A 53,779-nucleotide genomic window follows, 5' to 3' on the forward strand; every position below is an offset into this window, starting at 1 on the left:
TCGTGGCCGAAGCCTACATCCTGACCAAGGACGAAGGTGGCCGTCACACGCCGTTCTTCACCAACTACCGTCCGCAGTTCTACTTCCGCACGACCGACGTGACTGGCATCGTGTCGCTGCCGGAAGGCACCGAGATGGTGATGCCGGGCGACAACATCACCGTCGATGTCGAGCTGATCGTGCCGATCGCCATGGAAGAGAAGCTGCGCTTCGCCATCCGTGAAGGCGGCCGCACCGTCGGTGCCGGCATCGTCGTCACCATCAAAGAGTAATTTGGACTTAAACCGATCTGTCGCGGGCGCTGCCCGCGCCGCGCCAGAACAAGGAAGTGACGCATGAACGGACAGAATATCCGCATCCGCCTGAAGGCGTTTGACCACCGCGTGCTCGACGCGTCGACGAAGGAAATCGTGTCGACGGCCAAGCGTACCGGTGCCAACGTCCGCGGGCCCATTCCGCTGCCGACGCGGATCGAAAAGTTTACGGTCAACCGGTCGCCTCACGTTGACAAGAAGAGCCGCGAGCAGTTCGAGATGCGCACGCACAAGCGTCTGCTCGACATCGTCGATCCGACCCCGCAGACGGTCGATGCTTTGATGAAGCTCGATCTGGCCGCCGGTGTCGACGTCGAGATCAAGCTCTAAGGGAATGAGAGCGCGGTAAGGGGCGGTGCCCCTGGCCCGGAACTCTAAAGGAATTGAACCGATGCGTTCAGGTGTGATTGCAAAGAAGGTGGGAATGACCCGCATCTACAACGATGCCGGGGAACATGTTCCCGTCACCGTTCTCCAGATGGAGAACTGCCAGGTCGTGGCCCAGCGCACGCAAGAGAAGAATGGCTACACCGCCGTTCAGCTCGGCGTTGGCCTTGCCAAGGTGAAGAACACGTCGAAGGCGATGCGCGGCCATTTCGCGACCGCTTCCGTCGAGCCGAAGGCGAAGGTCGCCGAGTTCCGCGTCTCCGCCGACAACATGATCGACGTCGGCGCCGAGATCACCGTCGAGCATTTCGTCGCCGGCCAGAAGGTCGATGTGACGGGCACGACGATCGGCAAGGGTTTCCAGGGCGTCATCAAGCGCCACCACATGGGCGGTGGCCGCGCGACGCACGGTAACTCGGTCTCGCACCGTACGCACGGTTCGACCGGCCAGCGCCAGGACCCGGGCAAGGTGTTCAAGGGCAAGCATATGGCTGGCCACATGGGCGACACCCGCGTCACCACGCAGAATGTCGAGATCGTCTCGACCGACGCCGACCGCGGCCTGATCCTGATCCGCGGTGCGGTTCCCGGATCGAAGGGCGCCTGGATCCTGGTCCGCGATGCGGCCAAGGTGGCACTGCCGGCCAATGCGCCGAAGCCTGCCGCGATCCGCGCCGTTGCGGCAGCTGCTAAGAACGAGGCTCCGGCCACAGAGGGAGCGGAATAATGGATCTCAAGATCACAACGCTTGGCGGCAAGGACGCCGGCAAGGTGAAACTCTCCGAGGAGATTTTCGGCCTTGATCCGCGCGAGGACATCCTGCAGCGCGTCGTGCGCTGGCAGCTCGCCAAGAAGCAGCAGGGCACGCACAAGGCCAAGGGCCGCGCCGAGATCGCGCGTACCGGCGCCAAGATGTACAAGCAGAAGGGTACGGGCCGCGCCCGCCACCATTCGGCACGCGCTCCGCAATTCCGCGGCGGCGGCAAGGCCCACGGCCCGGTCGTTCGCAGCCACGAGCACGAACTGCCGAAGAAGGTTCGCGCTCTCGGGCTGAAGCATGCCCTCTCGGCCAAGGCCAAGAGCGCGTCGATCATCATCATCGACGAGCTGAAGCTGACCGAGGCCAAGACGAAGGCGCTGATCGCGAATTTCGCGACGCTGGGCCTGACCAACGCCCTGCTGATCGGCGGTGCCGAGCTTGACAAGAATTTCAAGCTCGCAGCGACGAACATCCCCAACATCGACGTGCTGCCCATCCAGGGCATCAACGTCTACGACATTCTGCGCCGCGGCACGCTGGTCCTTTCGAAGGCCGCCGTCGAGGCTCTCGAGGAGCGCTTTAAATGACCGACCTTCGTCATTATGACGTGATCGTCTCGCCGGCGATCACCGAAAAGTCGACCATGGCCTCCGAGCAGAACCAGGTCGTCTTCAACGTCGCCAAGAAGGCGTCGAAGCCGGAAATCAAGGCCGCCGTCGAAGCGCTGTTCGGCGTCAAGGTGATGGCCGTGAACACGCTTGTCCGCAAGGGCAAGATCAAGCGCTTCCGTGGCACGGTTGGCCGCCAGAGCGACGTCAAGAAGGCGATCGTGACGCTGGCAGATGGCCAGTCGATCGACGTCGCGACGGGTCTCTGAGCAAGGCCGCGAGGACAACAAACATGGCACTGAAAAAATTCAACCCGGTAACGCCCAGCACCCGTCAGCTGGTCATCGTCGACCGCTCCGGCCTCTACAAGGGCAAGCCCGTCAAGGGTCTGACCGAAGGCCTGACCAAGTCGGGCGGCCGCAACAACCACGGCCGCATCACCGCCCGCTTCATCGGCGGTGGCCACAAGCGTTCGTACCGCATCATCGACTTCAAGCGCCGCAAGTTCGACGTTGTCGGCACGGTCGAGCGCATTGAATACGATCCGAACCGCACCGCCTTCATCGCGCTGATCAAGTATGACGATGGCGAGCTGTCCTACATCATCGCTCCGCAGCGTCTGGCTCCCGGCGACAAGATCGTCTCCGGCGAAGCGGTCGACGTGAAGCCGGGCAATGCGATGCCGCTGGCCTCGATGCCGGTCGGCACCATTGTCCACAACATCGAGTTGAAGCCGGGCAAGGGCGCTCAGGTCGCCCGTTCGGCCGGTGGTTATGGTCAGCTGGTCGGTCGTGACCAGGGCATGGCGATCCTGCGCCTCAACTCGGGCGAGCAGCGTGTCGTTCACGGCTCTTGCATGGCTACTGTCGGCGCCGTGTCCAATCCGGACCACGGCAACATCAATGACGGCAAGGCCGGTCGCACGGTCTGGCGTGGCAAGCGTCCGCACAATCGCGGCGTGACCATGAACCCGGTTGACCATCCGCACGGCGGCGGTGAAGGCCGCACCTCGGGTGGCCGCCATCCGGTTTCGCCTTGGGGCAAGCCGACCAAGGGCAAGAAGACGCGGTCCAACAAGGCGACCGACAAGTTCATCCTGCGCTCGCGCCATCAGCGCAAGAGCTAAGAAGAGGTAACGCCAAGTGACTCGTTCGATTTGGAAAGGCCCCTTCATTGACGGCTACCTTCTCAAGAAGGTGGACAAGGTTCGTGAAGGTGGTCGCAATGAGGTGATCAAGATGTGGAGCCGTCGCTCCACCATCCTGCCGCAGTTCGTCGGCTTCACCTTCGGTGTCTACAACGGCCAGAAGCATGTTCCCGTCTCGGTGAACGAGGACATGGTCGGTCACAAGTTCGGTGAATTCGCTCCGACCCGGACCTATTACGGTCACGGCGCGGATAAGAAGGCGAAGAGGAAATAATCATGGGCAAGGCCAAAGCTCCGCGCAGGCTTGCTGATAACGAAGCGCGCGCCGTGTTGCGCACGATCCGTATCAGCCCGCAGAAGCTGAACCTGGTTGCCGCGCTGATCCGCGGCAAGAAGGTCGCGACAGCGCTTTCCGATCTCGAATTCTCGGCCAAGCGGATTTCCGGCACGGTCAAGAAGACGCTGGAATCGGCAATCGCCAACGCGGAAAACAACCACGACCTGGATGTCGATGCACTGATCGTGGCGGAAGCCTATGTCGGCAAGTCGATCGTCATGAAGCGGTTCCATGCCCGTGGCCGTGGTCGCGCCAGCCGTATCGAGAAGCCGTTCTCGCACCTCACGATCGTCGTTCGTGAAGTCGAAGAAAAAGGGGAGGCCGCATAATGGGCCAGAAAGTCAATCCGATCGGTCTTCGCCTCGGCATCAACCGCACCTGGGATTCGCGCTGGTTCGCGAACACCGGCGAGTACGGCAAGCTGCTGCATGAGGACATCAAGATCCGCAAGTATCTCGAGAAGGAGCTCAAGCAGGCTGCCATCTCGAAGGTCGTGATCGAGCGTCCGCACAAGAAGTGCCGCGTCACCATCCACGCCGCGCGCCCGGGTCTGATCATCGGCAAGAAGGGCGCCGACATCGAGAAGCTTCGCAAGAAGCTGATGGAGATGACGAAGTCCGAGACGCACCTCAACATCGTTGAAGTGCGCAAGCCGGAAATCGACGCGACCCTGGTCGCCCAGTCGATCGCCCAGCAGCTCGAGCGTCGTATCGCGTTCCGCCGCGCCATGAAGCGTGCCGTTCAGTCGGCCATGCGCCTCGGTGCCGAAGGCATTCGCATCAACTGTGCCGGCCGTCTCGGCGGCGCCGAGATTGCGCGCATGGAATGGTATCGCGAAGGCCGCGTGCCGCTGCATACGCTGCGTGCTGACGTCGACTACGGCACTGCCGAAGCGCACACCGCTTATGGCATCTGCGGCGTCAAGGTCTGGGTGTTCAAGGGCGAGATCCTCGAGCACGACCCGATGGCTTCGGAGCGTCGTGCGACCGAAGGCGATGCTGCGCATGGCGGTGGTGGTGATCGCGAACGCGGTCGTCGTCGCGAAAACGCCTGAGACATTTAGGAATTTGGAGTTAGAACGATGCTGCAGCCAAAGCGCACAAAGTTCCGCAAGCAGTTCAAGGGCCGTATCCATGGTACCGCAAAGGGCGGCACCAATCTGGATTTCGGCGGTTTCGGGCTGAAGGCGCTTGAGCCGAACCGCGTTACCGCGCGCGAGATCGAGGCGGCACGCCGCGCGATCACGCGTGAAATGAAGCGCGCTGGTCGCGTCTGGATCCGTATTTTCCCGGACGTGCCGGTCACTTCGAAGCCGACCGAAGTCCGCATGGGTAAGGGCAAGGGCGCGGTCGACTACTGGGCGGCGCGCGTCAAGCCGGGCCGCATCATGTTCGAGATCGACGGCGTCAATGAAGAAACCGCCCGTGAGGCACTGCGTCTCGGCGCGGCCAAGCTCTCGGTCAAGACGCGCTTCGTGCAGCGCATCGCAGAATAAGGACGGGCTGATCATGAAAGCCGAAGACATCCGGACCAAGACCCAGGACCAGCTGACCGACGACCTGGCCAGCCTGAAGAAGGAGCAGTTCAACCTGCGCTTCCAGAAGGCCACCGGCCAGCTTGAGAAGACCGCGCGCGTGAGACAGGTCCGTAAGGACATTGCGCGTATCAAGACCATCGCTGCGGAAAAGTCCGCGGCTAAGAAGGCTTAAGGACGAAAACCATGCCAAAGCGCATTCTGCAGGGCACCGTCGTCAGCGACAAGAACGAGAAGACGGTTGTCGTCAAGGTCGAACGGCGCTTCACGCATCCCGTGATGAAGAAGACCGTGCGCATGACCAAGAAGTACAAGGCGCACGACGAGAACAACGCCCACAAGGTTGGCGATCAGGTGTTCATCCAGGAATCGAAGCCGATTTCCAAGGACAAGCGCTGGATCGTCGTGTCTTCGGACCAAGCCTGACCTCGGGCGTAAACAACGAATTTTGGACAGACCGGGGAGGGGCTTTGAGCCCATCCCGTTAGAAAAGAAGAAGGCGGCCAGTCATGATTCAGATGCAAACAAACCTCGACGTCGCGGATAATTCCGGCGCCCGTCGTGTCATGTGCATCAAGGTGCTGGGCGGCTCGAAGCGGAAATACGCTTCCGTGGGCGACATCATCGTGGTGTCGATCAAGGAAGCCATCCCGCGCGGCCGCGTGAAGAAGGGCGATGTGATGAAGGCGGTCGTGGTTCGCACGGCCAAGGACATCCGCCGCCCGGACGGCAGCGTGATCCGTTTCGACAAGAACGCGGCCGTTCTCGTCGACAACAAGAAAGAGCCGATCGGCACGCGTATCTTCGGACCGGTTCCGCGCGAACTCCGCGCCAAGAACCACATGAAGATCATCTCGCTCGCGCCTGAAGTGCTGTAAGGAGCCGGACCAATGCAAAAGATTAGAAAAGGCGACAAGATCGTCGTGCTGGCCGGCAAGGACAAGGGCCGTTCGGGCGAAGTCCTCTCGGTACAGCCGAAGGAAGACACCGCGCTGGTGCGCGGCGTCAACATGATCCGTCGTCACCAGAAGCAGTCCCAGTCCCAAGAGGGCGGGATCATCACCAAGGAAGCGCCGATCCAGCTGTCGAACATCGCGCTGGCCGACCCCAAGGATGGCAAGCCGACCCGCGTCGGTTTCATCTTCCAGAAGGACGGCAAGAAGGTGCGCGTCGCCAAGCGCTCGGGAGAAGTCATCAATGGCTAAGGCTCAAACCACGAAGCCCAAGGCTGAAAGCAAACAGTCCAAGGCCCAGAACACGCCACGCCTGAAGCAGGTCTACAACGAGACCATCCGCAAGGCGCTGCAGGAACAGTTCGGCTACGACAACGAGATGCAGGTTCCCCGCATCGACAAGATCGTGCTGAACATGGGCGTTGGCGAAGCGACCGCGGATTCGAAGAAGCCTTCGATCGCGGCCGAGGACCTGGCGATGATCGCCGGGCAGAAGGCCGTCGTCACCCGCGCCCGCAACTCGATCGCCGGCTTCAAGGTCCGCGAGAAGATGCCGATCGGCGCCAAGGTCACGCTGCGCAAGGAACGCATGTACGAGTTCCTCGACCGCCTCGTGAACATCGCACTGCCGCGCGTCCGCGACTTCCGCGGACTGAATCCGAAGAGCTTCGATGGCCGTGGCAACTACGCCATGGGCATCAAGGAACACATCGTGTTCCCGGAGATCAACTACGACAAGGTTGATCAGATCTGGGGCATGGACGTCATCGTTTGTACGACTGCGAAGACGGACGACGAAGCCAGGGCATTGCTCAAGGCCTTCAACTTCCCCTTCCGCCAGTAACGGCAGCGAGAAAAGGAAAAATCTGAAATGGCAAAGACCAGCTCAGTCGAGAAGAACAACAGGCGCCGCAAGCTTGCCGACCAGTACGGTCCCAAGCGGGCTGCCCTCAAGGCGATCATCATGGATCAGTCCAAGCCGATGGAAGAGCGCTTCCGCGCTCAGCTGAAGCTTGCTGCCCTGCCGCGCAACTCGGCCAAGATCCGCATCCGCAACCGCTGCGAAGTCACCGGTCGTCCGCGTGCCTACTATCGCAAGCTCAAAGTATCGCGCATCGCGCTTCGTGATCTCGGCAACAACGGCCAGATCCCGGGCCTGGTCAAGTCGAGCTGGTAAGGAGGACATAACATGTCATTGAGCGATCCTCTCGGCGATATGCTGACCCGCATCCGCAACGCGTATGGCCGCAAGAAGTCGAGCGTTTCGACGCCGGCTTCGCGCCTGCGCACCCGCGTCCTCGACGTGCTGAAGGCTGAAGGCTATATCCGCGATTACAGCCAGACCGACTTCGACAACGGCAAGTCCGAAATCGAGATCGAGCTGAAGTATTTCGACGGCGCGCCGGTCGTGCGCGAAATCGCCCGCGTCTCGAAGCCAGGCCGCCGCGTCTATGTTTCGGCCAAGTCGATTCCGCAGGTCGCCAACGGCCTCGGCATCGCCATCCTTTCGACACCGAAGGGCGTGATGGCCGACCACGAAGCGCGTGAACAGAACGTCGGCGGTGAAATCCTCTGCCAGATCTTCTGATCTGGCGTGTGATCGGAAAAAGTGGAATCCGGTCTTCGGGATCATCCCCGAAGACAGAGACCTGAAACAAGAGAAGTGACGAGGACAACAAAATGTCTCGTATTGGAAAGAAACCCGTTTCGCTGCCGCAGGGCGTGACCGCGACCGTCAACGGCCAGACCGTGACGGCGAAGGGCCCCAAGGGTGAGCTGAAGTTCGTGGTGAACGACGAAGTTCTGGTCAAGATGGAAGGCAGCGAGATCGCTGTCCAGCCGCGCGACCAGACCAAGACCGCCCGCTCCAAGTGGGGCATGTCGCGCACGCAGATCGTCAACATCCTGCAGGGCGTCAAGGACGGTTTCGAGAAGAAGCTCGAGATCACCGGCGTCGGCTATCGCGCGGCACTTCAGGGCAAGAACCTGCAGCTGGCACTTGGCTTCAGCCATGACGTCGTCTACGAGACGCCGCAGGGCATCACGATCACCGTGCCGAAGCCGACCGAAATCACCGTGGCAGGCATCGACAAGCAGCAGGTCGGCCAGGTTGCGGCCGAAATTCGCGAATACCGCGGCCCCGAGCCTTACAAGGGCAAGGGCGTCCGTTACGCTGGCGAGAAGATCGTCCGCAAGGAAGGCAAGAAGAAATAGTCGTGAATGGTGAATGGTGAATGGTGAAATGGCAGTAGGGTAGAGCAGGGGCCGGGTGGCACTCCGCTTCTACCGTTCACCATTTTTCCATTCACCATTCACTGCAAATCAACGCCGCGGGGAGCGGTCGCGGGAGGCGCTTTCGCCTACCGCACATGACGGCCCCCGTTTTTTGAAGGCAAGGAAGACTATCATGGGTACTAAGGAATCCACGCAGCGCCGTGCGCAGCGCGTCCGCCGCCAGATCAAGAAGGTCGCCGGCCAGCGTCCGCGTCTGTCTGTTCACCGCACGTCGAAGAACATCTATGTGCAGGTCATCGACGACGCCAAGGGCCACACCATCGTCGCTGCTTCGACGCTCGAGAAGGACCTCAAGGGTTCGCTCAAGACCGGCGCCGACACCGCCGCCGCCGCCGCGATCGGCAAGCTGATCGCCGAGCGCGCCACCAAGGCTGGCGTCAAGGAAGTCGTCTTCGACCGCGGTGCTTACATCTATCACGGCCGCGTCAAGGCGCTCGCCGAGGCTGCCCGCGAAGGTGGTCTGAGCTTCTAAAATTTCGCCCCCGGTGACCCACAGAGGCACCGGATCTTATCAGCAACCGTGCTTCCGGAAAAAAACAAGGAACAGGATATGGCACAGGAACGTAGGGATGGCGGCCGTGGCCGCGATCGTGAAGAACGCGATGACGGCATGGTGGACAAGCTCGTCCACATCAACCGCGTCGCCAAGGTCGTCAAGGGCGGCCGTCGCTTCGGTTTTGCAGCGCTCGTCGTCGTCGGCGACCAGAAGGGCCGCGTCGGCTTTGGTCACGGCAAGGCGCGCGAAGTGCCGGAAGCTATCCGCAAGGCAACCGAATCGGCCAAGCGCGACATGATCTTCGTGCCGCTGCGCTCGGGCCGCACGCTGCACCACGACGTCGAAGGACGCTGGGGCGCCGGACGCGTGCTGCTGCGCGCTGCAAAGCAGGGTACCGGCATCATCGCCGGTGGTCCGATGCGCGCTGTCTTCGAGACGCTCGGCATGCATGACGTGGTCGCCAAGTCGATGGGTTCGTCGAACCCTTACAACATGGTTCGCGCCACTTTCGACGCGCTGAAGAGCCAGATGCATCCCAAGGATGTGGCTGCTGCTCGCGGCATCAAGTATTCGACCCTTCAGGCCCGCCGCGGCACCGCCGTTGCGGCTGAAGAATAGTCGATCTGACCAGGGATTTTGACCATGGCCAAGAAAGCAACCAAGACCATCACCGTTGAGCAGATCGGTTCGCCGATCCGCCGTCCGAAGGAACAGCGCGCGACGCTGGTCGGCCTCGGCCTCAACAAGATGCACAAGCAGCGCACGCTGGAAGATACGCCCTCCGTGCGCGGCATGATCGCTGCCGTCCAGCATCTCGTCCGCGTTGTGGACGAGGGCTGAGCCAGAGCGCAGGAGAACTCAGATGAAACTCACCGATCTGCGTGACAATGACGGCGCGACGCACTCCAAGAAGCGTCTCGGCCGTGGTATCGGCTCAGGCTCCGGCAAGACCGGCGGTCGCGGCGTCAAGGGCCAGAAGGCGCGCTCCGGCGTCGCCATCAACGGCTTCGAGGGTGGCCAGATGCCACTCTACCGGCGCCTGCCGAAGCGTGGCTTCAACAACATCTTCGCCAAGAGCTTCACCGTCGTCTCGCTAGCCCGCATCCAGGTGGCCATCGACGCCAAGAAGCTCGACGCCAAGGCAACCGTGACGGCCGAATCGCTGGTTGCCGCCGGCGTCATCCGCCGCGTCAAGGACGGCGTGCGCATCCTCTCGGACGGCGAGATCAAGGCGAAGCTCGCCTTTGACGTTGCCGGCGCCTCCAAGGCCGCGATCGAGAAGATCGAAAAGGCCGGCGGCTCGGTCAAACTGCCGGAAAAGGCAGCTGCCGAATAACGGCAATTTGATGCGCGATCGGCAGGAGTGGGATCGGTTTTTGCTCACGATTGCGCTTTGATCTGCCTAATCAAGCGGCCGCATCCACGCGGCCGCTTGCATGTTTAGAGCCCGGAGCTTATCTCGTGAGCTTCGGTGAAACGCACCGCCTGACCTCAAGGGCCATCAAGCGTTACCAAGCGGAGAATCAGGCATGGCTTCGGCTGCTGAACAATTAGCCTCGAATCTGAATTTCTCGGCCTTCGCCAAAGCGGAGGATCTGAAGAAACGCATCTGGTTCACGATCGGCGCGCTGCTGGTCTATCGCCTCGGCACCTATATTCCGCTTCCCGGCATCAACCCCGACGCCTTCGCCCAGGCCTTCTCCTCGCAGAGCAAGGGCGTGCTGGGCATGTTCAACATGTTCGCCGGCGGCGCCGTACAGCGCATGGCGATCTTTGCACTCGGCATCATGCCTTACATCTCCGCCTCCATCATCATGCAGCTGATGACCTCGGTCATCCCTTCGCTGGAATCGCTGAAGAAGGAAGGCGAACAGGGCCGCAAGGTCATCAACCAATACACGCGCTACGGCACCGTGCTGCTTGCGCTGGTTCAGGCCTATGGCATTTCGGTGGGCCTGGAGAACGGCAACGGCATCGTCAGCGATCCCGGCATGTTCTTCCGCATCTCGACCGTCGTCACGCTGGTCGGCGGCACCATGTTCCTGATGTGGCTCGGCGAGCAGATCACCGCTCGCGGCATCGGTAACGGCATTTCGCTCATCATTTTCTCCGGCATCGTCGCCGGCCTGCCGCATGCCATCTCCGGCACGCTTGAGCTTGGCCGCACCGGCGCGCTGTCGACCGGCCTGATCCTGGCGATCATCGTGCTCGCCATCGTCGTCATCGCCTTGATCGTGTTCTTCGAGCGCGCCCAGCGCCGCTTGCTGATCCAGTATCCGAAGCGCCAGGTCGGCAACCGGATGTTCCAGGGCGATACCTCGCACTTGCCGCTGAAGCTCAACACGTCGGGCGTCATTCCGCCGATTTTCGCCTCGTCGCTGCTGCTGCTGCCGGCCACGGTCGCCGGCTTCTCGCAGACGACGAACATGCCGGCCTGGGCAAGCACGATTCTGGCCTCGCTCGGCCACGGCCAGCCGCTCTACATGGCGTTCTACGCGGCGATGATCGTGTTCTTCGCCTTCTTCTACACTGCGATTGTCTTCAACCCGAAGGACACCGCCGACCAGCTCAAGAAGCATTCCGGCTTCATCCCGGGCTATCGTCCGGGCGAGCGCACCGCCGATTATATCGACTACGTTCTCACCCGCATCACCGTCGTCGGCGCCATCTATCTGGTGCTGGTGTGCCTGCTGCCGGAGTTCCTTATCTCGGCGACTGGCGTACCATTCTACCTTGGTGGCACATCGCTTCTGATCGTGGTCAGTGTCACGCTCGATACGGTTGCGCAGATTCAGGGTCACCTGATTGCGCACCAGTATGAAGGCCTGATCAAGAAGTCGAAGCTGCGCGGGGGGAAGAAAGCCAGATGAGGTTGATATTGCTTGGGCCGCCAGGGGCGGGCAAGGGGACACAAGCACAAAGACTGGTAGAAAAACACGGCATACCCCAGCTTTCGACGGGCGACATGCTGCGTGCTGCTGTCCAGGCTGGCACCGAAGTCGGCAAGCGCGCCAAGGCGGTAATGGATGCCGGTGAGCTGGTGTCCGACGCCATCGTCAACGCGATCGTCGCCGAGCGTATCGATCAGGCCGACTGCGCCAATGGGTTCATCCTCGACGGATATCCGCGGACGCTGGTGCAAGCGGACGCGGTCGAGCAGATGCTTTCGAAACGCTCCCAGGGGCTCGATGCCGTCATTGAGCTTGTCGTTGACGATAAGGCGCTGATCGGCCGGATCGTTAAGCGCGCCGACGAGGCACAGGCAGCTGGTCTGCCTGTTCGCAAGGACGACAATCCGGCCGTGTTCGAGGAGCGTCTGCGAGAGTACTACAAGAAGACGTCGCCTCTGATTGGCTACTACTATGCCAAGGGCAAGCTCCGGAGCGTCGACGGCATGGCCGATATCGATGCGGTGACGGAGCAGATCCAAGCGGTGCTCAGGAACGCAACGCGGGGAAATTAACGATTGCACTTGACGGAGGCGGTTCGCTGCGGTATGGCGGCCCGTCTTCCTATCAGGCATGGACTTTGCTTGTCCGCAAGGGCAAGGCAGTCGCTTTGAACTGGAAACTCCCGCATGGGCCGGCCTCCACCGGACGCGGGGCAACTTAAGATAGCGCCGGACCCGCCTTTCTGAAGGTTGGCCGGCCCACATGGAGAAGAGAAGAACATGGCTCGTATAGCCGGCGTCAACATTCCGACCAACAAGCGCGTCGTCATCGCGCTTCAGTACATTCACGGCATTGGCAAAAAGTTCGCCCAGGAGATCGTCGACAAGGTCGGCATCCCGGCCGAACGTCGCGTCAACCAGCTCACCGACGCGGAAGTGCTGCAGATCCGCGAAGCCATCGACCGTGATTATCAGGTCGAGGGCGACCTGCGTCGCGAAGTCTCGATGAACATCAAGCGGCTCATGGACCTCGGCTGCTACCGTGGCCTGCGTCACCGCCGCTCGCTGCCGGTCCGCGGCCAGCGCACGCATACCAATGCGCGCACCCGCAAGGGTCCGGCCAAGTCGATCGCCGGCAAGAAGAAGTAAGCGAGCGAATAGCGAGTAGCCAATAGCGAGTAGGAATCCCTATTCGCTATTCCCTACTCACTACTCGCTCTCCAGGTGGAGCCGCTGGCATTACGGCGGTGTAGAGATCAACTGAAAGGACCATCATGGCCAAGGAAGCCGCCCGTGTTCGCCGTCGCGAACGCAAGAACATCTCGTCGGGCGTTGCCCACGTCAATTCGACCTTCAACAACACGATGATCACCATCACCGACGCACAGGGCAATTCGATTGCCTGGTCGTCGGCCGGTGCCCAGGGCTTCAAGGGTTCGCGCAAGTCGACCCCGTTCGCTGCCCAGATGGCTGCCGAAGATGTTGCCAAGAAGGCCCAGGAACACGGCATGCGCATGCTCGAAGTCGAGGTCTGCGGACCTGGCTCGGGTCGTGAATCGGCGCTGCGCGCCCTGCAGGCGGCCGGCTTCACCATCACATCGATCCGTGATGTGACGCCGATCCCGCACAACGGGTGCCGCCCGCGCAAGAAGCGCCGCGTCTAAGCAATTTACCGAACGTCGCGCGAGCGCCCTTGGGGCGCTCCTCCACGGCATTCCAGGTCGCCCGCCACGATTGGATGGTGGCGGGTCAACGGAAGGAAAGCATCATGATCCAGAAAAATTGGCAGGAACTGATCAAGCCGAACAAGATCGAGTTCTCGTCGAAGAAGAAGACTCTGACCACGCTGGTCGCCGAGCCGCTCGAGCGTGGCTTTGGCCTGACGCTGGGCAACGCGCTGCGTCGCGTGCTTTTGTCTTCGCTGCGCGGTGCGGCCGTTACCGCCGTGCAGATCGACGGCGTTCTGCATGAATTCTCGTCCATCGCCGGCGTGCGCGAGGACGTGACCGACATCGTCTTGAATATCAAGGAAATCGCTATCCGCATGGAAGGCGATGGCCCCAAGCGCATGGTCGTTCGCAAGCAGGGACCGGGTGCGGTTCTCGCCGGCGACATCCAGACGGTTGGCGACGTCGAGATCCTCAACCCCGACCACGTCATCTGCACGCTCGACGAGGGTGCGGAAATCCGCATGGAATTCACCGTCGACACCGGCAAGGGTTACGTGCCGGCCGACCGCAACCGCGCCGAAGACGCTCCGATCGGTCTTATCCCGGTCGACAGCCTCTATTCGCCGGTCAAGAAGGTCTCCTACAAGGTCGAGAACACCCGCGAGGGCCAGGTTCTCGACTATGACAAGCTGACCATGACGATCGAGACCGACGGTTCGATCACCGGCGAGGACGCGGTGGCTTTCGCCGCCCGCATCCTGCAGGACCAGCTTGGCCTGTTCGTCAACTTCGACGAGCCGCAGAAGGAAGTCGCCACCGAGGCCGTCACCGAGCTCGCCTTCAACCCGGCGCTGCTCAAGAAGGTCGACGAGCTCGAGCTTTCGGTGCGTTCGGCCAACTGCCTGAAGAACGACAACATCGTCTATATCGGCGACCTGATCCAGAAGACCGAAGCCGAGATGCTGCGCACCCCGAACTTCGGCCGCAAGTCGCTGAACGAGATCAAGGAAGTCCTGGCGGCGATGGGCCTGCACCTCGGCATGGAAGTGCCGGACTGGCCGCCGGAAAACATCGAAGACCTCGCCAAGCGTTACGAAGATCAATATTGAGCATGAATTCCAAGGATCGGCGGCGTGGGCCGCTCGATCCGACGGTCATGCGGAAAACCATCAGGGGCCTCGGCCTCTTGAACAACTGAAGAAGGAAAAGAGCCATGCGCCACGGTTTCAAAGGCCGTCGCTTCGCCCGAAGCATTAGCCATCGCAAGTCGATGTTCGCCAACCTCGCCGTGTCGCTGCTCGAGCATGAGCAGATCGTCACCACCCTGCCGAAGGCGAAGGATTTGCGTCCGATCGTCGAGAAGCTGGTGACGCTCGGCAAGCGCGGCGACCTGCACGCCCGCCGCCAGGTGATCGCGCAGATCGGCAATGAAGGCGTCGTCAAGCGCCTGTTCGACACCATCGCCCCGCGCTACGCCACCCGCAATGGAGGCTATCTGCGCATCATGAAGGCGGGCTTCCGCCACGGCGACAACGCCGCCATGGCCGTCATCGAGTTCGTCGATCGCGACACGTCGGCCAAGGGCGCTGGCGACCGCGCCCGCATCGAAGCCGAAGGCACCGAAGCGGACGCCGCAGCCGCATAAGGCTCGGTCTATCCTGGAATTCAAAGGGGCCTGCGGGCCCCTTTTTGTTTCTGAAAGTAGAAACTTGCGGCCAGAGCCGATTTCTGGCCGGAACCAAGGGTCTTTGGCCGAAATAATCGGATTTCGGCGGCTTAGCCTTTCATTTTGCACAATCGTCGGGACAATGGCCCCGAACTCGCCTTGGAGGATTCGTGAATGCGCGCCAACCGACTGTCCCTTGTTCTGCTCTTCGCCATGACGGCGTTTGCGGCCGCACCGGTGGTCAGGCAGGCATTGGCCGAGGAGACCAAGACCGATCCCGGCCTGTCGGACGTGCTGACCGATCTGCTGCATGGCGTCGAAGGCGAGAATGCGACGTCCGGCCCCGACAAGCGCGTGCCGTTCGGCCGCGAAGAAGTGCAACTGTCGTTCGCTCCGCTGGTCAAGCAGACGGCACCGGCCGTAGTCAATGTCTATGCCTCGCAGACCGCCAAGGTGACGTCGCCCTTCGACGGCGATCCGTTCTTCGAGGAATTCTTCGGCCGCTCGCAGCCGCGCGCCCAGTCGTCGCTCGGCTCCGGCGTGCTGGTCGACCCAACCGGCGTCGTAGTCACCAATTACCACGTCATCAAGGATGCCGATCAGGTCAAGGTGGCGACCGCGGACGGGCGTGAATTCGACAGCAAGGTGCTGCTCAAGGACGAGACGTTCGATCTTGCCGTGCTCAAGATCGCCTCCGACAAGCCGTTTCCGGTGATTGCCATCGGCGATTCCGACGCGCTTGAGGTCGGCGATCTGCTGCTGGCCATAGGCAACCCCTTCGGTGTCGGCCAGACCACCACCAGCGGCATCGTCTCGGCACTTGCCCGCAGCCATATCGGCGTGTCGGATTCCAGCTTCTTCATCCAGACCGACGCCGCCATCAACCCCGGCAATTCCGGCGGCGCCCTGATCAACATGGGCGGCCAGCTCGTCGGCATCAACACGGCCATCTACAGCCGCGGCGGTGGTTCGATCGGCATTGGCTTCGCCATTCCCTCGAACATGGTTCGCGCCTTCGCCGACGCCGCCAAGGCTGGGCTCGACTTCTTCGAGCGGCCCTATATCGGCGCCGAATTTGAAGCGGTGACGCCGCAGATCGCCGAATCGCTCGCCATGGAAAAGCCGACCGGTGCATTGGTCTCGTCGGTCGAGGCGACCGGACCGGCCGCCAAGGCGGGGCTCAAGCCCGGCGACGTCGTGCTGCAGCTCAATGGCAAACCGGTCGAGAGCATCGAAGCGCTGGACTACCGGATGGCGACGTTGTCGATCGGCACCACCGCCAATTTCGCCGTTCTGACCAAGGGCCAGCAGGCGGCGATGGACATCGCGCTGGAGCGCGCTCCGGAAGGCATGAAGGCTGCCGAAGTGACTTTGCATGGCCGCAGCCCTTTTTCGGGCGCCAAGGTCGCGGAACTGTCGCCCCGGCTCGCCCAGCGGCTCGGCCTGCGCACTGATATCAAAGGTGTCACTGTGGTGGATATCAACCGCGATTCGCCGGCCGCCGATTTCGGCTTCCAGCCGGGCGATATCGTGCGCGAGGTGAATGGCACCACCATCGACACCGCGGCGACCCTGGAACTGGCGGCCAAGACTGATACGCGCTGGTGGCGCTTTACGGTCGAGCGCGGCGGGCAGATACTGCGTCAGGTGTTGCGTTATTAGGGCACAGCCCCGAGCGTCAGGGCTCATGCTCCAACGAAAAGAAGTGCATGGCCGATCTGTTCAGCGTCGATGAACCGGAAAAAGCGTCGCCCGGGCGGCCGCTGGCCGACAGGCTGCGGCCAAGAAACCTTGGCGAGGTCGTCGGCCAGGAGCATCTGACCGGCCCTGACGGCGCGCTGACCCGTTTGATCGGTTCCGGCTCGCTTGGCTCGATGATCTTCTGGGGACCGCCCGGCACCGGCAAGACGACGGTGGCGCGGTTGCTGGCCGGCGAAACCAGTCTCGCCTTCGAGCAGATATCGGCGGTGTTTTCCGGCGTCGCCGATCTGAAAAAGGTGTTCGAGACAGCCAAGCTGCGCCGCGCCAAGGGCCGCCAGACCTTGCTGTTCGTCGACGAGATCCACCGCTTCAACCGCGCCCAGCAGGACAGTTTTCTCCCTGTCATGGAGGACGGAACCGTCGTGCTGGTTGGCGCCACGACCGAGAATCCATCCTTCGAGCTGAATGCCGCTTTGCTGTCACGCGCGCGCGTCCTGGTCTTCCATTCGCTTGGCGAGGAGAGCATCGCCAAGCTGATGGCGCGGGCCGAGGAAACCGAGGGCAGGGCGCTGCCGCTCGACGAGGAGGCGCGGGCCATGCTGATTCGCATGAGCGATGGCGACGGCCGGGCGTCGCTCACCCTCGCAGAGGAAGTCTGGCGAGCGGCAAAGCCCGGCGAGGTCTTCGGTCCCGAGGGGCTGCAGCGCATCGTCCAGCGCCGTGCACCGATCTACGACAAAGGCCAGGACGGCCACTACAATCTGATCTCGGCGCTGCACAAATCGGTGCGTGGTTCGGACCCTGACGCGGCCCTCTATTATCTTGCGCGCATGTTCGATGCCGGCGAGGATCCGCTTTATCTCGGCCGCCGGCTGGTGCGCATGGCCATGGAAGATATCGGCCTTGCCGACCCGCAGGCGCTGGTCGTCGCCAACGCCGCCAAGGACGCCTACGATTATCTCGGCTCGCCCGAGGGCGAACTGGCTTTTGCCGAGGCCGCCGTCTATCTCGCAACCGCGCCCAAATCCAACGCCGTCTACAACGCGTTCAAGGCAGCCACGCGGGCCGCGAAGGAACACGGCTCGCTGCTGCCGCCCAAGCACATCCTCAACGCACCGACGAAGCTGATGAAGGAGGAGGACTACGGTGCCGGCTACCGGTATGATCATGACGAGCCGGACGCCTTTTCGGGCCAGGACTATTTTCCGGAGAAGATGGGCCGCCAGACCTTTTATGATCCGCCCGAGCGCGGCTTCGAGCGCGACATCAGGAAGCGGCTCGATTATTGGGCGAAGCTGCGCAAGGAGCGGGGATAGCAGGCTTGCGTGCCCGGTCTCGTCACGCGTCGAAACGAGGTCTCGCCATGGGGCGTTTCCGCGGCGGTCGTTCTCGCCGCGACGCTGGCTTGATGCCGTTGCCGAAGCGGCCATGGACCAGATACGCCGCTGGCGGGCGGATAATCAGCCGGAGCGGATCGTGCCCGACGCAATCTGGTCCCCGGGGAAATGGCACGAGCTTGGCCTGCCGGTGGTGCATTGACCGAAACTGGTGGGCTTCACCAGGCAGCCAGCCGGCCGCGATAGCAGGGGCCGTTGTGTGGTAACCCAAAAAACCTTATCAAGGCGCACGACCGGGCGGTGGTCGTTGCCGTGATTTGGGCACCTCATTCGCAACAGGATCGCGCGTCGCGCGTGGAAAAATGACAAAAACCCTTCGCAAAACCCTTCGCAAATTCGCCATTGCCATCCCGCTTCTCGCCCTTGGCTTCTATTTCATTCCCATCCTGACGACCATCTTCATCGTTTGCGGCCTGATCGACGTGCTGCGCAACGATCGCAAGGATCTATCGCTGTTCAGCGGTTACTTCCTCGGCAACGGCCTGTTCACCTGGCTGCTTTCGCCGTTCAATCTGCTGGTCGACCTTGTGTGCTACAGAAATCCGGGCGTCTGGAAGCTCGAGCAGTTTCCCGCCGACTATCAGCGCGAGGTCAATGAAGTCCTGGACATCTTCAAGGCGCGCAAGGACGAGATCATCGCCGACATCGACGCCAATTTCGGCGCCGGCCGGCGCGGCATGTATGTCTACCAGTGGTACGGCAAGCACAAAATCGACAACGTCGCCGAGTTCAATAAGGATTTCAAATACATCAAGACCATCGCCGTTTCCGTCTTCAGCAAGCGCGAATCGACCTCCTGGCACTTCGGCCCGCTGCGGCTCAGCTTGCGCATCCTATACAATCTGGTCCCGGTGAAATCGGAGATCTTCGTCGAGTGCGGCAACGTCAAGAACTACTGGTACGACAACCCGCTGTTCATTTTCGACGACACCCTGCTGCACCGCTCGGTCAACGAATATGACGGCCGCCGCTACTGCGTGTTCATGGACATCATCCGTCCGTCCCCTGTTCCCGGCCTGATCGCGGCCATGCTCGCCATCGTCTCGGTGAGCGTCGAGCGCATCAATTCCATGTTCTACAAGAACTGGAAGATGATCGGTTCGACCAAGGCGAAGAAGACCGAGACGACCTGAGCTTAAATTTGTGAATACTCCACCGCCTAAAGGCGGTGGCTTCAAGTTACGGCTTAAAGCCGGATCGGTCCGCCGTCCGGCGGACAGGGCGCGAACTCACGTCACGTTGAAGTTGTCGTCGGGCTCGGGCGGCTCCTGGTTCATGATGTATTCGGCCCACATCTCGTCGGTCACATTCCCGCTGCTCACCACCCAATAGCCTCTCGCCCACAGGTGCTGGCCCCAGTAGCGCTTGCGCAGTATTGCGAACTCGCTCAGCAGCTTGTGCGAGCTGCGCCCCTTCAGGTGCTGCACCGCGCGCGACACCGACAGCCGCGGCGGGATCGACACCAGCATATGCACATGGTCGCGGTTGATCGAGCCGGCATGCACAACCATCTCGTGCGCGCGCGCCGTCTCGCGCAGCAACTCCCGGCACCGGTTTCCAACGTCGCCGCCAAGCACCGCGTAACGGTACTTCGTCACCCAAACCAGGTGATACTTGCAGTCCCAAACCGTGTGGCTGCCACGCTTGTACGCTTCCATCCAGCCAGTCTACACGGCAAGCGCCGCGATCCCAGCCGCCTAAAGGCGTGGGGTTTCCTGATCCCCTATCGGGGACTCTAAATGCTGCTGGCTTCGCTGGCGGCATTTAGGCACATTTATAATATATTCGATTGCTACTTTAGTGTGATCGTAAGTATTGATATTTTTTTGCGCTTGCGGCGGCCGCCGGTTCAAGTGTACATCCCACCTCAACTTGATGATTATTGTTCCGAATCGCGTGGGCTCCGTTCCTGTCTGTATCGGTGGGAGTCCCGGTTTGACCTCGACAATCCTGCACTTGTTTTCTTTGGCGGCCCCAAGTGACGAAGAACGAGACTTTCGGATTCTGGATAAGGACCTACCTATGTACAATCTTGCTTGGTGTTGCTTTTGTAGCCATATATGTAGCGCTTGAAGAGCCAATATATTATTGGGATTTCGCTGCCTATTTCGAGATATTCAACCAGCAGGGTGTGTTGTTGGTCGAAGATCCTGTTCGGTGGCTGCGCCTGCTGAGGGGCTCTATCGCCACGGACGATTACAGCACGGCAATTTTGGCGCCCCTGATGCCGTTTTACTTACTATTTGGCGGATCGAGGCTTTCATATGTCGCCGGAGTGGTCGCGGTCTACCTGGTCCCGACCGCTCTTTTCATGGGCAGAATGAGCTACATGGAGGCGGTCTCCGAGACGTCTCCGTCCTGGGGCTGGCCTGCGGTATGGATTGCGGCCTTTCTTTACACGCCGTTCTGGGCGGCAACGCTTCGCGGATGGCCGGATCTCGGCGGTTGCCTGGCGCTTTCTGCAGCGACCTATTTTCTCTGGAAATCGAAGTTTCTGACCCGTGAACCGGTGATCAGCGGAATACGTGTCGGTGGGTACCTGTGGTTGGCGTTCATGCTGCGCCGCTGGTATGCCTATGCCGGTATAGGCGCTGGAATTTCGGCGGCCTTTTTCTGTTTGTTTCAGGCGACAAAAGACCGGGACTTTCCGGTGCTCCTGAAAGCCGCGTTAGGCGGCGTGTGCGCGCTTCTCGTCGTCGCCGGAGCCGCACTGGCCTTCCAGCAACCTCTGATCCTCAGGATTCTGTGGACCAACTATGGTGATATCTACAGCGGATACAAGACGACCTTGGCATCCCAGCTCGATCAGGTGGTATCCCGGCTCAGCTATGTGAACTGGCTGTTGATAATATTTGGCCTTTACATCTCTTTTTTACGTCGCAATCGCTTTTCTTTATTCTGTGCCGTCGCTTCGATAACCACCTTTTTTCTATTCACTCGGACACAAGATCCGGACCTTCATCATTCGATGCCAATGTTTCTTTGGCTCTTTCCCGCATACGCCCAGGCAATCGTTGCGATCGTTTCGATGCCGGCGCTGAGATCGCGATTGTCGGCCGCCATCATAGTCGTTGTCGCCGGACTTGCTTTTTTGGGCACCTTTTTCCCGATCGGCCGCCAGTTGCTGTCGCCGATCAATTATGTTTATGCCAGCCAAGGTATTCTCCCTCTTCATCTTGACAGTATGTCTGAATACAAACGCCTTACTGATGACCTTACCAGGGAAATGCGTCCTGAGGACCGTTTTGCGGTATTTGCTTCAGGCTCTGTCATGAACAGCTGGCTGTTGTTCGCCCTGAAAAGAAGCCTATACCCTCACATTGAATGGCCTTGCCAAGTGGACAGTCGCGATGGATTCGTACCTGACACATTGAAGTCAAGATATGCTGTCGTAACCGACCCGCCCGTTACCCATTTGCAATCAGGTGCGCAGCTCTGCGTTACGCTTTCCAACCAGTATATTCTCGACGGGAAAGGCATCGGTACCGCCTACAGACGCCTCGCGGAATACAAGTTGTCCGGTGGCGTTACCGGTTATCTCTACGAACAGACGCGCCCGGTCAGCAAAGCTGAAGTGGACGCCCTCTACACCGACTTCAGGAAGAAATATCCAAGCTGGATAACACCTGAGTGGTGACCAGTTCGACTGGTCTGCGCAGTTCTGCCCAACGCAGGGATTGACCAGGCTGCCCCTGTAGGGGCAGTAAAACGGTCATGTTGAATCTGCTTCTCGTTGTGGTCGGTGGCGGCATCGGTGCCGGCATTCGTCATCTCACCAGCATGGGTGCGCTGCGCCTTGTCGGCCCCAACTATCCCTGGGGCACGATGGCCATCAACATCGTCGGCTCCTTCGCCATGGGCCTGTTCATCGCCATCTTGGCGCGTCGCGGCGGATCGAACGAACTTAGGCTGTTCGTTGCCACCGGCATGCTCGGCGGCTTCACCACCTTCTCAGCCTTTTCGCTCGATTTCGCGACGCTGTGGGAGCGGGGAGCGACACTGCCGGCGTTCGGATATGCGCTTGCCAGCGTCATTGGCGCCATTATCGCCCTGTTTCTGGGACTTTGGCTCGCAAGAACCGTTTCATAGTGCTATTGCCGCGCCGAGAGCAGGGCCGAGCCCTGCCGGGAAACGGATAAGCGAAGAAGAATATGGCAGGCGTTGAACAGATCACGGTGGAGGCCGGCGAGGCGGGCATGCGGCTCGATCGCTGGTTCAAGACCCATTTCCCGGGCCTTGGTTTCGGCCATCTGCAAAAGCTGCTTCGCTCCGGCCAAATTCGTGTCGATGGCGGTCGGGTCAAGGCCGACACGCGTGTCGAGCCTGGCCAGATGGTGCGTGTCCCGCCACTCGAAGTCGACAAGAAGGGCGAGAGCGCGCTGACCGGCCATTCGATCCGCAACCAGGGCGATGCCGATGTTCTCGCCAAGATGCTGATCCATGAGGATCCCAAGGTTTTCGTTTTCAACAAACCGGCAGGCCTTGCCGTGCAGGGTGGCTCCGGCGTCACCCGCAATGTCGACGACATGCTGGAGGCTTGGCGCAACCAGAAGGGCGAGAAGCCGCGCCTAGTGCATCGGCTCGATCGCGACACATCGGGTGTGCTGGTCGTCGCCCGAACGCGCCTTGCCGCCATGAAGCTCGCCGAAGCGTTTCGCGCCCGCGAGACCAAGAAGACGTATTGGGCGCTGGTCAAGGGCGTGCCGCCGAAGCGCGAGGACAAGATCTCGACCTGGCTGATCAAGGAGCCGACGCCGGATGGTGACCGCGTCCGCGTCGCCGCGCACGGCGAAAAGGGCGCCGACCACGCCGTGTCCTACTATCGCATCATCGAGCAGGCGGCGCAGACGATGACCTGGCTGGAGATGGAGCCCTATACGGGCCGCACCCACCAGCTTCGTGTCCATGCCGCTTACATCGGCTGCCCGATCCTGGGCGATCCGAAATATTTCGAGGCCGACACCAATTGGGATTTTCCGGGCGGCATTCAAAACCGCCTGCACCTGCATGCGCGGCGCATCATCATTCCGCATCCGGACAAGGGCGTCATCGATGTCACCGCGCCGATGCCGCCGCACATGCGCCAGAGCTGGAACCTGATCGGCTTCGACGACGCCAGCGCTGAGGACTGATCGTGAGCGGGGCCACCGACGCGCTCGCCACCGATACGCTTGATCGCCGCGATACGGTCGACATGGCCGCCGCCGCCATCATGGTCGGGCTGACTTTTTCCTGGGGGCTGAACTACGTCGCCGCCAAGATTTCCTATGCCGGTTACGACCCGGTCTTCCTGTCGATGGCGCGCTCGATCATCGGCGGCTTCTGCGTCTTCCTCTGGTGCCGTTGGCGCGGCATCGCGCTTTTCACGCGCGACGGGACATTGCGCGCCGGCATCGCGGTCGGCGTGCTTTTCGGCATCGAGTTCCTCTGCCTCTATGTCGGCCTGGAGCACACGACCGTCGCCCGCAACACGCTGCTGGTCAACACAATGCCGTTCTGGATGCTGCTCGGCGGCCATTTCCTGCTTGGCGAACAGATCACCTTGAGGAAATTCCTCGGTCTGCTGCTGGCCTTTGCCGGCCTTGCCGCAGTGTTTTCCGACAAGCTTGGCGGTGGCGGAGACATGCTGTTCGGCGATCTCCTGAGCCTCGGCTCCGGATTTTTCTGGGCCCTGACCAACATCCTCATCAAGCGGTCGAAATTGGTCGAGGCGACTGCCGAAAAGCTTCTGCTCTACCAGCTCGCCGGTGCTGCAATCGTTGGCATATTGGTGCTGCCTCTCGCCGGTCCGCCCGTTCGCGATCCGACCATTCTGCCGACTTTGGCGCTGCCTTTCCAGGCGGTCTACATCGTCGCCTTCACCTATGTGCTGTGGTTCTGGCTGCTGCGGCGCTATCCGGTATCTGGCGTGTCCAGTTTCACCGTCCTGTCGCCGGTTTTCGGCGTTTTGTGCGGCGCCGTGTTCTTGAATGAGCCGCTGACCATGCGCATTTTCCTGGCACTTGGCCTGATTGCCGCCGGCCTGATCATCGTCAACCGGCCTGCGCGCAAGATCGTGCCTGTGTGAGAGAGACCTCTATGCGTGATATCCTCAACGATCTCGAAGCGGGCAAGCATCTTTCCGACCCCGATCCGGTACGCCGCGCCCAGATCCAGATGAAGGCGCATCTGCCGAAGCGCTTCTACAAGACCGTCTCGGTCGCGCCGGTGGAAGACGGCTTTGCCGTGCATCTCGACGGCAAGCCGGTGCGCACGCCGGGCAAGGCGCTCCTGGCGCTGCCGACCGAGGCGGCGGCTGCGCTCGTCGCCAACGAGTTCGCCGCCCAGGGCGAGACCATCGATCCGGTGACCATGCCGGTGATGCGCCTCGTCAACACCGCCATCGACGGCGTTGCCAGCGATCCACAGGCGGTGCTGGAGGACATCCTGCGCTTTGCCTCGTCCGATCTGCTTTGCTATCGCGCCGACGCGCCGCAGGGGCTGGTGGAGCGGCAGAACCAACATTGGGATCCGGTTCTGGATTGGGCGAGGGAGACGCTCGGGGCAAGGTTCAACCTCGCCGAAGGAATCATCCATGTCGAGCAGCCGCGCGAAGCCATCGCCGTGCTGGGCAGCCATCTTGCCCGGCGCACCGATCCGCTGCGGCTCGCCGCCATCCATGTGATGACGTCGCTGACCGGCTCGGCGCTGCTGGCGCTGGCCGTCGATTTCGGCGAACTCGACGCCGAGGGCGCCTGGGCTGCCGGGCATGTCGACGAGGACTGGCAGATCGAGCATTGGGGGCAGGATGCGGAGGCCGTCGCGCGCCGCTCGGCCCGCAAGCGCGACATGTTGGCAGCCACCGGTCTGCTCGAGGCGCTCAGGGGCTGACGGGTTCCACCGCTCGCTCGGATTCATCCCGCAGCGCACCTAATACCAAAGTCATAATCCCAAAGACGCGCTGCCTTTGGCCAGCGCTTTCTGTCATTTTTCCCGTTGATGGCTGCCCTGAGTCCGCGTTCGGAGGAGAACACGGATGTTGCCGCGCAGCTTCGAGGTCAACGGGTCTCACGGGAGGAAAACACAATGGCAATGGCATCGACCGCCGGCGGAACGAGCCGCGGCATGACGCGGGAAGAGAAGAAGGTCATCTTCGCTTCCTCGCTCGGCACCGTTTTCGAATGGTACGATTTCTATCTCTACGGCTCGCTCGCAGTGTTCATCGGCTCGACGTTTTTCAGTCCGACCATTCCGGAAGCGACGCGTAATATCTTCGCGCTGCTGGCTTTCGCGGCCGGCTTCCTGGTGCGCCCGTTCGGCGCACTGCTGTTCGGCCGCATCGGCGACCTTGTAGGCCGTAAATATACGTTCCTTGTCACCATGACGATTATGGGCCTGTCGACCTTCCTGGTCGGTCTGCTGCCTGGTTATGCGACCTTGGGTATAGCCGCCCCGGTGATCCTGATCATCCTGCGCATGCTGCAGGGCCTGGCGCTGGGCGGCGAATATGGCGGCGCGGCCACTTACGTCGCCGAGCACGCCCCAGACAACCGGCGTGGCTACTACACTTCCTGGATCCAGACGACGGCGACGCTCGGCCTGTTTCTATCGCTGGTTGTGATCCTGATCGTACAGGCTTCATTGAGCAAGGAAAGCTATGCCGCCTGGGGCTGGCGTATTCCGTTCATCGTCTCCTTCCTGCTGCTCGGCATCTCGATCTGGATCCGGCTTTCGCTCTCCGAATCGCCGACCTTCCAGCGCATGAAGGATGAGGGCAAGGGCTCCAAGGCGCCGCTCACGGAAGCCTTCGGCCAATGGAAGAATGCCAGGATTGCCCTGCTGGCGCTGCTCGGCCTCACCGCCGGTCAGGCCGTGGTCTGGTACAACGGCCAGTTCTATGCGCTGTTCTTTCTGACCAACGTGCTTAAGGTCGACGCGCAGTCGGTAAACATCATGATCGCCATCGCATTGGCGGTCGGTTCGATCTTCTTCGTCGTCTTCGGCTGGCTCTCCGACAAGATCGGCCGCAAGCCGATCATCATGGCGGGTCTTGCTCTGGCGATTGTCTGCACCTTCCCGCTGTTCAAGGCGCTGACCTGGGCTGCAAATCCTGCGCTTGCCACGGCGCAGCAGAACACGCGCGCGACGGTGACGGCTGCACCCAGCGACTGCAGGTTCCAGTTCAATCCGGTCGGCACGGCGAAGTTCACGACGTCCTGTGACATCGCAACGTCGTTCCTGACCAAGAACTCGGTTCCTTATGACGTGGTGTCGACGGCTGCGGCCGGAACAGCCGCGTCGGTCAGGATCGGCAACGAAACGGTGGCTTCCTATGACGCTGTCGCCGCTGGCGATCAGGCCAAGGCCAAGGACGCAGCCTTCGTGAAAGCCGTCAACATGGCTCTGAAAGACGGAGGCTATCCGCTGAAGCGTGCGGCGATCAAGGTTGCGGACCAGAAGCTCGACGCGTTTGTCGCCGCCAACCCGGAACTGAAGCTGGACGCTGCCGCGATCCGCGCCGGTGAAAAGGCTATTGTGCCGGTTGACCAGGCGGTGAAGGACAAGTTGCTGACCACCGATGAAGCAGCGGGTGCGCCTGAAGTCACCGTCTACAACATCCCGGCTGGCGGCGCCTTCGCCATGTTTGCCGACCCGGCGGCCGTCAACTGGCCAATGACCATCGGTATCCTGTTCATCCTGGTCCTGTTCGTGACCATGGTCTACGGGCCGATCGCGGCGATCCTGGTCGAGATGTTCCCGACTCGCATTCGCTACACCGGTATGTCGCTGCCCTACCACATCGGCAATGGCTGGTTCGGAGGCCTGCTGCCGGCAACGGTGTTCGCGCTGAGCGCTTACAAGGGCGACATATATTATGGCCTCTGGTATCCGGTGGTGATCGCGGCGATGTCGCTGGTCATCGGCATGATCTTCGTGAAGGATACGCTCGGCACCGATCTGCACGCCAAGGAGTAGGCGGGCTGAAGCGGCTAAAGAAAAACCCGGCGCGAGCAATCGCGCCGGGTTTTTCTGTTGTATGGTTCGGAGACGTCTAGCTAGCTCTTGCGAGGTAGTTCGGCTTCCGCGATGGCAGCCTCATGGTACCAGGCCTCGCCATGGTCGAGCGGGTGATCGCGCAAAGAGGCAAGCTCTGCCGCGAACTTAGCCTTTACGCCTAAATTTGAGGCAGTCATGCGCGATGCCACCGGGAACATCAGGATTTTTGCCGACGGACGGGCTGACGTGATCTCCATTGGCTGTCTCCTTCCTTCTGCGGACCCTTGTCGATTCATCTTTGCATGAAGGTAAGTCCTGCGAACCATTTAGGCAAGATGCCTAAGGAAAGATCAATAGTTGCCTGTTATTTATGCAGATTTTGTCTTTGGTCGATCTTGGCGCATTGCTTAGGCGGCTTGGTTGCATCTCAGATGTGAACTGGCATTTTTGACGCACCCAGCGCAGCGGAAATGGCACACGAATTGCATTTTATCGACTTGGCAGCTGGGCTGCTGGATGGCTCGGCGCGCCTGCGTCATCCAGGTTCGGTGATCAAGCAACGAGAGGCTAGAATGACGAAATACAAGCTCGAGTACATTTGGCTCGATGGATACACGCCGGTTCCCAACCTTCGCGGCAAAACGCAGATCAAGGAATTTGCCGAATTCCCGACGCTCGAGCAGTTGCCGCTATGGGGCTTTGATGGTTCCTCGACCCAGCAGGCCGAGGGGCACAGCTCCGACTGCGTGCTGAAGCCGGTCGCCGTCTATCCGGACCCCGCCCGCACCAACGGCGTGCTGGTCATGTGCGAAGTCATGATGCCCGATGGTGTGACGCCGCATGCTTCCAACAAGCGCGCCACCATCCTCGACGACGAGGGCGCTTGGTTCGGCTTCGAGCAGGAATATTTCTTCTACAAGGACGGCCGCCCGCTCGGCTTCCCGGAGAGCGGCTATCCCGCACCGCAGGGCCCGTACTACACCGGCGTCGGTTATTCCAATGTCGGCTCCGTCGCGCGCCAGATCGTCGAGGAACATCTCGACCTCTGCCTCGCCGCCGGCATCAACCATGAAGGCATCAACGCCGAAGTGGCCAAGGGCCAGTGGGAATTCCAGATTTTCGGCAAGGGCTCCAAGAAGGCCGCCGACCAGATGTGGATGGCCCGCTACCTGATGCAGCGCCTGACCGAGAAATACGGCATCGACATCGAATACCACTGCAAGCCACTTGGCGACACCGACTGGAACGGCTCGGGCATGCACGCCAACTTCTCGACCGCCTATATGCGCGAAGTCGGCGGCAAGGCCTATTTCGAAGCGCTGATGGCGGCTTTCGACAAGAACCTGATGGATCACATCGCCGTCTACGGCCCGGACAACGACAAGCGTTTGACCGGCAAGCACGAGACCGCGCCGTGGAACAGGTTCAGCTACGGCATCGCCGACCGCGGCGCCTCGATCCGCGTGCCGCATTCCTTCATCAACAACGACTACAAGGGTTATCTGGAAGACCGCCGCCCGAACTCGCAGGGTGACCCCTACCAGATCGCCTCGCAGATCCTGAAGACGATCGCCTCGGTGCCGGCAAGCGCCCAGGTCTCGGCCGCGGCTTGAGCCTTCGTCACGGCGGAAACCTGCCGTGACCGTCTCAGGCCCATCCTACGGTCTTCCCAAGCAAGAACCCCGGCGAAAGCTGGGGTTCTTTTTGTAATGGAACTTTGGCGCGCCGCTCGCTCTACCGAAAGGCCTGAAGCGCGGCCTTCACATTGTCACAGAAATCGAAGCACCATTTTCTGGCGTAGTCCGGATCTATTCCCACCAGGCTGGCCTGCTCGAATGCATTCCTCTGGGGCGGATCGTTGTGCCCGCCGGCTGAGCCGCGCAGTATTGCTTGCCATGAGGTTTGCTGTCCGGGCGGCGGCTTGCCGCTGCGATCCAGAATGCAGCGTGCGTCCGGCCCGCACGCAAGAACCCCAGCCAAGGACCCGGGTTCTTTTCCCATTAACCGGCAGATCGCATCCCGGCCGGAACATACCCAGAAAAAGTCAGGCAATTCGGGCGATCGCAATCCCTGCGACGTTCCGGTCGCCGACTTGGCAGTTCCGGCGATTACCTGTCAAAAAAGCCCGGAAAACAGCGCTTTCCAGCACTTATTTGTGGCAAAGACCCTCCCATAAGCACCTGTTCACGTTGCGAAATCGGCTATCCGCAGCCCTCATGGCGGCGTTGACAGGTTGCAGCGCAGCATGCGAATTCGCAGTTCTTGGGGTTACGTCACGCAATGCTGTTCGGACGGGCGGGGTTTTCTTGAACGGCGGCATTGGCGGGGGGCGCCGGACGAGCGGTCACTGTAGCCTGAGACAGTGCGCCGCTCGCTCCTGGCTCCATGTTCGGGCTCGAACAGTGATCCGCTTGTCACTCACCAGATCTTGCTGACCTGAGACGGCGTCACCGGATTGACGTGCCGTGCTTGCCGATGGATCCAGCGCCCGTGGACCACGGCACACACACGATCGTCAAAAAACAAAACGCAAAAAGCGTTGCCCATCTGCAGCGGGCGACAGCGAGAGCGGGCCGACGGCAGGCACGACTATCGGAGTGCAGCAAAGAGCCCTTGAAAGAGAAAATCTTTCAAGGGCTTGAACATTACGCTGAACCTTTAGTCTGAGAGTCAATCTCAGACGGAGTAGTACATGTCGTATTCGACCGGATGCGGGGTCATTTCGAAGCGCATCACCTCGGCCATCTTCAGCTCGATGTAGCTGTCGATCTGGTCGTCGTCGAAGACGCCGCCGGCCTTCAGGAAGCCGCGGTCCTTGTCGAGGCTCTGCAGCGCTTCACGCAGCGAACCGCAGACGGTCGGGATCTTCTTCAACTCCTTCGGCGGCAGGTCGTAAAGGTCCTTGTCCATCGGTTGGCCGGGATGGATCTTGTTCTTGATGCCATCGAGCCCGGCCATCAGCATGGCGGCGAAAGCGAGGTAGGGGTTCGCGCCTGGATCGGGGAAACGGACCTCGACGCGCTTGGACTTGGGCGACGAGCCGAACGGGATGCGGCAGGAGGCCGAGCGATTGCGCGCCGAATAGGCGAGCAGCACCGGCGCTTCATAACCCGGAACCAGGCGCTTATAGGAGTTGGTCAGCGGATTGGTGAAGGCGTTGATCGCCTTGGCGTGCTTGATGATGCCGCCGATGTAGAACAGGCAGCTCTCCGAAAGGCCGGCATATTCGTTGCCGGCGAAGGTCGGCTTGCCGCCCTTCCAGATCGACTGGTGGACGTGCATGCCCGAGCCGTTGTCGCCGAAGATCGGCTTCGGCATGAAGGTGGCCGTCTTGCCATAGGCGTTGGCGACCTGGTGCACGACATATTTGTAGATCAGCATCTTGTCGGCGTTGCGGACCAGCGTGTCGAACTTGATGCCGAGTTCGTGTTGCGCAGCCGCCACCTCATGGTGATGCTTTTCGACGCGCACGCCCATCTCGGCCAGCACGGTCAGCATTTCCGAGCGCATGTCCTGCGCACTGTCGATCGGCGGCACCGGGAAATAACCGCCCTTGATGCGCGGACGGTGGCCGAGATTGCCGGTCTCGTAGTCCGTGTCGTCATTCGACGGCAGTTCGGTCGAGTCGAGCTTGAAACCGGTGTTGTACGGGTCGGCCTTGTACTTCACGTCGTCGAACACGAAGAACTCGGCTTCCGGGCCGACATAGATGGTGTCGCCGATGCCTTCCGATTTCATGTAGGCCTCGGCCTTCTTGGCCGTACCGCGCGGATCGCGGTTGTAGGATTCACCCGAAACCGGATCGAGGATGTCACACAGGATGACCATGGTCGACTGGGCGAAGAACGGGTCCATGTGGACGGTGTCCGGATCAGGCATCAGCACCATGTCGGACTCGTTGATGGCCTTCCAGCCGGCAATCGACGATCCGTCGAACATGACGCCGTCGGCGAACATGTCTTCCTCGACCTCGATGACATCCATCGTCACGTGCTGCAGCTTGCCCTTCGGGTCTGTGAAGCGCAGGTCGACGAATTTCACGTCGTTGTCCTTAATCTGCTTCATGATGTCTTTGGCTGTCGTCATGTCATGTATCCCTGTGTGATGACGTTTTTTTATGATGACGTTAGGAGAATGCCGGGTCGGGTCAGACCGCGTCCATGCCTGTTTCGCCGGTACGGATTCGCACGACTTCCTCGATATTGGAAACGAAGATTTTGCCGTCGCCAATACGGCCGGTCTGGGCGGCCTTGCGGATGGCCTCGATCGCGCCTTCGACCGCATCGTCGCCAAGCACCACCTCGATTTTCACCTTGGGCAGGAAATCGACGACATATTCGGCGCCGCGGTAGAGCTCGGTATGACCCTTCTGACGACCGAAGCCCTTTGCCTCGGTAACAGTAATGCCCTGCAGTCCGGCCTCCTGAAGCGCTTCCTTCACTTCGTCCAGCTTGAATGGCTTGATGATCGCTTCGATCTTTTTCATGTAAAAAGTGGCCTCCACTGCCAAAAAAAACGGGTTGTGAACCCCCCGCTTGCGCTTCGATCTAGCACGAACTGTGCCAATTGGACGGATTCGAAGCAGTATCACACGATTTCAAAGTCGCACCGCACCTGGATACAAATTCACGTCATTCCCTGTACCGGAAGCGGCACGGGCTGCCGGAGACTACACGGCAACGCCAACTGCATCTGCCCAAAAACTAGGCATATCGCCTATCCTTCAGGCAATCCTGTGCCTTCGTGCCAACAATGTGGCCGCAGATCTCGGCAACTCCCCCTTGTTTGCTTCGGATCGAAAATTGGACAATGCTTGATCGAATGCGGATCGGCAATCCATGAGCAACGAACTTCTTGTTCCTTCAGAAATGAACGAGGCAGATCGGCTTACGGTTGCCGCTGGTCCCGCCGACGGTATCGGCCTGATGCGCAGAGCCGGCCAGGCGGTCGCGGCCGAGGTTCTCAAGCGCTATCCCTCGGCGACGCATGTCCATGTGCTGTGCGGCCCAGGCAACAATGGCGGTGATGGCTACGTCGTCGCGCGCATCCTGGCCGACAGCGGTGTGCGCACCACAATCTGGGCATCCGGAGCACCAAGACCGGAAAGCGATGCGGAGCTCGCCGCTGCGCAATGCCCGATCAAGCCGCGGCCGCTGTCTGGATTTGATGCCGAGACCGGCTCGATCGTGGTCGACGCGCTCTATGGCGCAGGGCTGTCCAAGTCGCTGTCTGGCGATGCCGCCAAGGCCATAGATACCGCTACCGCCTTGGGCTTGCCTGTGATCGCGGTCGACCTGCCGTCTGGCGTCTCGGGAGCCGGCGGCGAAATATTGGGCAGGGCGTTTCGCGCCGAGATCACAGTCACCTTCGCGCGGAAAAAGCCTGGCCACCTGCTGCTCCCAGGACGCGGACAATGCGGTGAAATCGTGCTTGCCGATATCGGCATCGGCGACGACATCATCGCCCAACTCGCTGTCTCGACTTTCGAGAATGTGCCAAACCTGTGGTTGCAGGAATTTCCCGTGCCGGCGGTCGACGCGCACAAATACAAGCGCGGCCATGTCGGCGTCTTTTCCGGTGGCCCCAGCGCCACGGGCGCCGCGCGGCTGTCGGCGCTCGCCGCGGCGAGAAGCGGGGCAGGGGCGGTCACCGTGCTGTCGCCAGCCAATGCCATGCAGGTCAATGCGACACACCTGACCTCCATCATGCTGCGGCAAGCGGGCTCGCTCGGAGAGGTGCAGGAATTCCTGATGGCGCGCCATCCCGAAGCACTGGTGTTCGGACCGGGGCTCGGCCCAAAACCCAAGGTCGGCGATTTTGCCCTGCAACTGATCAAGGCTTTGGCGGATGGTGCGCGCGCATCGGCGACCGCAAGCCACGCAGATGCGATCGTCCTGGATGCCGACGCCATCACGTCGCTGGCTCACCAGCCCCAGGCACTGTTCGAAGTCGCCCGTCAGCCGAACGCGCCGGCATTGGTGATAACGCCGCATGAGGGTGAATTCGGCCGATTGTTTCCTGACATCGCCGGCGTCATGACCCTGTCGAAACTGGCCAAGGCGCGAGCGGCCGCAGCACGGGCCAATGCCGTCATCGTCTACAAGGGCGCTGACACGGTGATTGCTGCTCCCGATGGCAGGGCAGCGATCAATTCCAACGGCGCTCCATGGCTGGCCACTGCCGGGTCAGGCGACGTGTTGTCCGGCATCATTGCCGGTCTCCTGGCGCAAGCCATGCCGCCCTTCGAGGGGACTTGCGCTGCGGTGTGGCTGCATGCCGAAGCCGGCAGCCGTTTCGGACCCGGTCTGATCGCCGAGGATCTGCCGCTAGCGCTGGTGCCGGTGCTGCGCGAACTCTTCGAAGCGCGGTAGTTACTCACAGCGGAATGTTGTCGTGCTTCTTCCAGGGGTTCTGCATGTCCTTGTTGCGCAGCATGCGCAGCGCCCGTGCGATGCGGCGGCGGGTCGAGTGCGGCATGATCACCTCGTCGACATAGCCGCGCTCGGCGGCGACGAAAGGCGACAGGAAGCGATCCTCGTAAGTCTTTGTATGCGCTGCGATCTTTTCGGCATCGCCGATGTCCTTGCGATAGATGATCTCGACCGCGCCCCGTGCACCCATCACCGCGATCTGCGCCGTCGGCCAGGCATAGTTCATGTCGCCGCGCAGATGCTTTGACGCCATCACGTCATAGGCGCCGCCATAGGCTTTTCTGGTGATGACGGTGATCTTCGGCACGGTGGCCTCGGCATAGGCGAAGAGAAGCTTGGCGCCATGCTTGATTAGCCCGCCATACTCCTGCGCCGTGCCGGGCAGGAAGCCGGGCACGTCGACGAAGGTGACGATCGGGATCGAAAAACAATCGCAGAAGCGCACGAAGCGCGCGGCCTTGCGGCTCGCATCGGAATCGAGCACGCCGGCCAGCACCATCGGCTGGTTGGCGACGAAGCCGACCGTGCGGCCCTCGATACGGCCGAGACCGGTGACGATGTTTTTCGCGAAATTCTGCTGGATCTCGAAGAAGTCGCCTTCATCGGCGACTTTCAGGATCAGTTCCTTGATGTCGTAGGGCTTGTTGGTGTTGTCGGGGATCAGCCGGTCGAGCGACAAATCATGGTCGGTCACCGACTGATAGCATTCGATTTCGGGAAGCTCCGATGTGTTGGAGGCCGGCAGCAGGTCGATCAGCCGGCGCATCTGCAGCAACGCCTCGACGTCATTGTCGTACGCGCCGTCGGCGATGGAGGATTTCGTCGTGTGGACGGAAGCGCCGCCGAGGCTCTCGGCGGTCACCGTTTCGTTGGTCACGGTCTTCACCACATCCGGCCCGGTGACGAACATGTAGGAGGTGTCGCGCACCATGAAGATGAAGTCGGTCATCGCAGGCGAATAGACATCACCGCCGGCGCAAGGACCCATGATGACAGAAATTTGCGGAATGACGCCGGAGGCGAGCACGTTGCGCTGAAAGATCTCGGCATAACCGCCGAGTGCCGCAACGCCCTCCTGGATTCGCGCGCCACCGGCATCGTATAGCCCGATGATCGGCGCACGGTTGCGCAGCGCCATCTCCTGCACCTTGATGACCTTCTCGGCATGCGCTTCCGACAGCGAGCCGCCGAACACGGTAAAGTCCTTGGCGAAGAGGTAGACCGGACGACCATTGATGGTGCCCCAACCGGTGACCACGCCGTCGCCGGCGATCTTGGTCTTCTCCATGCCGAAATCGGTCGAGCGGTGCTCGACATACATGTCGAATTCCTCGAACGAGCCTTCGTCGAGAAACACCTCGATGCGTTCGCGCGCGGTGAGCTTGCCCTTCTTGTGCTGGGCATCGATGCGCGCCTGGCCGCCACCCATGCGGGCGATCTCGCGCCGGCGCTCGAGTTCCTTCAGCACGTCCTTCATCGATTACCTCCCAGGCCAGCGGCATTTCGTGGTAATCGTGCCTGCAGGCGAGCGCAAGCGCCGCTTACGCCGTGGGTTTTGTTGCACTGCAGCATGACGCCCCTTGCATTTGACAGCGAACTGGGCCATATGCGGCGACATAGGCGCTTGGGCCGGGACAATCCGGCCTTCTCGACGAATGAGACTGGTTGCGTCTGTTTTCCCTCTTTTCCGGTATATCGGCCCCTCTTTCCGGTACATCACAAAGTGGCGAAAAAGCCCCGTGGCATGATGCCTGCGGGCACGACAGCGCAGCCGCGCGGACGGAAACGTCCGCCGCCTTGTCGTTCCATGACAATTTGTTCGACGGCAGGTTGCGCCCTGCCGCCATCGATGTTTGCGGCCAGAAGCCGCGTGAAAGAAGATTATTTTGACCAACCAAAACACTTTGCCCGGTAGCAACACTGCGGAACTTACCGGTTTCGCCGCACTGGGTATTTCGGGCGCGCTGCTCAAGGCCACCCATAACGCCGGTTTCACCGAACCGAAGCCGATCCAGGCGCAGGCGATCCCGCCGCAAATGGAAGGCCGCGACATTTTCGGCATCGCCCAGACCGGCTCCGGCAAGACCGCAGCCTTCGCGCTGCCGATCCTGTCGAAGATCATTGCACTTGGCACCAAGCGCCGGCCTAAGACGGCGCGTGCGCTGATTCTGGCACCAACGCGCGAACTCGCCGTGCAGATCGAGGATACGATCAAGATCCTCGCCAAGGGCGCGCATGTCTCGACCGCGCTCGTGCTGGGCGGCGTCTCCCGCTTCAGCCAGGTGAAGAAGGTTGCGCCCGGCGTCGACATCCTGATCGCAACGCCCGGCCGGTTGACCGATCTGGTGCGTGAAGGCGACCTCATGCTTGCCGACACCAAATGGCTGGTGCTCGACGAAGGCGACCGCATGCTCGACATGGGCTTCATCAATGACGTCAAGCGCATCGCCAAGGCGACCGCGCCCGACCGTCAGACGGTGCTGTTCTCGGCGACCATGCCCAATGAGATCGCCGAACTGGCGAAGGGCCTGCTGAAAAACCCGATCCGTGTCGAAGTCGCGCCGCAAAGCACGGCAGCGGCCGAAATCGTGCAAGGTGTCGTCTTTGCCCGTACCAAGCAGAAGCGCCAGGTGCTGTCGACGATGCTCGCCGACGAGGCGATGAAGTCCGTCATTATCTTTTCGCGCACCAAGCATGGTGCCGACAGGGTGACCAAGGACCTCGAGCGCGACGGCTTCAAGGCCGCCGTCATCCACGGCAACAAGTCGCAGAATGCCCGCCAGAAGGCGCTCAACGATTTCCGCGAGGGTTCGGTGCGCATTCTGGTGGCGACCGACATCGCTGCGCGCGGCATCGACGTGCCCGGCATCAGCCATGTCGTGAATTTCGACCTGCCGGACGAAGCGGAAAGCTATGTCCACCGCATCGGCCGTACCGGCCGCAACGGCATGGACGGCATTGCGATTACGCTTTGCGATCCTTCCGAGAACAGCAAGCTGCGCCAGGTCGAGCGCATCATCCGCACCAAACTGCCGATCGTTGCCGACCATCTCGGCAGCCCCGATCCGCTGCGCAATCCGGCTGAAAAGAACGAACGATTCGAGCCGGCCAACGACCGCAATGGTCGTCGCGACGGCAGGCGGCCCGGTGGCGAGAACAAAGGCAACGGTTTTGGCAAAAAGCGCTTCGGCGACAAGCCGGCCTTCGCCGGCGAGCGCAAGCCGGAAGGCGCCAAGCCGGCCTTTAAAGGCAACAACAAGCGCCGCTTCGGCGGCAAGCGTCCGGCGGCGCGGGCTGCGTAAGCCAGGCCGCGTTTTAATCAGTCAAGCGTAGCATGGCTGATTGCCGAGACCGACCGGGAAAGGGCGGCTGAAGCGATGCTTCGGTCGCCCTTTTTCGTAAACTTACTTCACCACCGCCTCGATCCAGACGGCGATCCTTTGCGCCAGAAAGGTCGTGGTCGATGGCGAAAGCGCGTCGCCGGCGATAACGTGATTGTCTATGTCGCCCGTATCATCGACCGGGACCAGTTCACACGGAGCGCCCCAGCGCCCGGCGATCTCGCGGGTGCGGTCGGGCCGCACCACTTTGTCCGAATCCGAAAAGATGAACAAAGCGGGGATGGTCGCCTTTTCCACCGGGGCGCCATAGGCAAGCTCGGTCAGCGCCTGCATCGGCAAGGTCGCTTCGATCGGGTAGCGGGTGGTCCAGAATTTTTCATGCAGCGCGTTGCGCGGCAAAAAGCTGTGTTCCTTGCCGGCGACCAGCCTGGCGATCTGTTTTCCCCATGGCATGGTCAGTATCTCGGCGCCGGACGCTTTCACGCCGAAGTTTGGCGAGATGAACGCGATCGCGGCAACCCCGTCCGATGCGCCCGGCTGCGTTGCCGCCCATGTCGCCAGCGAGCCGCCGGTCGAGGTCGAGATGACGATCACCTTGTCGCCGATCGCCCGGCCGATGGCGAGCGCCTCCTCAAAATCGTTGACCCAGGCATTGATGCTGCCTTGCGTCATCGCCGCGCCATCCTGCCCGTGTCCGGTAAGGCGGGTGTAGAACAGGTTGGCGTCGAGCTGGTCGGCCACTTCATCGGGCAGCGGGCGGACCTCGCCCTTCGATGCGGAAAAGCCGTGGATGTAGACGATCGACAGCGGCGTCCTGGCATGCACCATCGGATTGGCCCAGACGATCTCTTTCTCCAGCCCGTCGCGGATTCCCGGTGTGGCGGCTTCCACCTTTGCCACATAGGCCTGCGGATCGTCGCCGATGACCAAGGGATCGAAGCGTATCGTGGTGTCGACGGGAACGCGCGGACCGAGCACGACGGCCAGTGCGAGAATGGCGGCAAGGCCCAGCACAGCAAGCACGATCCGTCGCCCCATCTCTGGCTCCACGCAACAATCTCTCAACCCATGGCTGTCACCCGCCCGAAGCGGGTGCTTGCCAACTTCGACGGCTTACCTATTCGATTGGCGGCTTGCGGTCGTAATGCAGCGGCCGCGCCTTCCAACTGGTCATCAGGCTGATAAACCCTCTGCAAAGCGGCCTCGGCAACACGCTAAGCAGTTTCAGGGGCCAGCTTGTCCGGCGCGGGAAGGTGACTTCGAAACCGCCGGACTTGATGCCCCGCGCCATGCGGCGCGACGCGCGGCTGACCGGCATCAGTCCCGGCATCGGCAGCATGTTCTTCTCGGTCAGCGGGGTATCGATGAAGCCAGGATTGAACACCTGGATGCGCACGTTCATCTTGTCGAAATCATACTTCAGCGATTCGGCCAGGATGTTGATTGCCGCCTTGGTGCCGCCATAGGCGGCCGTTGTCGGCCAGCCGAAATAGGACGTGACGGAGCCGACCAGTACGACATGGCCGCGCGCCCGCACGCGCATGCGTTCGATGACAGGCACCAGGCCATTGATGATGCCGAAATAGTTGACCTCGAAGGACCGGCGAAAGTCGTTGACGACAAGATTTTCACCCGGCGTCGAAATGTAGTTTCCGGCATTGAAGATGGCGAGCACGATGGGACCGAGCTCCTTCTCGATCGCGGCGACGGTTCTTGCCATGCGCGGTTCGTCGGTGACGTCGCAGGGAAAGGCGGTCACACTGCCCGGCATCTGCGCCGTCTCGACGACAAGCGTGTCGATCGGATCGTCGTCGAGCGCCGTCACCGCCACGGCATAACCCTGGGAAGCAAGATCCCTGGCGAGCGAACGGCCGATGCCGCTGCTGCCGCCCGTGATCCAGGCGACGCCGTGCTTCGGGTTGGCCCGGTAAAGTGTCATGCTGCGCCCTGTCGACTTGTTGGTGCTTTGCTCTAGCGATGAAGAAATCGAATGAAAAGCTGCTTTTCAACGTCGGTCGGAAAATGAACAGTGGCGATAGGGGCTGGTCTTGGAAAGCGTCGACGCAACAACAGTGCCGCAATTGCGACTGGACCAGACAAATTCTTGCCTTGAAACCGAAGCTTCGGGTTTCTAGGGTTTCGGCGCACCTAAACAAGGAATCCTGAATGCTCCGTTCTGTGATCGACGCGATCGGCAACACGCCTCTGATCCGCCTCAACAAGGCTTCTGAACAAACAGGCTGCGAGATCCTGGGCAAGGCCGAATTCATGAATCCGGGCCAGTCGGTCAAGGATCGCGCGGGTCTGTTCATCATCCGCGACGCCGAGCAGCGCGGGCTGCTGAAGCCCGGCGGCGTCATCGTCGAGGGAACGGCCGGCAACACCGGCATCGGACTGACGCTGGTTGCCAAGGCGCTCGGCTACCGCACCGTCATCGTCATTCCCGACACGCAGAGCCAGGAAAAGAAAGACACGATCAAACTGCTCGGCGCCGAGCTGATCGAAGTGCCCGCGGTGCCGTACAAGAACCCCAACAACTATGTGAAGCTGTCCGGCCGCTTGGCAGAGCAGATGGCGCGGACGGAACCGAATGGCGCCATCTGGGCCAACCAGTTCGACAATGTGGCGAATCGTGACGGCCATATCCGCACCACGGCCGAGGAAATCTGGAACCAGACCGGCGGCAAGGTCGACGGCTTTGTCTCGGCGGTCGGCTCGGGCGGAACGCTGGCCGGCGTCGCCTTCGGGCTAAGGGCGAAAAGCAAGGACGTGAAGATCGCGCTCGCCGATCCGCTGGGCGCCGCGCTCTACTCCTTCTACACCAGCGGCGAGCTGAAGTCCGAAGGCAGCTCGATCACCGAAGGCATCGGGCAGGGGCGCATCACCGCCAATCTCGAAGGGTTCACGCCGGATTTTTCCTTCCAGATTCCCGACGAGGATGCGCTTCCGATCGTCTTCGACTTGATCCAGGAAGAAGGCCTCTGCGTCGGCGGCTCGACCGGCATCAACATTGCCGGCGCGATCCATCTGGCGCGCGAACTTGGCCCCGGCCACACGATCGTGACCATTCTTTGCGACTACGGCTCACGCTACCAGTCGAAGCTGTTCAACCCGGAATTCCTGCGCGAGAAGCAGCTGCCGGTGCCGGGCTGGATGGAGCTGAAGAGCAAGATTTCGGTGCCGTTCGAAAAGGTCGCGTGATGGCGCACAGGACGGACGCGCTGTTTCGCGACGACGCCTATCTGCGCAGGGCGGATGCGACGGTCGTTGCCGTCAACGACCGCGGCGCCATCATCCTCGATCGCACGATCTTCTACGCCACATCGGGCGGCCAACCGGGCGATACCGGTCACATCGAGCGCGGCGACGGCAGCCGCATCGCCATTGCCGTCGCAATTACGGGCGAGACCAAGGACGAGATCATCCATGTGCCGACGCCGGAGCAAGCGGCGCCACGGATCGGCGAGAAGGTGAGGCTGGCGATCGACTGGGAGCGGCGGCATTTTTTGATGCGCATGCATTCGGCCTGCCATCTGCTCTCGGTCGTCTGTCCGTTTCCGATTACGGGTGCCGCGGTTTCCGAGGACGACAGCCGTGTCGACTTCGACATGCCGGATGCCAGCTTCTCCAAGGAGGAGGTGACAGCGAGCCTGATGGACCTGGTGCGGGCCGACCACCCGATCTTCACCAGGTTGATCAGCGACGAGGACCTGGCCGCCAATCCTGGCCTGGTCAAATCCAAGAACGTCCGGCCCCCGGTCGGCACCGGCAATATCCGTCTCGTGTGCATCGGCGATAACGCTTCGGTGGACAGCCAACCCTGCGGCGGTACCCATGTGAAGAGCACCGGCGAAGTCGGTGAAATCCACATCGGCAAGATCGAGAAGAAAGGCCGCGAAAACAGGCGTTTCCGCATCCGCTTCGGTCCGATGCCGGCGAACTGATATGCTAGCCGTTCGCGAGGCGAAACAAGGAGGATAAAAATGGCCGAGGACAGCCCTTTCACCGTCGATGCGGACTGGCTGCAACAGCGTCTCGGCGAGCCGGGCCTGACGATTGTCGATGCGTCCTGGTATCTCCCGGCGCAAAAGCGCGATGCGCGCGGCGAATACGATGCGGCGCACATTCCGGGCGCGCGGTTCCTGGATCAGGACGCGGTTTCCGACCCGGACTCGCCACTGCCGCACATGTTGCCGTCGCCGCAGGACTTCGCCCAGTATGTCGGCGCCATGGGCGTTTCGGCGGACGACACCATCGTCGTCTATGACGGCCCGGGTTTCTTCTCTGCGCCTCGGGCATGGTGGATGTTCCGGGTAATGGGCGTCTTCCAGACCTATATTCTGGACGGCGGCTTCGATGGGTGGAAGGCGGCTGGCCGACCGGTGACGGCCGAACCGACGAAGATCGCGCCATGCGTGTTCCATGCCGATTTCGACGCGAGTCGGGTCGCCAGCCTCGCCGACATGCGCCGGATCGTCGACACTGGGGAAAGCCAAATCGCCGACGCCCGTGGGGCGGGCCGCTTCACTGGCGCGGAGCCTGAACCGCGCGCGGGCATCCGCTCCGGTCATATGCCTGGCGCGCGAAATTTGCCCTATTCGGCGCTGTCGGAAAATGGCGAGCTGTTGTCGAAGGACCGGCTGCGCAAGGTGATAGAGCAGGCCGGCATCGATCTGTCGAAACCTGTCGTCACCTCATGTGGCTCCGGTATTACAGCAGCGGTGGTGACGCTGGCGCTGGAAACACTTGGCCATACCGACAACAGGCTTTACGACGGCTCATGGACGGAGTGGGGTGGGCTTTCCGACACGCCCGTCGTGACCGGCAAGGAATGACGACGATGGAAAACGGCGTGCTGGAAGACATCGAGGTCACAGTGACGTTCCTCGAAATGCATGTGCCTCCGGCCTATACGCCGCCTGTGCCCTATAATCGTCAGGTCGCGCTGCTGAAGACCAAGGACATCCCGCTGCATTTCTACCGCTATCTGATGGACCGGGTCGGGCGCAAATGGCACTGGGTCAATGTTCTCAGGCTCGATGATGACGAGCTTTCCGCCGGTATCCACCGCGAGGATCGTGATATCAGGGTGCTCTACCTCGACGGCGCACCAGCCGGCTTTTTCGATCTCAAGCCGCATCTGCCGGAAGAAGTCGAGCTCGCTTATTTCGGCATGATGGAACATGCAACCGGGCAAGGCATCGGTCGCTGGTTCCTGGGCTCCGCGATCGCAGCCGCATGGTCGTATGGGCCGAAGCGAGTGACGGTGCAGACCTGCACGCTCGATCATCCGGCGGCGCTGCCACTTTATCAGAAGCTCGGCTTTGCACCTGTGGCGCAGAAGAAGGAGACGGTGCATCCGATGCCTTTCGCCGAGCGTTCGGCCAGCGTCATGCGGCCGTGACGCCAGCTGCAATCAGGACTGATTGCTGAGAACCGATCGGTCCTGCACCTTGGCAGGAATCGGGTGGGAAGCGCGGAGTTGGCGGCATAATTTCCGGTCAACGACACCGGAGAGTTTCACCATGACCATCCAGTTCAAAGCCTTGCCGACCGACGATGTCAGGGGCCTGCAGCGCGGCGGTCCCGATGCTTACGGCAACACGCCCGAGCGAAAGATCTCCGACGGCGACGGCGTGCCTTGCCGGCACTGTCTGAAGAACATCGATGCTGGAGACGCTTACCTCGTCCTGGCGTACCGGCCATTCGCGGAGCTTCAGCCCTACGCCGAGACCGGGCCGATCTTTCTGCATGCCGAAGAATGCGAACGCGCCGCCGGGAGCGAGGTGCTTCCCGCGATTCTCGAAAGTCCCGACTACATCGTGCGCGGCTATGGCAGGGACAATCGCATCGTCTACGGCAGCGGCGGTGTCATCCCGACCGAAGCAATTGCCGCACGCGCAGAGACGCTATTCGAGCGCGACGATATCGCCTACGTCCATGTTCGCTCGGCGCGCAACAATTGCTACCAGTGCCGCATCGAGCGCGCGTGAAGCTGGGATCGCCAATGGGAGATGCTGTCGTACTCCCGTCGTATAATCGCGCTAGAAAGCGATTGTCGATCGATTGGCCGACCGCGGATGAACCGGCGGCAAATCTCGACATCGAGGAAGCGGGGCTTTGGCTCCGCTTTTTTGTTGCCTGCTTCGGTCGCAAAGAAAAACCCGCCAGTGTGAACCGGCGGGCGAGACTGGAGGAAGGTGTCTTTTTGTGAAATCAGGCGGCCAGAACGGCTTTCGGCTCGACCAGTTCGTAGCCGAGAGCCTCGGCGACAGCGCGGTTGGTGATCTTGCCCTTGTGGACATTGAGCCCGTTGCGCAAATGATGGTCGTCGACCAGCGCCTTCAGGCCCTTGTCCGCAAGCTGGAGGCCATAGTGCAGCGTCGCGTTGTTGAGCGCATGGGCCGAGGTGACCGGCACCGCGCCCGGCATGTTGGCGACGCAATAATGGATGACGCCGTCAACGTCATAGGTCGGCTCGGCATGGGTGGTGGCGTGCGAGGTCTCGAAGCAGCCACCCTGATCGATGGCGACGTCGACCAGCACCGAGCCCTTCTTCATGCCTGACAGCATTTCGCGCGAAACCAGTTTTGGCGCCGCGGCACCCGGAATCAGCACCGCCCCGACGACGATATCGGCTGAAAAGCATTCTTCTTCGAGCGCTTCGACGGTCGAGTAACGGGTGTGGACGCGGCCGGCGAAGAGGTCGTCAAGCTGACGCAGGCGCGGGATCGAGCGGTCGATGATGGTGACATCGGCGCCAAGCCCCGCCGCCATCCTGGCAGCGTGCAGACCGACGACGCCGCCGCCGAGCACGGCAACCTTGCCGGGCAGCACGCCGGGCACGCCGCCGAGCAGCACGCCGCGGCCGCCATTGGCCTTCTGAAGCGCCGTGGCGCCGGCCTGGATCGACAGGCGTCCGGCGACTTCAGACATGGGCGCCAGCAGCGGCAGGCCGCCACGATCGTCGGTCACGGTCTCGTAGGCGATTGCGGTCACGCCGGAAGCGAGCAGGCCCTTGGTCTGCTCCGGATCCGGAGCAAGATGAAGATAGGTGTACAGGATCTGGCCTTCGCGAAGCTGCGCCCATTCGGTGGGCTGCGGCTCCTTGACCTTGACGATCATGTCCGACTTGGCAAACACGTCGGCAGCCGTCTTGGCAATCGTGGCACCGGCGGCGCGATAGGCGTTGTCATCGGCCCCGATGCCGGCTCCGGCGCCGGTCTCGACCAGCACTTCGTGGCCATGGGCGACATACTCGCGGACCGAGCCGGGTGTGAGGCCGACGCGATATTCGTGGTTCTTGATTTCCTTGGGGCAGCCGACGCGCATTTTTCTTCTCCCTGATCCGGCCCTATTGGGCTCCTTCCCTGTGTTGGTGGAGTGAACCACGAATCGGTGCGCAGGTGTTTGCGAATGCGCTTGCGTCAGCGGGCGCGTTTCGATAATTGTTGCGCCAAACAGCCAAATTTTCGCAGGATTCACGAAAAATGCCGCTCGACAGGATTGATATCGCCATTCTCGAGGCTTTGCAGAAGGATGGCCGGATACCCAATGCTGCGCTCGCCGAGAAGGTTGGCCTGTCGCAGTCGGCTTGTTCGCGCCGGCTCGACAACCTGGAGAAATCCGGAACCATCCGCGGCTACCATGCCCGGCTTTCCAATGCGGCGCTTGGCCACCAGATGACGGCGATCGTGCACATATCCTTGTCGGGACAATTCGAGAAGACGCTGTCGGATTTCGAGGCGGCGATCAAGCGCTGCCCGAACGTGCTGTCCTGCCATCTGATGTCTGGCGAATACGATTATATTCTCAGGATCGCGGCAAAGGATCTCGTCGACTATGAGCGCATCCACAAGGAATGGCTGTCGGCGATGCCGCATGTGACCAAGATCAACTCGTCTTTTGCGCTACGCGAAATCGTCGACCGCACGGCCATGGGCATGAAGCCGGAAATGGCCTGAGCTGTGTCGATATTCAGGTGATGCCGGCCTGCGAACGGCAGTTTCCTGTGCTTCCGGTACTCACGGACTCAAACGTCCGCTCCGTTCCGGTTCTCGGAACCCGCCATTCTCGACTCGGCCTGACCTGAATCTCAACACAGCTAACCGATCTTGAATGCCTCGATCACGATCCGATCCATCGGGATATCGTGCGGCTGCGGGTAGATGGTGGCGATGCGCTGCAACTCGTAGCCGACGCCGATGACCAGCGGCTTGAACGGCATCGCGGCCAGCGTGCGGTCGAAGAAGCCGCCGCCATAGCCCAGGCGGTAGTTTTGGGGATCGATGCCGACGATCGGCGAGATGACGATGTCCGGCAGCACCGGATCGCCCTCGGCTGGGATCGGGATGTTCCAGACGCCTTTCTCCAGCCGGTCGCCCGGCTTGTAGGCGCGAAAGATCAGGGGATGCGCTTTCTCGACAACGATGGGCAGGGCGGTGCGGCCGCCGCGCGCATTGATGGACGCCATCCATGGCCGCAGATCCGGCTCGCCGCGAAACGGCCAGTAGAGACTGACCATGCGGCCGGCGATCTCGCCGATGATCGCGTCAAGACCTTCGGCGATGCGCTGCGACATTGCCGTTCGCGCGTCGGCCGAAACGGCAAGGCGGGCCGCGATCAGGCGTTCGCGCTCGGTCTTGCGCCAGCGTCTCACATCAGTCCAGTCGTTCAGAGGCACACGGAATTCCGGATCGAGTTCATGCATGAAGCAGGGCGACGAAGAATACAGCGTCGGAGCGTCGTCGTCTTGATCATTGGCCATGCCTCAGCTCGTGGTGCTTTTTGAAGAACGCTATACCGGGCCACGATCGTCGACATGTGCATTCACGACATTCGAAGGCGACTCCCAGGCAATCATCAAAGGACGGAGCGTTGTTGCGGTGCACAAAAATACCTACATCGGGTTGGATGCATTGGGGTGAATTGAGATGAACCAAGCCAGCCATCATGTCGTCGTCGTTGGCGCGGGTTTCGGCGGTCTCGAATTCACACGTGCGCTTGGCGGTGCACCGGTGCGCATCACCATGATCGACAAACGCAACCATCACCTCTTCCAGCCGCTGCTGTACCAAGTGGCGACCACGGCGCTGGCGACGTCCGAGATTGCCTGGCCGGTCCGCCACCTGCTGCACAAGCGCAAGGACGTGACGACGTTGTTAGCCAATGTCGTCGGCGTCGATCGCGCCGGCAAACGCGTGCTGCTCGAAGATGGCAGCGCGGTCGCCTACGATACGCTGCTGCTCGCCACCGGTGCCCGCCATGCCTATTTCGGCCATGACGAGTGGGAGCCTTTCGCGCCTGGCCTAAAGACGCTGGAGGACGCCACCACTGTTCGACGGCGCATTCTTCTGGCTTTCGAGCAGGCCGAGCGGGAGGCCGATCCCGCCCAACGCCAGGCTCTGCTGACCATTGCGATCGTCGGCGGCGGGCCGACCGGCGTTGAGCTTGCCGGCACAATCGTCGAACTGGCGCATGACACGCTGCACGGCGAGTTCCGCAACATCGACACACGGCAGACGCGCGTGGTGCTGATCGAGGCCGGCGACCGGATTCTGGCCAATTTCGCACCAAAGCTTTCCGACTATGCATCGAAGGCGCTCGAGCGGCTCGGCGTGACGGTCGAACTCGGCCGGGCCGTTACGCGTTGCGACGCCGAGGGCGTCGTCTTCGGCGACAAACGTCTGGCTGCGAAGACAATCCTGTGGGCTGCAGGTGTTGCGGCTTCACCGGCCGCCGAATGGCTCGGCGCGGCGGCGGATCGGGCGGGCAGGGTGCTGGTCGAACCCGATTTGAGCGTCCCTGGCAGCCCGGAGATTTTCGTCATCGGCGATGCCGCGCATGTCCTGCGGCCGGACGGGCGGCCCGTTCCCGGCGTGGCGCCCGCCGCCAAACAGCAGGGTCGGCATGTTGCCGCCATTCTGAAGGCACGGCTCGCCGGCGACATCAGCCCGCGGCCGTTCCGCTACCGGCATGACGGCGATCTCGCCACGATCGGCAAGCGTGCCGCCGTGATCGACTTCGGCTGGATCAAGCTGACTGGCTGGGCGGCTTGGTGGCTGTGGGGGATCGCGCACATCTATTTCCTGATCGGCTTTCGCAACCGGCTTGCGGTTTCGTTGAGCTGGCTATGGATCTACGCGACGGGCCAGCGCAGCGCGCGACTGATCACGCAAGGCGACGACGACAAGAGCTGATTTCTTCACCCGGACCATTCATCCGCTCGTCATCTGTTGCTGATCGACTGATGTTCGATCCGCGCGACTTCTTGAATGGACTCGCATGAGTTTCAGAGCGAAGTTCGCTTCGGGGCAAGGCAGGCATGATCCCGAAAAGAGGGGACCGGTTTCGGAGAAAAGATCATGCTGCAACAAACGGACTCTCGTCCCGTCGTCGAAGGAAAAAAACATGTCGCAACTGCTCCATCCCGTCTCCCGCCGTGATCTGCTTGTGGGTGCAGCCGCCACAGGGGCGCTGATCGTGCTGCATCCGTTTTCGGCTCGCGCTCAAGGCAATCAGGCGCATCTGCGGATCATGGAGACCACCGATATCCATGTGAACGTGCTGCCTTACGACTACTACGCCGACAAGGCGAACGACACGCTGGGCCTGTCGCGCACGGCTTCCCTGATCGATGTGGTGCGCAAGCAAGCCAGCAATTCGATGCTGATCGACAATGGCGACCTGCTGCAAGGCAATCCGATGGGCGACTACATCGCCTATGAGAAAGGGCTGAAGGACGGCGACCTGCATCCGATCATGAAAGGCATGAACCTGCTCGGCTACGAGTGCTCGACACTCGGCAATCACGAGTTCAACTATGGCCTGTCGTTCCTGGACAAAGTGCTGGCCGGCGCCAATTTTCCCTTCGTCTGCGCCAATTTGATCCGCGGCACCGAACTTGCCGCGAACCCGCGCGACGACAAGCTCTATCTGAAGCCCTATGTCATCCTCGACAAGAAGATCAAGGACGGCTCAGGTGCCGAACAGCCGATCAGGATCGGCATCATCGGCTTCGTGCCGCCACAGATCATGGTCTGGGATCTCAAGAACCTGGAGGGCAGCGTCAAGACGCGCGACATCGTCGAGGCGGCCAAGGCCTGGGTGCCGCAGATGAAGGAAGAGGGCGCCGACATCGTCATTGCGCTCTCGCATTCCGGCATCGACGTTAAGCACGGCGACATGATGGAGAACGCCTCGTTCTTCGTCGCCGGTGTCGACGGCATCGATGCGGTGTTCACCGGTCACCAGCATCTGGTGTTCCCCGGCAAGAAGGACTTCCAGTCGCTTGAGGGCGTCGACACGCAGAAAGGCACGCTGCAGGGCAAGCCCGCCGTCATGGGTGGCTTCTGGGGTTCGCATATGGGACTGATCGACCTGATGCTGGAGCGCGACGGGTCGAAATGGAAGGTCGTTTCAGCCACCTCGGAGGCGCGGCCGATCTTCGAACGCGTCGACAACAAGAACAAGCCGACCGTCCCGGACGACAACCGCATCATCGCGGCACTCGAACAGGATCACCAGGCGACGCTGGCCTATGTGCGTCGGCCGGTCGGCAAGACCTCCGCGCCGCTCTATTCCTATTTCGCGCTGGTCGCCGACGATCCGTCGGTGCAGGTCGTCAGTCAGGCGCAGACCTGGTATCTCAGGGATATTCTCAAGAACACGCAATGGAAGGACCTGCCGCTGCTGTCGGCCGCAGCTCCCTTCAAGGCCGGCGGACGCAACGGCGCCGACTACTATACCGACGTGCCTGCAGGCGACATCGCCATCAAGAACGTTGCCGACCTCTATCTCTATCCCAACACCGTGCGCGCGGTCGAAATCACCGGGGCTGAGGTCAAGGAATGGCTGGAAATGTCGGCCGGCATCTTCAACTGGATCGAGCCAGGGAGAGCCGACCAGGCCCTCATCAACACCGACTTCCCGTCCTACAACTTCGACGTCATCGATGGCGTCACCTACAGGATAGACCTGTCGCAGCCGCCGAAATATGATGCCAAGGGCGGGCTGGCGAATGCTGGCGCCAATCGTATCGTCGACTTGATGTTCGACGGAAAACCAATTGATCCCAAACGGAAATTCGTCGTCGCGACCAACAATTATCGTGCCGGCGGCGGTGGCAATTTCCCTGACATCGATGCTTCGAAGATCATCTACGAAGCGCCGGACACCAATCGCGACGTCATCGTTCGTTACATCGTCAGCGAGGGCACGATCAACCCGTCTGCGGACGATAACTGGTCGTTCGTGCCGATGCCTGGAACCAGCGTGGTGTTCGAAACCGGCGCCAAGGCGAAGGATTTCATTGCGCAGGTGAAATCGCTGAAGATCGAAGCGGCGGGCGAGGGCGAGGCAGGCTTCGCGAAATACCGCATCCTGCTCTGACCACTGCTGTTCGAAGCTCGGTTCCATGCCGTCACGGCGCGTCGACCTACGCCTTGTAGACCACCTGGCGCACGTCGATGTAGCTGGCGCGGAATCCGGCCTCGCAATAATGCAGGTAGAACTCCCAGAGCTTCTTGAAACGGTCGTCGAAGCCGAGCGGGACGATCTTCTCCCATGAGGCCCAGAACCGGAGGCGCCATTCGGCGAGCGTGCGCGCGTAGTCGTCCGGAAAGATACGCTCGCGCAGATGGGCAAGACCGTGATCTTTGCCAAGTGACTTCAGGATCGATGGGGTCGGCAGCATGCCACCTGGGAACACGTAGCGCTGGATGAAATCCGGCCTGGCGCGATAGGTGCCGTAAGAAGCTTCGTTGATGGTGATGATCTGCAGCCCGGCCGTACCGCCGGGCTTTAGACATGCCTTCATCTTGCTGAAGAACAATGGCCAGTATTTTTCGCCTACGGCCTCGAACATCTCGATCGAGGCAATGCGGTCATAGGTGCCGGTTTCGTCGCGATAGTCCTGCAGCTTGATGTCGACCTTATTGGCAAGCCCGGCCTTGGCGATGCGCGCCGTGGCGAAGTCGTGCTGCTCGCGGCTGATCGTCAGCCCGGTCACCCGACAACCGATCTCGCGCGCCGCGAATTCGGCGAAGCCACCCCAACCGCAGCCGATTTCCAGCACGTGGTCCTTCGGGCCGATGCCTATGTCCTTCGCCAGCGCGCGATATTTGGCGGCCTGGGCGCCTTCGAGGTCGTTGGCACCGGTCGTGTAGAGTGCTGAGGAATAGGTCATGCTCGGATCGAGCCATTGCTTATAGAAGGCGTTGCCAAGGTCGTAATGCGCCGAGATGTTGCGCGCCGAGCCGGTGCGTGTGTTCTGGTTGAACCAGTGGCGAATGCGCTGGACGGTGTTGATCAGCCAGTTGGCGCCACCCGCGATACGCTCGCCGATGGCCGAATTGATCACGAACAGCTCCAGGAAACTGGTCACATCGGGGCTATCCCAATCACCATCCATGTAGGATTCGGCCACGCCGATCGTGCCACCGGAAAAGGCGCGGCCGGGCAGTCGCCAATTCTTGAGCACCAGTTCGGCGTCCGGGCCGGGTCCCTTGCCGCCGACGAGGACGGCGCGACCGTCGGGCATTCTGACCTTTAGCGAACCGCGCGGCAGGTTCATCGCCGCCGACAGCACCATGCGCGCCTTGGCCGGTAGACCCTTGACGATCTCGGCGAAGTTGAATTCGTCGAGCCTGACCGCGTCGCTCGACGCTAGGCCATGATGTTCCTTGTGTGCCATCTCACTCGCCCCCTGACCTCCGCGGTATCGGCGCAAATTGCCGAGCACCGTTCTCGCGGTTCATTCGCCAGGTTCGAACGCTGTTGCCTGATCCCGGTAGCTGACCGGTTCCGCGATCGGCGGTTTCGAACGAAAGCGCGCGCCCTTTTTTCGCCTGAGCTTCAGCGCTTCCCAGTGAACCCCTGCGGCAATCTTCCACGTCATGAGGGAGAACTTCAAGAGGCAGGCTGCAAGCCGGGCTGTGCCAAGTGATTGGCGCTCGTCAGCGGTGTATCTGACTTTTTGCGGAACGCGCCAAAAACACTATGGCTGCGGCATGACCTATGCGATAGATTTAGCAATGCGTTATGTAGCCGTCATTGCCGCCGTCGCGTTTTTCCTGATCTGGGATGGCATATACAATCAGGGCCGGTATCTCGACTCTACGGTGAGGGGTGCCACGCACGTCGTGCGGTCCGTCACCAGCAATATCTAGCGTCCACTCGAATCACCGGCAGCCGCGACATCCTTGTCGATTGACGCCACCGTCATGCCGTCACAAAAGACCTCCGGCATTTAGATCGAGGAGGCGGCGTTGATCCGGCATATCGTTTTCTTCAGCGCGCGGCGCAAGGAGGACGTGGAGGCGGTGCGCGCGGGCCTGCTTGCGCTCGGCGACATTCCTCATTCCAGCCTCTTTGAAGTGACGCTGAACACCAAGGTGGATCCACTGTCGGACGAGGTCGATGTGGTCGTTTATGCGGAATTCGCCGATGCCGCCGCGCTGGCCGCCTACAAGGCGCACCCGCTCTATGCGCGGACCACCAGCAAGGTCAAACCAATGCGAGAACTTCGTTATTCGGCCGATGTCATCGCGGGGAGCTGATCGAGACTACGCTCCAGCCGCGATTGCGATCAAGCCTTGAACCGCCTTGCAGAATGATGCACATCGCGCCTGCATGACCCGAAACACAGCTGCCGGCACCCATCCGCTCGATCACCTGGTGCTGCCCACGCAGAACCTCGATGTGGCGCGTGCCCGGCTTACCGCGCTCGGCTTCGTTGTTGCTCCGACCGGGATACATCCCTTCGGGACCGAAAACTGTTGTGTGTTCCTCGCCGACGGCACCTATCTCGAACCGCTCGCAATCGGCGATGGACAAGTGGCGACGACAGCCATTGCCGATGGCAATGTGTTCGTCGCGCGCGACCGGCTCTATCGCAACAACCATGGCGGCGAGGGATTTTCCGCCGTGGTCCTGGGGACCAGCAACGCGGATGAAGACCATGCGCGCTACCTCGCGGCCGGCATCTCGGCGGGAGACATGCTGAGCTTTTCGCGCGCCTTCATGGACTCGGCTGGGAAAAGCGACATCGCATCGTTCAAGCTCGCCTTTGCGGCGGGAGCCAAGGCCGCGAACGCCTTCGGGTTTGCCTGCGAGCGGGTCAACGCGCCGAAGGTGGACCGCGCGGCTTTGCAGGCGCACGCCAACGGCGCCACTGGAATTGTCGAGATCGTGGCGGTCAGCGATCAACCTGCCGAACAGCATGGATTGATTTCGGTGGCGGTGGGCGATCCGACCGCCGATGGCCAGGGCGGCACATTTCACTTGCCGAATGCAAGTTTGAACGTGCTCGACCCAGCATCTTTCACCGCGCGTTACGGCCTGCCTGCCGGCCGGCCGACGAACCTTCGCTTCGCCGCGGTCGTCTTTTCGGTGCGGAGCGCCGATGTGACATCGAGGCTGCTTGCAGCCAATTCCATCCAACACGATATAGCCGGCCATGATATCGTCGTGCAGCCTGCACCCGGACAGGGCGCGGCCTTCATCTTCCGGGAGATCCCATGAGCAAACCCCTGGCGCCCAATTCGTCGGTAACCGTCGGCAATGTCGTCTTCGACAACAAGGCGGCTCTGTCGCTGATCGCGGGCCCTTGCCAGTTTGAATCGCGCCAGCATGCCTTCGACATGGCCGGCGCGCTGAAGGAACTGACCGGCAAGCTCGGCATAGGCCTCGTCTACAAGACCAGCTACGACAAGGCCAACCGCACCTCGCTGTCGGCGACGCGGGGTGCCGGCATGGATGCAGCCCTTCCCGTTTTCGACGAACTGCGCAAGGAATTTTCGCTTTCCGTGCTGACCGATGTCCACACAGAGGAGCAGTGCGCCATCGTCGCGCCGCATGTCGACGTCCTGCAAATTCCGGCTTTCCTGTCACGCCAGACCGACATGCTGGTCGCCGCCGCCAGGACCGGCAAGGTCATCAACGTGAAGAAGGGACAGTTCCTAGCTCCTTGGGACATGAAGAACGTCGTCGCCAAGATCACTGGTTCCGGCAACGCCAATGTGCTGACCACCGAGCGCGGCGCCTCCTTCGGCTACAATACGCTGGTGTCCGACATGCGCGCTTTGCCAGTCATGGCCGAGATCGGCGCGCCGGTGATCTTCGACGCCACGCATTCGGTGCAGCAGCCTGGCGGGCAGGGTGGTTCCTCGGGCGGCGAGCGCCGCTTTGTCGAGACTCTTGCCCGTGCCGCCGTCGCTGTCGGCGTCGCCGGCGTTTTCATCGAAACCCACCAGGATCCTGACAATTCGACCTCTTCCGACGGTCCGAACATGCTGCCACTGAAGGACATGCCGGCCCTGCTCGAACGGCTGATGGCATTCGATCGCATCGCCAAGGGTCACTAAGCCAGTCGCATCCCCTGCCGACTGCCGGCGCTTGTGGAAGGCATGGGCCGGCTGTACGCTTTGCCTGGCAAATGAGCGCTTTGGCAGGAGGAAGCCATGTCCGTCGCCCGCGTCACCGAAATCACGTCGTCGTCGAAGAAGAGCTTTCAAGACGCCATCGAACAGGGGATTGCGCGAGCATCGAAAACCCTGAAGAACGTCGAAGGTGCTTGGATCCAGGATCAGAAGATCGTCGTCCAGGACGGCAAGATCGCCGCCTATCGCGTTAATATGAAGGTCACTTTCATCCTCGCGGAGTGACCGACGGCCGCCGAAAAAGTCGGGAACCTTCGCCCGCAGCCCTCATTGTCCAAGCAGAGTTCAACGACAATGAGGAGCAAGACCATGACAACCCAGACTGGCCACACCGAAGCTATCGCGGCTTCGCGAGTCATCGGCACGTCGGTCTACAACACCGAAGGCAGAAGCATCGGCACCATCCAGGACGTCATGCTCGACAAGATGTCGAACGG

Annotated in this window: 65 protein-coding genes and 1 pseudogene (1 of these 66 cut by a window edge); 55 read left to right on the forward strand and 11 right to left on the reverse strand. The window is 61.4% G+C overall.

What is annotated here, in order from left to right:
- From NKJ89_RS29310 to NKJ89_RS29460, 31 genes are all read left to right on the forward strand, one after another.
- Positions 1-272: EF-Tu C-terminal domain-related protein (locus tag NKJ89_RS29310; RefSeq protein ID WP_502904177.1), on the forward strand; the 272-nt coding region annotated here is incomplete at its 5' end.
- A 63-nt stretch (positions 273-335) separates the two neighbouring features.
- A complete protein-coding gene (gene rpsJ / locus NKJ89_RS29315; RefSeq protein WP_010909272.1) occupies positions 336-644 on the forward strand; it encodes a 30S ribosomal protein S10 in 309 nt (102 codons plus the stop codon).
- A gap of 61 nt (positions 645-705) precedes the next feature.
- The gene (rplC, locus tag NKJ89_RS29320; RefSeq protein WP_023757978.1) at positions 706-1,428 is read left to right on the forward strand and encodes a 50S ribosomal protein L3; all 723 of its coding nucleotides are present in this window, start codon (positions 706-708) and stop codon (positions 1,426-1,428) included.
- Positions 1,428-2,048 carry a 50S ribosomal protein L4 gene (gene rplD / locus NKJ89_RS29325; protein ID WP_023757977.1) on the forward strand — a complete coding sequence of 207 codons (621 nt, stop codon included), beginning with the start codon at positions 1,428-1,430 and terminating at the stop codon, positions 2,046-2,048. Before rplC ends, rplD begins: the two co-directional genes overlap by 1 nt.
- Positions 2,045-2,338, forward strand: coding sequence for a 50S ribosomal protein L23 (locus NKJ89_RS29330; RefSeq protein WP_023757976.1), 294 nt, complete (start codon positions 2,045-2,047; stop codon positions 2,336-2,338). Before rplD ends, NKJ89_RS29330 begins: the two co-directional genes overlap by 4 nt.
- Positions 2,339-2,361: 23 nt before the next feature.
- On the forward strand, positions 2,362-3,195 hold the full coding sequence (rplB, locus tag NKJ89_RS29335) for a 50S ribosomal protein L2 (RefSeq protein WP_027026960.1): 834 nt from the start codon (positions 2,362-2,364) through the stop codon (positions 3,193-3,195).
- Between the two features lie 16 nt (positions 3,196-3,211).
- Positions 3,212-3,490, forward strand: a complete 279-nt coding sequence (gene rpsS, locus NKJ89_RS29340) for a 30S ribosomal protein S19 (protein WP_006205463.1) — start codon at positions 3,212-3,214, stop codon at positions 3,488-3,490.
- 2 nt (positions 3,491-3,492) lie between these two features.
- The gene (gene rplV, locus NKJ89_RS29345; RefSeq protein WP_006205462.1) at positions 3,493-3,882 is read left to right on the forward strand and encodes a 50S ribosomal protein L22; all 390 of its coding nucleotides are present in this window, start codon (positions 3,493-3,495) and stop codon (positions 3,880-3,882) included.
- The gene (gene rpsC / locus NKJ89_RS29350) at positions 3,882-4,607 is read left to right on the forward strand and encodes a 30S ribosomal protein S3 (protein ID WP_023672753.1); all 726 of its coding nucleotides are present in this window, start codon (positions 3,882-3,884) and stop codon (positions 4,605-4,607) included. The genes rplV and rpsC overlap by 1 nt, the downstream gene beginning before the upstream one ends.
- Before the next feature lie 27 nt (positions 4,608-4,634).
- A complete protein-coding gene (gene rplP, locus NKJ89_RS29355) occupies positions 4,635-5,048 on the forward strand; it encodes a 50S ribosomal protein L16 (protein WP_013531427.1) in 414 nt (137 codons plus the stop codon).
- Positions 5,049-5,061: 13 nt separating this feature from the next.
- A complete protein-coding gene (gene rpmC, locus NKJ89_RS29360) occupies positions 5,062-5,262 on the forward strand; it encodes a 50S ribosomal protein L29 (RefSeq protein ID WP_006205459.1) in 201 nt (66 codons plus the stop codon).
- 11 nt (positions 5,263-5,273) lie between these two features.
- Positions 5,274-5,513, forward strand: a complete 240-nt coding sequence (gene rpsQ, locus NKJ89_RS29365) for a 30S ribosomal protein S17 (protein WP_010909280.1) — start codon at positions 5,274-5,276, stop codon at positions 5,511-5,513.
- Positions 5,514-5,596: 83 nt separating this feature from the next.
- Positions 5,597-5,965, forward strand: a complete 369-nt coding sequence (gene rplN, locus NKJ89_RS29370; protein ID WP_006205457.1) for a 50S ribosomal protein L14 — start codon at positions 5,597-5,599, stop codon at positions 5,963-5,965.
- A 12-nt stretch (positions 5,966-5,977) separates the two neighbouring features.
- A complete protein-coding gene (gene rplX, locus NKJ89_RS29375) occupies positions 5,978-6,292 on the forward strand; it encodes a 50S ribosomal protein L24 (protein WP_352607661.1) in 315 nt (104 codons plus the stop codon).
- Positions 6,285-6,884 (forward strand): 50S ribosomal protein L5, encoded by a 600-nt coding sequence (rplE, locus tag NKJ89_RS29380; RefSeq protein ID WP_013531429.1) that lies wholly within the window; start codon positions 6,285-6,287, stop codon positions 6,882-6,884. Before rplX ends, rplE begins: the two co-directional genes overlap by 8 nt.
- Positions 6,885-6,911: 27 nt before the next feature.
- The gene (gene rpsN / locus NKJ89_RS29385) at positions 6,912-7,217 is read left to right on the forward strand and encodes a 30S ribosomal protein S14 (RefSeq protein WP_010909282.1); all 306 of its coding nucleotides are present in this window, start codon (positions 6,912-6,914) and stop codon (positions 7,215-7,217) included.
- 12 nt (positions 7,218-7,229) lie between these two features.
- Positions 7,230-7,628 (forward strand): 30S ribosomal protein S8, encoded by a 399-nt coding sequence (gene rpsH, locus NKJ89_RS29390; protein ID WP_013531431.1) that lies wholly within the window; start codon positions 7,230-7,232, stop codon positions 7,626-7,628.
- Between the two features lie 92 nt (positions 7,629-7,720).
- Positions 7,721-8,254 (forward strand): 50S ribosomal protein L6, encoded by a 534-nt coding sequence (gene rplF, locus NKJ89_RS29395; protein WP_013531432.1) that lies wholly within the window; start codon positions 7,721-7,723, stop codon positions 8,252-8,254.
- 193 nt (positions 8,255-8,447) lie between these two features.
- Positions 8,448-8,807 carry a 50S ribosomal protein L18 gene (gene rplR / locus NKJ89_RS29400; RefSeq protein WP_352607663.1) on the forward strand — a complete coding sequence of 120 codons (360 nt, stop codon included), beginning with the start codon at positions 8,448-8,450 and terminating at the stop codon, positions 8,805-8,807.
- Between the two features lie 78 nt (positions 8,808-8,885).
- Entirely contained in the window at positions 8,886-9,449 is a 564-nt protein-coding gene (rpsE, locus tag NKJ89_RS29405) for a 30S ribosomal protein S5 (protein WP_006333394.1), read from the forward strand.
- Between the two features lie 24 nt (positions 9,450-9,473).
- The gene (gene rpmD, locus NKJ89_RS29410; protein ID WP_006205449.1) at positions 9,474-9,671 is read left to right on the forward strand and encodes a 50S ribosomal protein L30; all 198 of its coding nucleotides are present in this window, start codon (positions 9,474-9,476) and stop codon (positions 9,669-9,671) included.
- A gap of 22 nt (positions 9,672-9,693) precedes the next feature.
- Positions 9,694-10,167: a 50S ribosomal protein L15 gene (gene rplO, locus NKJ89_RS29415; RefSeq protein WP_023757971.1), complete on the forward strand. Its 474-nt coding sequence runs from the start codon at positions 9,694-9,696 to the stop codon at positions 10,165-10,167.
- A gap of 193 nt (positions 10,168-10,360) precedes the next feature.
- Positions 10,361-11,701 carry a preprotein translocase subunit SecY gene (gene secY / locus NKJ89_RS29420; RefSeq protein WP_023757970.1) on the forward strand — a complete coding sequence of 447 codons (1,341 nt, stop codon included), beginning with the start codon at positions 10,361-10,363 and terminating at the stop codon, positions 11,699-11,701.
- Positions 11,698-12,294, forward strand: a complete 597-nt coding sequence (locus NKJ89_RS29425) for an adenylate kinase (RefSeq protein ID WP_352607665.1) — start codon at positions 11,698-11,700, stop codon at positions 12,292-12,294. Before secY ends, NKJ89_RS29425 begins: the two co-directional genes overlap by 4 nt.
- A 207-nt stretch (positions 12,295-12,501) precedes the next feature.
- On the forward strand, positions 12,502-12,870 hold the full coding sequence (gene rpsM, locus NKJ89_RS29430) for a 30S ribosomal protein S13 (RefSeq protein ID WP_023757968.1): 369 nt from the start codon (positions 12,502-12,504) through the stop codon (positions 12,868-12,870).
- 125 nt (positions 12,871-12,995) lie between these two features.
- The gene (gene rpsK, locus NKJ89_RS29435; protein ID WP_006205444.1) at positions 12,996-13,385 is read left to right on the forward strand and encodes a 30S ribosomal protein S11; all 390 of its coding nucleotides are present in this window, start codon (positions 12,996-12,998) and stop codon (positions 13,383-13,385) included.
- 104 nt (positions 13,386-13,489) lie between these two features.
- Positions 13,490-14,500, forward strand: coding sequence for a DNA-directed RNA polymerase subunit alpha (locus NKJ89_RS29440; RefSeq protein WP_352487615.1), 1,011 nt, complete (start codon positions 13,490-13,492; stop codon positions 14,498-14,500).
- 104 nt (positions 14,501-14,604) lie between these two features.
- Positions 14,605-15,036: a 50S ribosomal protein L17 gene (rplQ, locus tag NKJ89_RS29445; protein ID WP_027044984.1), complete on the forward strand. Its 432-nt coding sequence runs from the start codon at positions 14,605-14,607 to the stop codon at positions 15,034-15,036.
- Positions 15,037-15,231: 195 nt separating this feature from the next.
- On the forward strand, positions 15,232-16,719 hold the full coding sequence (locus NKJ89_RS29450; protein WP_352607667.1) for a Do family serine endopeptidase: 1,488 nt from the start codon (positions 15,232-15,234) through the stop codon (positions 16,717-16,719).
- 47 nt (positions 16,720-16,766) lie between these two features.
- The gene (locus NKJ89_RS29455; protein ID WP_352607669.1) at positions 16,767-18,074 is read left to right on the forward strand and encodes a replication-associated recombination protein A; all 1,308 of its coding nucleotides are present in this window, start codon (positions 16,767-16,769) and stop codon (positions 18,072-18,074) included.
- Positions 18,075-18,457: 383 nt separating this feature from the next.
- Complete coding sequence (locus NKJ89_RS29460; RefSeq protein ID WP_023757964.1) at positions 18,458-19,288, forward strand: aspartyl/asparaginyl beta-hydroxylase domain-containing protein; 831 nt, start codon at positions 18,458-18,460, stop codon at positions 19,286-19,288.
- Positions 19,289-19,384: 96 nt separating this feature from the next.
- Here NKJ89_RS29460 and tnpA read toward each other — a convergent pair whose 3' ends face one another.
- Positions 19,385-19,813: an IS200/IS605 family transposase gene (gene tnpA / locus NKJ89_RS29465; RefSeq protein WP_352607671.1), complete on the reverse strand. Its 429-nt coding sequence runs from the start codon at positions 19,811-19,813 to the stop codon at positions 19,385-19,387.
- Positions 19,814-20,133: 320 nt separating this feature from the next.
- On the opposite strand from tnpA, the gene NKJ89_RS29470 reads away from it, so the two are divergent.
- From NKJ89_RS29470 to NKJ89_RS29495, 6 genes are all read left to right on the forward strand, one after another.
- Positions 20,134-21,792 (forward strand): hypothetical protein, encoded by a 1,659-nt coding sequence (locus NKJ89_RS29470; protein ID WP_352607673.1) that lies wholly within the window; start codon positions 20,134-20,136, stop codon positions 21,790-21,792.
- A 77-nt stretch (positions 21,793-21,869) separates the two neighbouring features.
- Positions 21,870-22,244, forward strand: a complete 375-nt coding sequence (gene crcB, locus NKJ89_RS29475) for a fluoride efflux transporter CrcB (protein ID WP_023757962.1) — start codon at positions 21,870-21,872, stop codon at positions 22,242-22,244.
- A 62-nt stretch (positions 22,245-22,306) separates the two neighbouring features.
- Complete coding sequence (locus NKJ89_RS29480) at positions 22,307-23,287, forward strand: RluA family pseudouridine synthase (protein ID WP_023757961.1); 981 nt, start codon at positions 22,307-22,309, stop codon at positions 23,285-23,287.
- 62 nt (positions 23,288-23,349) lie between these two features.
- Positions 23,350-24,222, forward strand: coding sequence for a DMT family transporter (locus NKJ89_RS29485; RefSeq protein WP_352607720.1), 873 nt, complete (start codon positions 23,350-23,352; stop codon positions 24,220-24,222).
- An 11-nt stretch (positions 24,223-24,233) separates the two neighbouring features.
- Positions 24,234-25,025, forward strand: coding sequence for an ATP12 family chaperone protein (locus tag NKJ89_RS29490; protein WP_352607675.1), 792 nt, complete (start codon positions 24,234-24,236; stop codon positions 25,023-25,025).
- A 195-nt stretch (positions 25,026-25,220) separates the two neighbouring features.
- On the forward strand, positions 25,221-27,110 hold the full coding sequence (locus NKJ89_RS29495; RefSeq protein ID WP_352607677.1) for an MFS transporter: 1,890 nt from the start codon (positions 25,221-25,223) through the stop codon (positions 27,108-27,110).
- A gap of 80 nt (positions 27,111-27,190) precedes the next feature.
- Here NKJ89_RS29495 and NKJ89_RS29500 read toward each other — a convergent pair whose 3' ends face one another.
- Complete coding sequence (locus tag NKJ89_RS29500; RefSeq protein ID WP_023757957.1) at positions 27,191-27,388, reverse strand: DUF2735 domain-containing protein; 198 nt, start codon at positions 27,386-27,388, stop codon at positions 27,191-27,193.
- A gap of 315 nt (positions 27,389-27,703) precedes the next feature.
- Between NKJ89_RS29500 and NKJ89_RS29505 the strand changes: the two genes are divergently transcribed.
- The gene (locus NKJ89_RS29505; protein WP_023757956.1) at positions 27,704-28,744 is read left to right on the forward strand and encodes a glutamine synthetase beta-grasp domain-containing protein; all 1,041 of its coding nucleotides are present in this window, start codon (positions 27,704-27,706) and stop codon (positions 28,742-28,744) included.
- Between the two features lie 1,063 nt (positions 28,745-29,807).
- On the opposite strand, the gene glnA is transcribed toward NKJ89_RS29505, so the two are convergent.
- The gene (gene glnA, locus NKJ89_RS29510; RefSeq protein ID WP_023757955.1) at positions 29,808-31,217 is read right to left on the reverse strand and encodes a type I glutamate--ammonia ligase; all 1,410 of its coding nucleotides are present in this window, start codon (positions 31,215-31,217) and stop codon (positions 29,808-29,810) included.
- 61 nt (positions 31,218-31,278) lie between these two features.
- Positions 31,279-31,617, reverse strand: coding sequence for a P-II family nitrogen regulator (locus NKJ89_RS29515; protein ID WP_006205430.1), 339 nt, complete (start codon positions 31,615-31,617; stop codon positions 31,279-31,281).
- Positions 31,618-31,969: 352 nt separating this feature from the next.
- On the opposite strand from NKJ89_RS29515, the gene NKJ89_RS29520 reads away from it, so the two are divergent.
- Positions 31,970-33,502: an NAD(P)H-hydrate dehydratase gene (locus NKJ89_RS29520; protein WP_352607679.1), complete on the forward strand. Its 1,533-nt coding sequence runs from the start codon at positions 31,970-31,972 to the stop codon at positions 33,500-33,502.
- Positions 33,503-33,506: 4 nt separating this feature from the next.
- Here NKJ89_RS29520 and NKJ89_RS29525 read toward each other — a convergent pair whose 3' ends face one another.
- Positions 33,507-35,039, reverse strand: coding sequence for an acyl-CoA carboxylase subunit beta (locus NKJ89_RS29525; RefSeq protein ID WP_352607681.1), 1,533 nt, complete (start codon positions 35,037-35,039; stop codon positions 33,507-33,509).
- Between the two features lie 409 nt (positions 35,040-35,448).
- On the opposite strand from NKJ89_RS29525, the gene NKJ89_RS29530 reads away from it, so the two are divergent.
- Positions 35,449-36,864 carry a DEAD/DEAH box helicase gene (locus tag NKJ89_RS29530; RefSeq protein WP_352607683.1) on the forward strand — a complete coding sequence of 472 codons (1,416 nt, stop codon included), beginning with the start codon at positions 35,449-35,451 and terminating at the stop codon, positions 36,862-36,864.
- A 102-nt stretch (positions 36,865-36,966) separates the two neighbouring features.
- Here NKJ89_RS29530 and NKJ89_RS29535 read toward each other — a convergent pair whose 3' ends face one another.
- Together NKJ89_RS29535 and NKJ89_RS29540 are read right to left on the reverse strand one after the other, a co-directional pair.
- Entirely contained in the window at positions 36,967-37,941 is a 975-nt protein-coding gene (locus tag NKJ89_RS29535; RefSeq protein WP_352607685.1) for an alpha/beta hydrolase, read from the reverse strand.
- A gap of 79 nt (positions 37,942-38,020) precedes the next feature.
- Positions 38,021-38,842 carry an SDR family oxidoreductase gene (locus NKJ89_RS29540; RefSeq protein WP_023757949.1) on the reverse strand — a complete coding sequence of 274 codons (822 nt, stop codon included), beginning with the start codon at positions 38,840-38,842 and terminating at the stop codon, positions 38,021-38,023.
- 227 nt (positions 38,843-39,069) lie between these two features.
- Here NKJ89_RS29540 and NKJ89_RS29545 point away from each other — a divergent pair, with 227 nt between their 5' ends.
- The 6 genes from NKJ89_RS29545 to NKJ89_RS29570 all read left to right on the forward strand — a co-directional run bounded on the left by NKJ89_RS29545 (position 39,070) and on the right by NKJ89_RS29570 (position 43,117).
- The gene (locus NKJ89_RS29545) at positions 39,070-40,104 is read left to right on the forward strand and encodes a cysteine synthase A (protein ID WP_352607687.1); all 1,035 of its coding nucleotides are present in this window, start codon (positions 39,070-39,072) and stop codon (positions 40,102-40,104) included.
- Positions 40,104-40,847, forward strand: coding sequence for an alanyl-tRNA editing protein (locus NKJ89_RS29550; protein WP_352607689.1), 744 nt, complete (start codon positions 40,104-40,106; stop codon positions 40,845-40,847). Before NKJ89_RS29545 ends, NKJ89_RS29550 begins: the two co-directional genes overlap by 1 nt.
- A gap of 39 nt (positions 40,848-40,886) precedes the next feature.
- Positions 40,887-41,738 (forward strand): 3-mercaptopyruvate sulfurtransferase, encoded by an 852-nt coding sequence (gene sseA, locus NKJ89_RS29555; RefSeq protein ID WP_352607691.1) that lies wholly within the window; start codon positions 40,887-40,889, stop codon positions 41,736-41,738.
- Between the two features lie 5 nt (positions 41,739-41,743).
- The gene (locus tag NKJ89_RS29560) at positions 41,744-42,307 is read left to right on the forward strand and encodes a GNAT family N-acetyltransferase (protein ID WP_352486694.1); all 564 of its coding nucleotides are present in this window, start codon (positions 41,744-41,746) and stop codon (positions 42,305-42,307) included.
- 121 nt (positions 42,308-42,428) lie between these two features.
- Positions 42,429-42,896: a DUF1203 domain-containing protein gene (locus tag NKJ89_RS29565; RefSeq protein WP_352607693.1), complete on the forward strand. Its 468-nt coding sequence runs from the start codon at positions 42,429-42,431 to the stop codon at positions 42,894-42,896.
- A 62-nt stretch (positions 42,897-42,958) separates the two neighbouring features.
- Positions 42,959-43,117, forward strand: coding sequence for a hypothetical protein (locus NKJ89_RS29570; RefSeq protein WP_352607694.1), 159 nt, complete (start codon positions 42,959-42,961; stop codon positions 43,115-43,117).
- Between the two features lie 2 nt (positions 43,118-43,119).
- Here the strand turns inward: NKJ89_RS29570 and ald are convergent, their stop codons facing one another.
- Positions 43,120-44,235: an alanine dehydrogenase gene (gene ald / locus NKJ89_RS29575; protein ID WP_352607696.1), complete on the reverse strand. Its 1,116-nt coding sequence runs from the start codon at positions 44,233-44,235 to the stop codon at positions 43,120-43,122.
- A 158-nt stretch (positions 44,236-44,393) separates the two neighbouring features.
- Between ald and NKJ89_RS29580 the strand changes: the two genes are divergently transcribed.
- On the forward strand, positions 44,394-44,867 hold the full coding sequence (locus NKJ89_RS29580; protein ID WP_013531467.1) for an Lrp/AsnC family transcriptional regulator: 474 nt from the start codon (positions 44,394-44,396) through the stop codon (positions 44,865-44,867).
- A gap of 140 nt (positions 44,868-45,007) precedes the next feature.
- Here the strand turns inward: NKJ89_RS29580 and NKJ89_RS29585 are convergent, their stop codons facing one another.
- Positions 45,008-45,670, reverse strand: coding sequence for a 5-formyltetrahydrofolate cyclo-ligase (locus NKJ89_RS29585; RefSeq protein WP_352607698.1), 663 nt, complete (start codon positions 45,668-45,670; stop codon positions 45,008-45,010).
- A gap of 166 nt (positions 45,671-45,836) precedes the next feature.
- Here NKJ89_RS29585 and NKJ89_RS29590 point away from each other — a divergent pair, with 166 nt between their 5' ends.
- Together NKJ89_RS29590 and NKJ89_RS29595 are read left to right on the forward strand one after the other, a co-directional pair.
- Positions 45,837-47,102: an NAD(P)/FAD-dependent oxidoreductase gene (locus tag NKJ89_RS29590; RefSeq protein WP_352607701.1), complete on the forward strand. Its 1,266-nt coding sequence runs from the start codon at positions 45,837-45,839 to the stop codon at positions 47,100-47,102.
- Positions 47,103-47,313: 211 nt separating this feature from the next.
- On the forward strand, positions 47,314-49,293 hold the full coding sequence (locus NKJ89_RS29595) for a bifunctional 2',3'-cyclic-nucleotide 2'-phosphodiesterase/3'-nucleotidase (protein ID WP_352607704.1): 1,980 nt from the start codon (positions 47,314-47,316) through the stop codon (positions 49,291-49,293).
- Positions 49,294-49,339: 46 nt separating this feature from the next.
- Here the strand turns inward: NKJ89_RS29595 and NKJ89_RS29600 are convergent, their stop codons facing one another.
- A complete protein-coding gene (locus NKJ89_RS29600) occupies positions 49,340-50,596 on the reverse strand; it encodes a class I SAM-dependent methyltransferase (protein WP_352607706.1) in 1,257 nt (418 codons plus the stop codon).
- A gap of 60 nt (positions 50,597-50,656) precedes the next feature.
- Positions 50,657-50,845 (reverse strand): annotated as a pseudogene (locus NKJ89_RS29605) (DUF1365 family protein); the annotation flags it as partial.
- A 91-nt stretch (positions 50,846-50,936) separates the two neighbouring features.
- On the opposite strand from NKJ89_RS29605, the gene NKJ89_RS29610 reads away from it, so the two are divergent.
- From NKJ89_RS29610 to NKJ89_RS29635, 6 genes are all read left to right on the forward strand, one after another.
- Positions 50,937-51,071 carry a hypothetical protein gene (locus NKJ89_RS29610; RefSeq protein WP_023757936.1) on the forward strand — a complete coding sequence of 45 codons (135 nt, stop codon included), beginning with the start codon at positions 50,937-50,939 and terminating at the stop codon, positions 51,069-51,071.
- Positions 51,072-51,170: 99 nt separating this feature from the next.
- Positions 51,171-51,461 carry a Dabb family protein gene (locus tag NKJ89_RS29615; RefSeq protein WP_023757935.1) on the forward strand — a complete coding sequence of 97 codons (291 nt, stop codon included), beginning with the start codon at positions 51,171-51,173 and terminating at the stop codon, positions 51,459-51,461.
- A gap of 73 nt (positions 51,462-51,534) precedes the next feature.
- Positions 51,535-52,425 carry a VOC family protein gene (locus NKJ89_RS29620; RefSeq protein ID WP_352607708.1) on the forward strand — a complete coding sequence of 297 codons (891 nt, stop codon included), beginning with the start codon at positions 51,535-51,537 and terminating at the stop codon, positions 52,423-52,425.
- Positions 52,422-53,267 (forward strand): 3-deoxy-8-phosphooctulonate synthase, encoded by an 846-nt coding sequence (kdsA, locus tag NKJ89_RS29625; RefSeq protein ID WP_352607710.1) that lies wholly within the window; start codon positions 52,422-52,424, stop codon positions 53,265-53,267. Before NKJ89_RS29620 ends, kdsA begins: the two co-directional genes overlap by 4 nt.
- A 96-nt stretch (positions 53,268-53,363) precedes the next feature.
- Positions 53,364-53,567 carry a dodecin family protein gene (locus NKJ89_RS29630; protein ID WP_352486701.1) on the forward strand — a complete coding sequence of 68 codons (204 nt, stop codon included), beginning with the start codon at positions 53,364-53,366 and terminating at the stop codon, positions 53,565-53,567.
- Between the two features lie 84 nt (positions 53,568-53,651).
- Positions 53,652-53,779, forward strand: partial view of a PRC-barrel domain-containing protein gene (locus NKJ89_RS29635; protein ID WP_023757931.1) — the 5' end (the start) only. 238 nt of this gene lie beyond the right edge of the window; 128 of the gene's 366 nt are visible here — the first part of the coding sequence; it begins with the start codon at positions 53,652-53,654; its stop codon lies beyond the right edge, outside the window.

The sequence above is a fragment of the Mesorhizobium sp. M0047 genome (genome assembly GCF_040323315.1).
Classification (GTDB): domain Bacteria; phylum Pseudomonadota; class Alphaproteobacteria; order Rhizobiales; family Rhizobiaceae; genus Mesorhizobium.

Bases quoted from the DNA above. Each gene is read 5' to 3' on its own strand.
- rpsN (WP_010909282.1), top strand. From the start codon at position 6,912: ATGGCAAAGACCAGCTCAGTCGAGAAGAACAACAGGCGCCGCAAGCTT.
- NKJ89_RS29480 (WP_023757961.1), top strand. From the start codon at position 22,307: ATGGCAGGCGTTGAACAGATCACGGTGGAGGCCGGCGAGGCGGGCATG.
- rpsE (WP_006333394.1), top strand. From the start codon at position 8,886: ATGGCACAGGAACGTAGGGATGGCGGCCGTGGCCGCGATCGTGAAGAA.
- NKJ89_RS29550 (WP_352607689.1), top strand. From the start codon at position 40,104: ATGGCGCACAGGACGGACGCGCTGTTTCGCGACGACGCCTATCTGCGC.
- NKJ89_RS29630 (WP_352486701.1), top strand. From the start codon at position 53,364: ATGTCCGTCGCCCGCGTCACCGAAATCACGTCGTCGTCGAAGAAGAGC.
- rplF (WP_013531432.1), top strand. From the start codon at position 7,721: ATGTCTCGTATTGGAAAGAAACCCGTTTCGCTGCCGCAGGGCGTGACC.
- NKJ89_RS29520 (WP_352607679.1), top strand. From the start codon at position 31,970: ATGAGCAACGAACTTCTTGTTCCTTCAGAAATGAACGAGGCAGATCGG.
- NKJ89_RS29600 (WP_352607706.1), bottom strand. From the start codon at position 50,596: ATGGCACACAAGGAACATCATGGCCTAGCGTCGAGCGACGCGGTCAGG.
- NKJ89_RS29490 (WP_352607675.1), top strand. From the start codon at position 24,234: ATGCGTGATATCCTCAACGATCTCGAAGCGGGCAAGCATCTTTCCGAC.
- NKJ89_RS29545 (WP_352607687.1), top strand. From the start codon at position 39,070: ATGCTCCGTTCTGTGATCGACGCGATCGGCAACACGCCTCTGATCCGC.
- rpsQ (WP_010909280.1), top strand. From the start codon at position 5,274: ATGCCAAAGCGCATTCTGCAGGGCACCGTCGTCAGCGACAAGAACGAG.
- NKJ89_RS29460 (WP_023757964.1), top strand. From the start codon at position 18,458: ATGACAAAAACCCTTCGCAAAACCCTTCGCAAATTCGCCATTGCCATC.
- sseA (WP_352607691.1), top strand. From the start codon at position 40,887: ATGGCCGAGGACAGCCCTTTCACCGTCGATGCGGACTGGCTGCAACAG.
- rplE (WP_013531429.1), top strand. From the start codon at position 6,285: ATGGCTAAGGCTCAAACCACGAAGCCCAAGGCTGAAAGCAAACAGTCC.
- rplC (WP_023757978.1), top strand. From the start codon at position 706: ATGCGTTCAGGTGTGATTGCAAAGAAGGTGGGAATGACCCGCATCTAC.
- rplP (WP_013531427.1), top strand. From the start codon at position 4,635: ATGCTGCAGCCAAAGCGCACAAAGTTCCGCAAGCAGTTCAAGGGCCGT.
- NKJ89_RS29485 (WP_352607720.1), top strand. From the start codon at position 23,350: ATGGCCGCCGCCGCCATCATGGTCGGGCTGACTTTTTCCTGGGGGCTG.
- rplQ (WP_027044984.1), top strand. From the start codon at position 14,605: ATGCGCCACGGTTTCAAAGGCCGTCGCTTCGCCCGAAGCATTAGCCAT.
- rplV (WP_006205462.1), top strand. From the start codon at position 3,493: ATGGGCAAGGCCAAAGCTCCGCGCAGGCTTGCTGATAACGAAGCGCGC.
- rplN (WP_006205457.1), top strand. From the start codon at position 5,597: ATGATTCAGATGCAAACAAACCTCGACGTCGCGGATAATTCCGGCGCC.
- NKJ89_RS29425 (WP_352607665.1), top strand. From the start codon at position 11,698: ATGAGGTTGATATTGCTTGGGCCGCCAGGGGCGGGCAAGGGGACACAA.
- NKJ89_RS29455 (WP_352607669.1), top strand. From the start codon at position 16,767: ATGGCCGATCTGTTCAGCGTCGATGAACCGGAAAAAGCGTCGCCCGGG.
- NKJ89_RS29590 (WP_352607701.1), top strand. From the start codon at position 45,837: ATGAACCAAGCCAGCCATCATGTCGTCGTCGTTGGCGCGGGTTTCGGC.
- rplX (WP_352607661.1), top strand. From the start codon at position 5,978: ATGCAAAAGATTAGAAAAGGCGACAAGATCGTCGTGCTGGCCGGCAAG.
- NKJ89_RS29560 (WP_352486694.1), top strand. From the start codon at position 41,744: ATGGAAAACGGCGTGCTGGAAGACATCGAGGTCACAGTGACGTTCCTC.
- rplR (WP_352607663.1), top strand. From the start codon at position 8,448: ATGGGTACTAAGGAATCCACGCAGCGCCGTGCGCAGCGCGTCCGCCGC.
- NKJ89_RS29500 (WP_023757957.1), bottom strand. From the start codon at position 27,388: ATGGAGATCACGTCAGCCCGTCCGTCGGCAAAAATCCTGATGTTCCCG.
- rpmC (WP_006205459.1), top strand. From the start codon at position 5,062: ATGAAAGCCGAAGACATCCGGACCAAGACCCAGGACCAGCTGACCGAC.
- NKJ89_RS29450 (WP_352607667.1), top strand. From the start codon at position 15,232: ATGCGCGCCAACCGACTGTCCCTTGTTCTGCTCTTCGCCATGACGGCG.
- NKJ89_RS29610 (WP_023757936.1), top strand. From the start codon at position 50,937: ATGCGTTATGTAGCCGTCATTGCCGCCGTCGCGTTTTTCCTGATCTGG.
- secY (WP_023757970.1), top strand. From the start codon at position 10,361: ATGGCTTCGGCTGCTGAACAATTAGCCTCGAATCTGAATTTCTCGGCC.
- NKJ89_RS29495 (WP_352607677.1), top strand. From the start codon at position 25,221: ATGGCAATGGCATCGACCGCCGGCGGAACGAGCCGCGGCATGACGCGG.
- rpsJ (WP_010909272.1), top strand. From the start codon at position 336: ATGAACGGACAGAATATCCGCATCCGCCTGAAGGCGTTTGACCACCGC.
- rpsK (WP_006205444.1), top strand. From the start codon at position 12,996: ATGGCCAAGGAAGCCGCCCGTGTTCGCCGTCGCGAACGCAAGAACATC.
- ald (WP_352607696.1), bottom strand. From the start codon at position 44,235: ATGCGCGTCGGCTGCCCCAAGGAAATCAAGAACCACGAATATCGCGTC.
- NKJ89_RS29515 (WP_006205430.1), bottom strand. From the start codon at position 31,617: ATGAAAAAGATCGAAGCGATCATCAAGCCATTCAAGCTGGACGAAGTG.
- rpmD (WP_006205449.1), top strand. From the start codon at position 9,474: ATGGCCAAGAAAGCAACCAAGACCATCACCGTTGAGCAGATCGGTTCG.
- NKJ89_RS29595 (WP_352607704.1), top strand. From the start codon at position 47,314: ATGTCGCAACTGCTCCATCCCGTCTCCCGCCGTGATCTGCTTGTGGGT.
- rpsH (WP_013531431.1), top strand. From the start codon at position 7,230: ATGTCATTGAGCGATCCTCTCGGCGATATGCTGACCCGCATCCGCAAC.
- NKJ89_RS29330 (WP_023757976.1), top strand. From the start codon at position 2,045: ATGACCGACCTTCGTCATTATGACGTGATCGTCTCGCCGGCGATCACC.
- rpsC (WP_023672753.1), top strand. From the start codon at position 3,882: ATGGGCCAGAAAGTCAATCCGATCGGTCTTCGCCTCGGCATCAACCGC.
- glnA (WP_023757955.1), bottom strand. From the start codon at position 31,217: ATGACGACAGCCAAAGACATCATGAAGCAGATTAAGGACAACGACGTG.
- NKJ89_RS29540 (WP_023757949.1), bottom strand. From the start codon at position 38,842: ATGACACTTTACCGGGCCAACCCGAAGCACGGCGTCGCCTGGATCACG.
- NKJ89_RS29620 (WP_352607708.1), top strand. From the start codon at position 51,535: ATGACCCGAAACACAGCTGCCGGCACCCATCCGCTCGATCACCTGGTG.
- rplB (WP_027026960.1), top strand. From the start codon at position 2,362: ATGGCACTGAAAAAATTCAACCCGGTAACGCCCAGCACCCGTCAGCTG.
- NKJ89_RS29535 (WP_352607685.1), bottom strand. From the start codon at position 37,941: ATGGGGCGACGGATCGTGCTTGCTGTGCTGGGCCTTGCCGCCATTCTC.
- NKJ89_RS29525 (WP_352607681.1), bottom strand. From the start codon at position 35,039: ATGAAGGACGTGCTGAAGGAACTCGAGCGCCGGCGCGAGATCGCCCGC.
- NKJ89_RS29585 (WP_352607698.1), bottom strand. From the start codon at position 45,670: ATGGCCAATGATCAAGACGACGACGCTCCGACGCTGTATTCTTCGTCG.
- NKJ89_RS29440 (WP_352487615.1), top strand. From the start codon at position 13,490: ATGATCCAGAAAAATTGGCAGGAACTGATCAAGCCGAACAAGATCGAG.
- NKJ89_RS29505 (WP_023757956.1), top strand. From the start codon at position 27,704: ATGACGAAATACAAGCTCGAGTACATTTGGCTCGATGGATACACGCCG.
- kdsA (WP_352607710.1), top strand. From the start codon at position 52,422: ATGAGCAAACCCCTGGCGCCCAATTCGTCGGTAACCGTCGGCAATGTC.
- rplO (WP_023757971.1), top strand. From the start codon at position 9,694: ATGAAACTCACCGATCTGCGTGACAATGACGGCGCGACGCACTCCAAG.
- crcB (WP_023757962.1), top strand. From the start codon at position 21,870: ATGTTGAATCTGCTTCTCGTTGTGGTCGGTGGCGGCATCGGTGCCGGC.
- rpsM (WP_023757968.1), top strand. From the start codon at position 12,502: ATGGCTCGTATAGCCGGCGTCAACATTCCGACCAACAAGCGCGTCGTC.
- tnpA (WP_352607671.1), bottom strand. From the start codon at position 19,813: ATGGAAGCGTACAAGCGTGGCAGCCACACGGTTTGGGACTGCAAGTAT.
- NKJ89_RS29565 (WP_352607693.1), top strand. From the start codon at position 42,429: ATGACCATCCAGTTCAAAGCCTTGCCGACCGACGATGTCAGGGGCCTG.
- rplD (WP_023757977.1), top strand. From the start codon at position 1,428: ATGGATCTCAAGATCACAACGCTTGGCGGCAAGGACGCCGGCAAGGTG.
- NKJ89_RS29580 (WP_013531467.1), top strand. From the start codon at position 44,394: ATGCCGCTCGACAGGATTGATATCGCCATTCTCGAGGCTTTGCAGAAG.